The sequence below is a fragment of the Nocardioides sp. NPDC000445 genome (assembly GCF_040300245.1).
GTDB lineage: Bacteria > Actinomycetota > Actinomycetes > Propionibacteriales > Nocardioidaceae > Nocardioides.
On record NZ_JBEPDH010000007.1, the window covers coordinates 1 to 54,285 of the forward strand.

Here is a 54,285-nt window from a genome sequence, read left to right on the forward strand (position 1 = left end):
AGCCGTTTCGCCTCTTCGGCTTCGGCGATCTCTGGGGCGATGACATCGAGGATCCGGCGCCCCAGGCGTCGCAGCTGGGTGGGGTCGAACCGGGTGGCGTAGGCGACCAGGGCCTGTTCGGCCTTGGTCTTGATCTCGGGGTCGAGGTCGGCGGGCAGGTCGTCGAGAGCGTTCACGATGACGTGGGCTTGGGCAGGGTTGCAGTTTCCGGCCCGCATGGCGGCCGCCACCAGCCCGTAGGTCCGGTCCAGTGCCTCGGCGAGCCGGAGGTCGGCGCGGAGGGTTTCGGGGCGTTGGTGGGTGTGGTGATGCAGCCACGCCGCCACATCCCGCGCCGCAGACTCGACGGCCACATCCTCAGCGGAGGCAAGCACCCGGAGTTCGAGCTCGGCCAGTTGGGCTTTCGCCCGGGCGATCTCGAGCAGGGTGGCGGCCTTCTGCTCGGTGGCCATGAACACCGGATTCGCCTCAGAGACACGGGCTAGCGAGGCGGTGACCGCGACCACGGCCCCCAGCACGGGGTGCTGGGGCTGTTGCAGCGTGGTCATCGAACCGGTCACCTCCCGACGTACGAACTCTCCACACCCGCTGGCACGGGTGTGTTCTGGTTCGCTGGTCTCGGAGGCCCGGAGTACGGGCTATTACTTACCCTCGCAGCTCAGCGTGCACGCCCCTGGTTCCCCTGGATTACCCCACCCCCGTTGTGTCTCGGGCGGCTGGGGCACGCCTCTTTCGAAGTGGTCGGCCTTCACGTTTACGCCTGCGCCGAGCCTACCACACAACACAAAACCAATGAACCCAATCAGGGACAGGTATCCCCAACAAAACCGAGACCGCTGCTGGAAGCCCGCAAGACAGGTAAATGGCACCCAACCCAGACACCCTGCTTCTAAATCTCCCAACCCAGACAACGTATTGGCCCCACCCACGCTGGAAGGCAAACCATTCAGCCCCCCAGAGCAGCCCTAGCCATCACAAGCCGGTCGGCGCAGCGTACGGGCATGGTCTGCCAGTAGTAGGGAAAGGTCATCACGGCGATGAAGAGCGCCCAGCCGCGACTGCGCAGCCAGGTGGCGTCGTCGAGGTCGAGGAGAGTGCGGAACTCGTCGCGGCCGGCGGCGTCGAGGAGCTCCCAGGCGCAGATCAGATCGACGGTGGGATCGCCGACGGAGAGGGCGCCGAAGTCGAGTACGGCAGTGAGGCGGCCGTCGCGGGCGAGGAGGTTCTCGGCGAGCAGGTCGCCGTGGAGCCAGTGCGTCCCGGCCTCCGCCGGGGGCAGGGCCATCACCTCGTCCCAGACCGACTCGACCGCGTCCAGGTCCAGGTCGAGCTCGGTGAGGTCACGACACTCCTTCAGGCGGAACCGGATGTCGGCGTCGAAGCCGGCGATCGGCTCACCGCGATACCAGCGCAAGCCGGCGTCGTCGAGCGCCGCCTGAGGCACCTCGGTCCGGCGGAGCCCGGCCACGACCGAGACCAGATCCGCGGCGGTGACGTCACTCGCACCAGGGGCAGGCTTCTCGCCGTCGAGCCAGCGCACCACGCTCCAGCGCTCCGGGTAGCCGAAGCCCGGCTCGCCGACCGTCACCACCTCGGGCGTGGCCACCGCGAGGTTGGTCGCGAAGCCGGGCAGCCAGCGCGCCTCCTGCGTGATCGCGGCGGATCCGCGGGGCTGGCGGGGGAGGCGTACGAGATGTTCCTCGCCCAGCCGGAAGAGCCGGTTGGTCGATCCGGTCGAGTCCAGGGGGCGGAGCGGAAGGTCCGCGTACGCAGCGAGGTCCCGCCTCAGCAGGGACCGCACCAGGTCCGCGTCGATCATCAGCTCGTCGTCGTGCATCGGGGCGTTCATCACGACCGAGCCAACCACGTCGGCACCCGGCGGCGCGCATGGTTTTCGCGCGCGTCAGACGAGGGTGATCGAGACGAGCGCGCGGTCGCCGACCTGGAGGTCCTCGCGGCGGCGTACGTCCTTCTTGATCGGCAACGCATAGCCTTCCTGGCCTGGGAAGACCGACGTCCTCCAGGTGGTCGTGCCGATCCGCGCCTCGACCCGCACCGACCCGAAGCCGCGCGGCGGGCCGGTCGCGATCGACGCCTCGCGGATCTCCTCGGTGACCTCGGGTGGCGCGGTCACGAAGATCCAGGCGTCGGTCTCGTCCTTCCACGGCCACAGGTCGGCCTCGAACTCCCAGGTCTCCATGTGCCCATTCTTCCCCCACAGCCCCATCCGGAAACCGCTACTCCGCCGGGACGACCGCGGATTAGGGTGCGGCCATGGCTGCCGACCCTCGCTCCCTCGCCCAGAGACTCTCCGACACCCGCGCCCGTCTGGAGAAGGACATCGACCTGTGGATCGCCTCCGCGCACGACGACCAGCCGTGGCTGGTGCCGATCTCGTTCGTGTGGTGGGAGGGCGAGATCTGGATCGCGAGCATGGGCGGTGCGCGCACCCAGCGCAACCTGTCCGCGTCCCCGGTCGTACGCCTGGCGCTCGGCGAGCTGCGCGACGTCGTGATCATCGACGGTCGCGCGGAGGTCGAGCCGATGGAGCGTACGCCGAAGCGGGTCCTGGAGATCTACGCCGAGAAGCAGGGCGGCGACCCGAGCAGGTGGGCGGACAGCCTGATCCGCGTCCGGCCGACGAAGGTCCAGGCGTGGCGAGAGGAGAACGAGCTCGAGGGACGCCACCTGATGCGGAACGGCCGTTGGCTGGACGAGGGTGGGTCCGATGGAAGCTGAGATCCCGCTGACTGAGGACACTTTCCGGGCGCTCGCCCGATCGTCGCCGTGGCGCTTCTCCGCGCTGCACTTCACCTGGCGGACGCGGGACGACGGCGACGTCGAGTGCTGGTTGCGGAGACCTGGCTGGCTCCGAGTGCGCGACGCCAGCGGGGATCGCGTGGAGAGGGGCGAGGCTCCGGTGTTCGATCCGGAGCCGGTCCTGCGCGCCGACGGTCTCGTGGAGAGCCGGTCGCGGGCCTACACCCACGACATCGACGACCCGATGTGGAACAACTACCTCTTCGTGTCGATGCTCGATCCCGAGGAGCTCTCCGCCGACGTCGTGCTGAGCGACCTGCGCTCGGCGGAGCGAGCAGGCCGGCAGACCTGGTGGGCGAGGGCGGTGCCCGGGGACGAGTACGAGCCGCGGTGCGGGTGCTGTCCGCTGCTGTGGTCCTGGGTCTCCGACCGCGACGAGTACGGCGACGGCGACCCGGGCTGGGAACCGTCCCCAGGGACGGTCTACCCCGAGGCGTACGACATCGCGCTTGACGTGGCGACCGGGGTCGTCGTGCAGCTGACCCCGGTCGGAGGCTCACGGCCCGATCTCGGCTTCGAGACCACGATCCATGAAGCAGAACTGTCGGTGGTCTCTGTTTAAGTGGTGGTGAGGACGACATCCGATCCAGACGGAGGAGATGTCATGACCATCAGCACGACCATCGATGAGGAGATCGAGCGGCTCGAGGAGGGGCTCGGCGAGCGGCCCGCCTGTGAGTGCAAGTGCGGCAGCCCGGACAGCGACGCGGAGCCTTGTGGCGAGGTGGCGGCGTACGCGGTGACCGTGCTCTGTCCCGACGACCGCTGCACCCACACCTATCTGTTGTGCCGGGAGTGCCGGGATCAATGGGTGCAGAACTGTCCACCACCTCACCAGCTGCGCGTTGTTGCGCTCGGGTGAGGCTCATGCCACCGGCACCACCCACACGTCGGCGACCGACGGGTCGTAGTCGGCGCCGGTGTCCCGGAACCGGAGCCGCACCGAGCCGTCCGCGGTCAGCGCCGAGGGCTCCACCAGGAACTGGTGAATCATCGTGCCCTGCCCGCCGCTGGTGCGGGTCAGGTCGACGCTGTGCGCGACCTGACCGTCGAGCTCGACGTCGTAGGTCTTGCGTCGTGCGCCGTCGAACGTCTCGACGATGCGGACCACGAACGATCCATCCGTCGGCACCGCGGCGTCGAACTCGAACCAGCCGCCCGGGTAGGAGGAGTGCGTGTAGCGGCGGGTCAGCCCGGCCTCCTGATTGGTCCCCGACCGCTCGGAGGCGGTCAGTCCATGCGCTGTCTCCGAGGTCGCCTCGCCGAGGTCGACATGATCGGTCGACGACGACGGTGGCGTCGCGAGTCCGACGGTCACGGTGGCCGCCGCCTGCTCCGCCGGCGTCGCTCCGGTCGCCACGGTCAGGGAGACCGGGCCGGCCACGACCGTCCGCGGCACGACGACCTCGACGTCGACATCGGCGTCCTGACCGGCCGGGATCTCGTAGCCCACCGGCTCCGCCGACCAGCCGGCCGGGCCGGTCAGTGACAGCTCGCCGCGCTGGGTGACGTCGCTGCGGTTGTGCAGTGTGGCGGTGACGGTCGCGGTCTGTCCGCCGTCGACCGACGCCGGGGCGCTCGATGTCGCGGTGATCTGCACGCCGGGTCCGACCATCAGGGTGCCTCCCACCGGGAGCCTGGCGGTGCCACCCGAGCGGCTATAGGACAGCTCACCGCTCAGCTGCGCGGGACCCACGGCCGCATCCTCCGGCACCGTGACCTCATAGGCGTGCTCGACCTGCCCGCCGGCGGGCACGGTGCCGGCGGGCGCGCCGACTGCCTCGGCGGTCCATCCGTCCGGCACCTCGAGCGACGAGGTCACCTCCTGCAGCGGCTGCTTGCCCGAGTTGTCGACTCGCACCGAGACCTCGACGACATCGCCGGGGAGGACCTCCTCGTCGGGCACCTGCAGGACGGCGACGGCTCCGACCAGCCGGGCTGAAGCGCGCGAGAGACTCTTCTCGATCGCCGTGAGCCGATCACGCAGACCTGCCGCGGTCGCCTCGGTGAGCGTGCCGTTCTCGGCGTACATCTGGACGGCGCGGTCGAGGTAAGCGGCCGCTGCGAGGGAATGGTGGACCGCCTCGGCGATCCGCTCCTCCTCGGCGTCACCAGCGGCGAGCTTCCACGCCTCGTCGATCTGGCCGCGCAGCAACGCGGTCCGCTTCGCGAGGTCGCGCTTGGCGGCACTGCCCGCGGGGCCGGCGAGATCGAGGGAGGAGACCTTCGCAGCCGTCGCGGCGGCCTCCGCCCGAGCGGCGCCGAGGTCCCCGAGGGCGGGAGCGACCGCGAAGCTGTAGTCGCCGGATCCGACCTCGAGGACGACCACGTCCTCGTCCTCACGCACGAACTCGACGTCGGCCGAGTCCTCGATCGGCGAGCCGCCCTCGGTGACCGCCCACCGGTTGGCGGCGGGGATCCGCACCTCGGCGGTCGTGTTGGCCGGAACGGTCACGTCGAGGGTCATCGGCCCGTCGTGGGTGGCCCAGGCGCTGCGTACGGTGCCGTACGGGGTCTGCAGGCTGTAGTCGACGTCGTCGACACCGTCTCCGGGCTCGGGGGCGATCGTGATCTTGCGATAGCCGGGCTCGGCGGCCGAGACGCCGGCCATGGTGCGATACATCCACTCGCCGACGGCGCCGTAGGCGTAGTGGTTGAAGGAGTTCATCCCCACGTCGTTGAACGTGCCGTCCGGGTTGATCGAGTTCCAGCGCTCCCAGATCGTGGTGGCGCCCTTGCCGATCTCATAACCCCACGAGGGGTAGTCCTCGTGCTGCAGCAGCCGGTAGGCGATGTCGGTGCGTCCGGCCTTCGTCAGCGCGGGCAGCAGCCCGTCGACGCCGAGGAACCCGGTCGAGAGGTGGTAGTCACGCCGCTCGAGCGTCTGCACGAACTGCTCGTAGACCGCCTTGCGCCGGTCCGCGGGCTCGAGGTCGTTGGTCAGGGTGAGGATGTACGCCGTCTGGCTGTCGCCCTTGACGGACCCGTCGGCGGCGATGAAAGCCTGCTGGTACGCAGCCCGGATGGCCTCGTAGCGCGCCTGGTAGGCAGCGGCGTCGGCGTCCTTGCCGATCGCCTTCGCCATCTGTGCGAACTCCCGGGTGCTCTTCGCGACGAAGGCGGTGTCCAGGACGTCCGCGGGGGTCGGGTCGTCGAGGTTGAGCCAGTCCAGGTAGCCGCCGGCGGACCGGATGTGCCCGGTCGAGTCGGCGTCGAGGAAGTCGACGTAGCGCTTCATCATGTCGTAGTTCTCGGCGATGACGCCGGTGTCGCCGTAGGCCTGCCACAGCGTCCAGGGCACGTGTACGCCCGCGTCCATCCAGCCGGCCGACTCGTAGCCGCCGTCGAAGCGGCCCGGGACGACCGGGGCCACGCCAGGGAGCGATCCGTTGGGTCGCTGGGTGTCGCGCAGGTCCTGCAGCCACTTGGTCAGGAACGACTCGGAGTCCATGTTGTAGACCGCCGTCCGGGCGAACACGTTGATGTCGCCGGTCCAGCCCATCCGCTCGTCGCGAGCCGGGGTGTCGGTCGGGATGGAGAGGAAGTTGCCGCGCATTCCCCACACGATGTTGCTCTGCAGCTGGTCGACCAGGTCCGAGCTGGTGTCCAGCGTGCTGGCCAGGTCGCCGTCGGTTCCGACCACGACGCCCACGATGTCGGAGGCATCCGGCGCCTCGTCCAGCCCGGAGATCTCGACGTAGCGGAAGCCGTGGAAGGTGAAGGACGGCTCGTACGTCTCGGGCTCGTCGGACCCGAAGGTGTAGGTGTCCTTGGCCTTCGCGCTGCGGAGGTTGGCGGTGTAGAGGGTGCCGTCCGGGTTGAGCACCTCGCCGTGGCGGATCGTGACCGTCCGGCCCTTCTCGCCCTGCAGGGTGAGGCGGACGTGGCCGACCATGTTCTGGCCGAGGTCGTAGAGGTAGACGCCCTCGGTCGGGGAGTCGATCCGCTTCGCGGTCTCGAGCTCCTCGGTGACGCGTACGTCGACGGCCGTCTGCGGCTCGAGCACGTCGGTCGGCTCGTCCCTGACGGCGACGGCGGCCCAGTCCTGGTCGTCATATCCGGCCCGGTCCCAGCCTTCCACCTCCGCTGCGCGGCGGGCGTCGTACCACTCGCCGTCGAGGAGGTCGGCCTCGCGAGTCGGTCCGCCGGTGGTGCGCCAGGTGTCGTCGGTGCGTACGACCTCGCTGGTGCCGTCGGAGTAGTCGACGACGAGCTCTGCGATCACGGAGTTCTCGGTGCCGTAGACGTCGGTGCCGAACATCGCGACCTTGCCGGAGTACCAGCCGGGCGCGACCTCGGCCCCGAAGACGTTCGATCCTGAGCGCACCAGCTCGGTCACGTCGTAGGTCTGGTAGTCGATGCGCTTGTCGTACGCCGTCCAGCCCGGGGCCAGCTCGGCGTCGCCGACCCGCTTGCCGTTGAGGCGCAGCTCATAGACACCTCGCGCCGAGGCGTAGACGCGGGCGCGGGTGATGCTCTTCTCGCCCAGGTCGACCTCCTTGCGCAGCAGCGGCACCGCGTCGTCTCCGCGCAGCCACGCCTCGCCGCCGGCGTTGTCGACCCGGAGCCCGTCGGCGGTGACGGTGCCGGCGGTGAAGGTGCGGTCGCCGGCCGGGAAGTCGGTGTCCACGAGGGTGGTGCGACCGGCGCTGGTGACGGTCACGTCGTGGACCAGCCCGTGCTCGGCGCCGTTGGTGCGGAAGCCCATCACCCCAGGTCCCGCGAAGGTGGCGTCGGTGCGCTGGTCGAGCTGCTGGCCGTCGATCGTGGTCGTGATCGTGTCGCCCGCGACGGTGATCGCGTAGTCGTGCTCGGCGGCGAAGTCGAAGCCGCTCGGGACCGGCTTCGCGGGCAGCACGGAGTAGCCGCCGTTGCGCTTCACGTGCGGACGAAGCGCGTCGTCGGACTCGCTGAATTGCCACATGTAGGCGTTCTCGGTGTTCTCGCCACGGAAGTAGACGCCCAGGGCTCCGCCGATGTCGGAGGCGGTGAACTCGATCGTGTAGTCGGTCCACTCCGCGCCCAGCTCAGGAGTCTTTGCGCCGATCCAGTCGGCGGTCCACGCCTCCTTGCCGAGGCCGGTGGCGAACGTCGCCGGCTTGCTCCACGCGGAGGCGACGCCGTCGTCGTCCCAGACCCGCACCGACCACACGTAGTCGGTGCGAGGCTTCAGTGCGGGCCCGGCGTACCGGACGTCGACGGACTGCCCGGACCTCACCTTCCGGCTGTCCCACACATCGGGGGAGCTGAGCCGTCGCTCCGAGGACGCGACCCGGATCTGGTACGCCGTCTGGGTCACGCCGCGGCGGTCGGAGTCGAGCTGCCACCCGAGCGTGGGGGCGGTCGTCGCGATGCCGAGAGGGTCCGCCAGCGCATTCGTACGCAGCTCGCCGACGACGGGGACGGAGCCCACGTCTTCGGTCGCTGGAACGGCGCTGGCGGCGAGTGGGGGCAGTGCGGGGGAGAGGACGACGGCGAAGGCGGCCGTGACCAGCCCGGCGATGTGTCGGCGCACGCGGACTCCTGGGGTCGAGGAATTGAAACGCTTCACCGAGTATGGCGTGCGTCACATTCCGTGTGCAGCGACTTGGCCGCATCCGGCCACAGGCAACGATTCAGTCGGTCAGGACGTGAGGTCGTCGAGGGAGTCGGCGTCGACGATCCGGTAGGCATAGCCTTGCTCGGCCAGGAAGCGCTGGCGGTTCTGGGCGAAGTCGGCGTCGACGGTGTCGCGGGAGACGATCGTGTAGAAGTGCGCGGTCTTGTTGCCGTCGCCGGGGCGCAGCAGCCGGCCGAGCCGTTGCGCCTCCTCCTGGCGCGAGCCGTAGGCCCCGGAGACCTGGATCGCGACCTCGGCCGAGGGCAGGTCGATGGAGAAGTTGGCGACCTTGGAGACGACCAGCAGGTCGATCTCGCCGGAGCGGAAGGCGTCGAAGAGCCGCTGGCGCTCCTTGACCGACGTCTTGCCCTCGATCACCGGGGCGTCGAGCGAGGCGGCGATCTCGTCGAGCTGCTCGAGGTACTGCCCGATCACGAGCGTCGGCTTGCCGGCGTGGGAGGCGACGATCTCTTTGACCACGTCGATCTTGTGGTGGGTGCACGAGGCGATCCGGTAGCGCTCGTCGGGCTCGGCGGTGGCGTAGACGAGTCGTTCGCCGGCAGGCAGCGTCACCCGCACCTCGACGCAGTCGGCCGGCGCGATCCAGCCCTGCGCCTCAATGTCCTTCCAGGGAGCGTCGTAGCGCTTGGGGCCGATCAGGGAGAACACGTCACCCTCGCGCCCGTCCTCGCGCACCAGCGTCGCGGTCAGGCCGAGCCGGCGGCGGGCCTGCAGATCGGCGGTCATCCGGAAGATCGGGGCGGGAAGAAGGTGGACCTCGTCGTAGACGACCAGCCCCCAGTCGCGGGCGTCGAGCAGCTCCAGATGGGGATAGGCACCCTTCCGGCGCATGGTCAGCACCTGGTAGGTGGCGATCGTGACCGGCCGGATCTCCTTGACCGACCCCGAATACTCGCCGATCTCGTCCGGGGTCAGCGACGTACGGCGTACGAGCTCGTCCTTCCACTGCCGCGCGGAGACGGTGTTGGTGACGAGGATCAGCGTGGTCGCCTGGGCGTGCGCCATGGCGGCCGCGCCGACCAGCGTCTTGCCGGCGCCGCACGGGAGCACGACGACTCCGGAGCCGCCGTGCCAGAACGACTCGGCCGCCTCCGACTGGTAGGGGCGCAGCGTCCAGTCGGTGGTGTCCAGCGCGATCGAGTGCGCCTCGCCGTCGACGTAGCCCGCGTAGTCCTCGGCCGGCCAGCCGAGCTTGAGCAGGGCCTGCTTGAGGTTGCCGCGCTCGGAGGGGTGGACGACGACGGTGTCCTCGTCGAGCCGTTCGCCCAGCATCCCGGCGACCTTCCTCGCCCGGATGACCTCCTCCAGCACCGTCCGGTCGGAGGAGACCAGCACCAGTCCGTTCACCGGGTTCTTCTCCAGCCGGAGCCGGCCGTAGCGGGCCATCGTCTCGGCGACATCGACCAGCAGGGAGTGCGGTACGGGATAACGGGAGAACTCGAGCAGCGTGTCCACCACCTGCTCGGCGTCGTGCCCGGCCGCGCGTGCGTTCCACAGCCCCAACGGAGTCAGCCGGTAGGTGTGGATGTGCTCCGGTGACCGCTCCAGCTCGGCGAACGGCGCGATCGCCTTGCGGCACTCACCTGCCCGGGCATGGTCGACCTCGAGCAGCAGCGTCTTGTCCGACTGGACGATCAGGGGGCCGTCGTTCACCGGACCAGCCTACGGCGACGTCGGGCGCACGCTCCTGATCCGGGACAGCGCGAAGGAACGTACGTCGTCCTCGACCCGGGCCGCGAGAGAGCCGCCGTCGATCCCCAACGGCTCGACGCGCGCCTCGCCGCCGACGCCGCGGCCGTCGACGTAGGAGATCACGACCTGTTCCCCAGCATCGATGGCCTCGTGGAGGATCGCCATGGTGGAGGCCGGCTCGGCCGGAGCCGGGCGAGAGGCGGCGGTCTCGTCGCCCGCCTTGATCCTGGCCGCCACCGCGGTCGCCCGCGCGGCGAGGTGGGCCTCCTGAGCGCCGGCCGGCCGCGCGCCGTTGCGGGCCTTGGCGCGCTTGGCGTCGGGGCGTGCGACGTGGATGGATCCGTCGGGTGCCTCGACGACCGGCGCCAGGCCCAGCTCGCGCAGCCGGGGGAGGAGCGAGTCGAGCGCGACGGTGCTGACGACCACCGTCGGCGCCAGTCGCCGCAGTCCCAGGGACTCGGCGGCCGGGTGGGCCAGCAGCTCGGCCAGCGCCGCCTCGTCGTCGCTGCGCAGGTACGCGGCCGCGAACCCGACCCGGACCGTCCCGAACGTACGCGCCGTGTCGTCCACCAGGTAGGTCAGCGCCTGCGGGACGGGGGTGCGGGAGGCGGCGGTGAGGAACGCGTGGATCTCGGTGGCGGTCCAGCCGCGGTCCATGGCCCGCCGCACCGACTCCTTGGTGAACCGGTAGACCGTCGCCCCGCCGTGCGACTCCACGGTGGCCACCACGGCCAGGGTGCGCGCCAGCGCGGGCTCCAGGGGCCCCGGCGCGACCGCGGTCAGATCGCCCTGGAGCAGCACATGGTCGACCGGCTCCGGCAGCAGCCCGGCCAGGGTCGGGACCGGATCCTCGCCCGCCACCAGCTGCCGACCGTACGCAGCCAGCCCCCCGAACGCGGCGAGCCCGAGCGCCTCCGCCTCGGTGAGCGTCCAGTCCACCAGGGCCTCGCGGGACTCGGTGCGGGTGCGCGGCCGGCGCGGCCGCTCCCAGGCGAGGCGGGTGACGACCGCGGCGGGGCCGGTGCCGGCGGCGAGGACCTCGCCGTCCGGCAGGGCGGCGAGCAGGCCGAGGGTCTGCCGCCGCGTCGCCACGGCCGAGGCTCCGGCCAGATCGGGGGCCAGCGCGTTCCAGGTCTTCCCGGCGGGGTCGCGCTGGCCGACGAGCCCGGGGAGGCGCGGCGAGGCCAGCCAGGCGCCGGCGACGTGCGACCAGCGGGCCGCCAGGGGCTGCTGGAGCCACTGGTCGAAGAGCTCGGTCGGCATCCAGGCCGGATCGCCCTCCTCGTCGGCGCCCAGCGCGAGCAGCCCCGCGGCCCAGGCGACCTCGATCAGCAACGCCGCTGTGGGCTCGGTGACATGGAGCCGCTCGGCTGTCGTCCTCAGGTCCCGGACCGTCAGGCCCGCCCCGCCGCGCAGCGACCGGGGCGGCGTGACGCTCCAGCCGTCGAGGAGCAGCTCGAGGTTGCGTACGAGCTCGAAGGCGGCGCCCGCGGCCGCCCGGTCGACCAGCGTGGATGCACGCGAGGAGGTCGGCAGGGGTGGTGGGACGTCCACAGGGGCGATCGTCGTCCGCCCACCTCGCAGCGCGAGCCCGACCTCACCGGGCAGGGTCAGCATTCCGTCTCCCGAGGAGACCAGCAGCCCGTGGGCGATGAGCTCCTCGGCCGGTCCGGCCGCCTCGGCCACGGATACGCCCGGGCGCGCGCGTGAGGAGGAGGCCTGCCCGCCGCCGGCGTCGACGGCCTCCAGCATCGCGCGCGCCTCGGCGGACACAGCCGGCAGGCTGCGTACGCCTTCTTCCTGGTCAGCGGCGAACGGCTGCAGCCCGGATGTGCCGGGCGAGCCCCGCAGCAGGGCCGCGACACCGGTCACCGCGCGCAGGCCGTCGAGGGAGTGCCACACCAGGCAGGTGTCCTCCAGATGAGAAAGTGCTCGTGTCGCGGCGTCCACTTCGGCGTTCACCATGGAAGATAAGTGGGCTTTGGTGGTTTGATTCGCGAGGGCAACGGCATCAAGCACGATCAGCTCGAGATGGTTAAGGTCATCCATCGCGTAGTGCAAGGATGTGCGAGTGGCTGCTCGGGCGGCGAGTTGGCCGGAGTCATGAGGGGACGGCGTGGCGAGATCAGGACGAGCAAGAAGCAGGCGTGAGATGCGCTCTGTGGGCCAAGAGCGCAACTGGTCTGCGAGTGAGCGGAAGCCTGTGTCCATCGGCATCACGCTATCCCGGCAGGCCTAGGGGGCGAGATGTCCAGGAAAGTAGTGATCGCGCACGGGGCCGCGACAGATGTCGGCCAGGTGCGGAAGGTCAACGAGGACTCCCATGTGGCCGAGCCACCGGTCTTCGTCGTCGCGGACGGTATGGGCGGCCACGACGGTGGTGACATCGCCAGCGAGATGGTGATCCAGGAGTTCGCCAAGCTCGGCGGCACCCATTACGCGTCCGAGTCCGGCAGCCAGGCGATGGTCGAGGCCCTCCAGGCGGCACAGGACCGGATCGTGGCCTTCGCGCTCGAGCAGCGCTCGCGCGGGGCCTCGGACTACCAGTCCGGCACCACCTGCGCCGCGGCTCTGATCGCCGACGGCGGAAGCAGCCCGTTGTGGATCCTGCTCAACGTCGGCGACTCGCGGATCTACCGATATTTCGACGGCACGCTGAGCCAGCTCAGCCGCGACCACAGCCTGGTCCAGGAGCTGGTCGACTCGGGGCAGATCACGCGTGAGCAGGCCGAGCACCACCCGGAGCGCAACGTGGTGACCAGGGCGCTGGGCGGGATGGCCCCGGCGGTCCCGGACATCTTCCAGGTGACCCTGCCCGTGGGGGCCCGGCTGATGCTGTGCTCCGACGGCGTGAGCGGGATGATCTCGGATACCGAGATCGCCGACATCCTCGCGGCGGAGGACACCGACGCCCGCGACACGGCCGAGAAGCTCGTCGCCGCCGCGGTCGAGGCGGGTGGCCGGGACAACGCCACCGCGATCGTGGTCGATGTGATGGGATTGACCGAGGAGAACCCGTATGACTCGGAGCAACAAAGGGTGAGTATGGAGCAGAAGCTAGGAGTGCTGCCATGAGTGAGCAAGGAACCATCGCAAGCACGTCCTACATGCCGGGCACATGGTTCGGCATCATCGGTGAGAGCGCCACGGTGCTGCTCCCGCCCTCGGAGAAGAGCCGTGCGGGCGCGCTGTGGGCGCTCGTGGACGACGGTGCCGGGTTCGACGAGGTGCTCGACGCGCTCGTCGCGACCGGGCTGAGCTCGTTGCCGGGCTTCGTCCTCATCTCCGGGGACGTGACGCCTGACGGCGGCAGCGTACGCACGGTCGTGCGCGGCCCGTCCGTGGTCTCGTTCGAGGCCGGCGAGGGCACCGTCGAGGTCGACGGCTCGTCGTCGAAGACGTGGGTCGAGCGCACTCTCGAGGGTGTCACCAGGATGTCCGTCTCGCTCGGCGAGGAGGGCGCGACCGGTGAGCCGATGACGGCGCTCGGTGGTCTGCTGCGGGTCTCGGGTCTCGAGGTTCCGCCGCCGGTCCCGGAGTCCGCCCAGGACGACTCGCCGGAGAGCCGCGCCGGTTTCGTCGCTGCCCCGGTGGCCGTCGAGGAGGGTCCGGACGAGGGCGTCGACGAGCCGGCCCCGGGTGACCCGCTCACCGATCCTCTTCCCGAGGACAGCTACGCCGACTCCGCCGACGACCTGGACTCCGCCGAGGAGCAGGGTCTCGACGAGGACGAGCCGGTCGCGGCCCCGCCCTCCCTCTCGGTCGTTCCGCCGATCCCGGTCTCGGGTGACCTCCCCGGTCTCGGGGCGGACGCCGAGTCGGACTCCGGCGCGGAGGCAGACCTCGGCCCGGACTCCGACTTCGACGAGGACGCTGAGGCGGACGAGCCGATCTCGGTCAACCGTGGCGACGAGTCCGGCGAGGCGTCGGCACCGCGCCACGACGACCTGACCGAGCCGACCGAGGCGTTCGAGATGCCGGCCGCCTCCCAGGACGCCGACGACCAGGATTTCCCGGAGCCCGCTTCCGGCGGCTACGAGGACGACTACGCCAGCGACGAGCACGCTGCTGCCGTGGCGTCCTCCTTCGGCCCCTCCGCGGTCTCCCCGGAGCCCGTGTCCGACATGGACGTCGCTCCCGACGCCGAGACCGAGGTCCTTCCGGCCGTCGACGAGGAGGCCTACGACGGGCCCGAGTCCTACGACGAGCCTGAGTCCGCCCCGGCGCCCGGCTTCGGCCCGCCGTCGATGCCGCCTCCGCCTCCGCTGACGACGCCTCCGCCGCCTCCGGTGGACGCGCCGCCTGCTCCCTACGAGGAGTCGCGGGCCGAGGGCATGATCGACGCTGCGCCGAGCGAGGCCCCGATCGAGGCACCGTCCTTCGACAGCGCTCCTGCCGACGCGCCGGTGACCGAGATCCCTCCGGCACCCCCGGCCCCTCCGGCGTTCCCGGCCCCGCCCGCGCCGCCGGCTCCGCCCGTGGCGCCGATCCCCGAGACCCACGACGAGCCGGTCTGGGAGGAGCCCAACCCCGATGAGGACGACCACGACGGTCTGACCCGCATCGGCGTCGGCGAGGACCTCAACGCCGGTCTCGCCGGCATCCCCGGCCAGCCCGAGGCCCCGAAGGTGACCGCCTACCCGGTCGCCCGCCTGGAGTTCTCCAGCGGCGACCGCGTCGAGGTCGACCGGGTCGTCCTGGTCGGCCGCGCCCCCGAGGCGAGCCGGTTCACGCCCACCGAGCAGCCGATGCTGGTGACCGTGCCCAGCCCGCACCAGGAGATCTCCTCGACCCACTGCGAGATCCGTCCCGGTGCCGGTGTCGACCACGGCGCAGCGGTGGTCACCGACCTCGGCTCGACCAACGGCACCGTGCTGGTCCAGCCGGGTCTCGGCCCGGAGGACCTGCGTCCCGGCGTACCCGTCCAGCTCATGCCGGGTGCCGTCATCGACCTCGGTGACAGTCTGACGATCCGGGTGACCAACCCATGATCAAGCGGCTCTCGCTCATGTCGCCGGCCTCTGTGGAGGCGGCGGCATGAGCGTGGCCGGTCTGCCGGCTCCAACCGTCGAGGCTGCGATCGCCGAGCCGGACCGTCGGTTCTACGCCTTCGCCATCGACCGGGTGATCGCGTGGGCGATCTTCGCCGCGGCCGGGTTCGCCGCCTGGCTGATCTTCTTCCGCAACGACAGCCTGCTTCCCGGCGTCGGCCTGATCGCCGGCGTGGTCCTGGGAGTCTGGCTGGTCGGCACCGTACTCACCGGCTCCGGGGGCAAGACACCCGGGAAGATGGCCCTCGGGCTCCGCGTGGTCAGCGATGACTCCGGAGCCGCGGGCCGTCCCATCGGCGTAGGCAAGGCGTTCGTACGCCAGGCCCTGCTCGGTCTCTGCACGATCCCGACGCTCGGCATCGGCACCGCCACCTTCGCCTGGGTCGCCGCGATGGACGACCGCGGCCGTCGTCAGGGGTGGCACGACCGCCGTGCAGGCTCGGTCGTGGTCGACGTACGGCCTCCGGCGATCGTCGAGGCCGAGGAGGAGGCGCCCGCGCCGCGTCGCATCGTCAACCTGACCACCATGCGCCTGAAGCAGGCCGAGGCGACCCCGGAGCGGGCCGAGCGACCGCAGACCCCCGCCGCGCCGACCCAGAGCCCCGCGGCTCAGGCTCCTGCCGCTCAGGCCGCGGCCGAGGCCCAAGCGGCGCAGACCATCGTCCCGGGAATGATCTCCCGTCAGGCACCCCCGGCTCCGATGCCGCCAGCTCCCGCCCCGCCGACTCCGGCCCCGCCGGCCCCGCCGTCGGCGCAGCCTGCCCCTCCGCCGCCTCCCGTGCCTGCCCCGCAGCCCGCGGCGACGGCTCGCTGGCGGGTCACGTTCGACACCGGCCAGAGCTTCGTGGTCGAGGGTCTCGCCATCGTCGGACGCGGCCCCGAGCCGCGTCCGGGCGAGGAGGTCGCCCACCGGGTGGCCCTCTCCTCGAGCGACATGTCCCTGTCCAAGACCCACGCCCAGTTCCAGATCGCGGCCGACGGCACCCTCGTGGTCATGGACCGTGGCTCCACCAACGGCACCACCCTGATCCGCCAGGGCGCCGCACGAGCCCTCGGCGCCCGCCGCCCCGCGGCTCTCATCGACGGCGACAAGGTCAAGTTCGGCGATCGCACCATGGATGTGGTTCGCGAGGCCTGACCGCCGAAAGGTCACCCGCGCCGGCCGAGACGTCACACAGTTGACGTCTCGGCCGACGCGCGTGGCGCCTCGGCGAGGTCATTCGACGGAGTCGAAGGTCTCCGGGCGATGCTCGACGCCGAAGCGGTCGGTGGGCCAGAAGACGACGGCGACGCGGCCGACGACGTCGGAGACGGGTACGAACGCGTTCGAGCAGGCCTCGTCGCCCGACTCCTGGCGTTCGGGGCTGCACAGATGGAAGGACGAGTCGGCGGAGTTGGCACGGTTGTCGCCCATCACGAAGATCCGGCCCTCGGGGACGACGGCCTTCCAGCCCCGGCAGCCGCCCTTGACGTACGACCCGTTGTCCTGCGCCATGGGGCCGTCGCAGGTGTCGGCGGGAGCGATGAAGGACGACGCGTCCACGGGCGTGCCGTTGACGACGATCCGACCCGACTCGCAGCACTCCACGGTGTCGCCCGCGACCCCGATGACCCGCTTCACCAGGTGGTCACCGGTCGGGTAGAGCCCGATCTTGGCGAGCACGGCCCTGAAGCCGGTCGGGGCAGGTGCGATCTGGTTGGCGGAGAGCCAGCCGCCGGGATCGGTGAAGACGACGACGTCGCCGCGCTCGGGCGTGCCGCCCATCCAGTAGGACGGCTTCTCGACCAGTACGCGGTCGTTGACTTCCAGGCCGGGCTGCATCGACTCGGAGGGGATGTAGAACGCCTGGGCGAGGAACGTCTTGATGACGACGGCGAGCAGGATCGCCGTCACTGCGATGACCAGGATCTCGATGAGCGACCCCAGAACTCCCCTCTGCCGTCGGCCTGACCCCACCGACGCCTCCCGCTCTGCCCCCATGCTGAGACCCTATCCAGACGATGGGTCCGGCCCGGGCGCTATCCAGAATTCACGGGCGCGCGACGCCGCTCCTGCCCTAGGGTTCCTCACTCATCCGGACCCGAGGGGCGTCATGACCAACACACTGGAATCCCCGACCCATGAGCGTGCCGAGAAGGGCCCGTGGGCGATCTGGACCGTCCTGGCCCTGGCCGTGATCGTCGCCATCGTGGCAGGAGTCCTCGGCTATCTGGGCGTCTCGAGGGCGACCAGTCAGGCGGGACCCAGTGCGCGGACCGTGACGCTCGCCGAGGCCCTCCCGGAGACGTTCGACCTCGCGGCCAACCTGTCCTTCGAACGCGATGCGGTGGCGGCCGGCGTACCTCCCGTCGTGCTCCGGCCGATCCAGCAGGCCACCGACGAGTCGGCGCAGGGGTGGCGCGCTCGGGTGCAGGAGATCGACGGCGGCGACAAGGAGCTCGACGCGACGCTCGCCCGGGTGGCCGAAGGTGTCGATGGCATCGATGGGCTGCGTACGCAGATGCTGGACGATCGCGCCAAGGGGACGGAGGGATACACCGCCCTGAGCAACGACTTGTTCAGCATCGCCGACGAGCTGCCGAACCCGGGCGATGGCCGGGCCGCCTCGTCGATCGACGCGATCGGCCACCTGCGCGAGGCATGGGAGGCGCTGGGCCAGGAGCGCGCGATCATGATGGCCGTACTCGCCAGCTCGCCGCCGACCGTCGCGAAGCAGATGAGCGACAACGAGATCGCGGCGCTCACCGAGGCGGAGGCGGGACTGCGGCGCTCGCTCGCCGCCTTCTACGATGGGTCGTCGGCGGACCAGCGTCGACGTCTCGACGAGCTGACGAACGGCACGGCCACGGAGGGTGCCACCGGCGTGCCGGCCCACCAGGCCGTCAACGAGGTCATCGCCGGTAGCGGCACGGCGCTGACCCTGGAGTCGTACGTCGCGTCCAGCAACGACTTCATGCGCGGCCTGCGGGAGGTGCTCATCGCCTCCGCCGAGGAGATCGCCGAGGAGGCGCGGGCCGACCGCGACGATGCGACCCGCACCGCGCTCGTCGCGCTGGTCCTCACGTTCGCGGTCGTGAGCGTCCTCGTCGTCATCGTGATCGTGCTCGTGGTCGTGCTGGTGGTCCTGGTCTCCCGGCGCCGATCCACGAACACGCGTGGAGCCCGCGGATAGGGTCGGAGCGTGTCCGACCTCGACCCACGGCTCAACGCTCTCGAAGCGGATCTCAAGACTCGGGGAAGCGTGCTGGTCGCCTTCTCCGGCGGTGCCGACAGCGCCTTCCTCCTGGCGGCGGCCGCCAGGGCTCTGGGCAGCGACAACGTCGCCGCCGCGACCGGCTATTCGCACAGTCTTCCGATCGCGGAGAGAGACCCGGCCGCCGAGTTCGCGAAGAGTCTCGGCGTACGCCTCATCACCCCGCAGACCCACGAGATGGAGCGGGAGGGCTACCGGGCCAACGGCACCGACCGATGCTTCTTCTGCAAGGCGGAGCTGCTCGACACCCTCGTTCCGCTGGCTCGTGAGCTGGGCCTGGCCCACGTGGCCACCGGCACCAACGCCGACGACGCCCTCGAGGGGCTCAACGGCCTCCGGCCCGGCATCCGCGCGGCCGCCGAGCGTGGTGCGATCACGCCGCTCAAGGACGCCGGGCTGACCAAGGCGCAGATTCGCGAGGCCTCGCGCCGCTGGGAGCTGCCGACCTGGGACAAGCCGGCCGCGGCCTGCCTCTCCAGCCGGATCGCCTATGGCCTCGAGGTCACCCCGAGGCGCCTCGCGCGCGTGGAGAGAGCAGAGCAGGGCGTACGCAGCGTCCTGGCCGCCCGCGGCCACGACGCCGCCAGGGTGGACCTGCGCGTGCGTGACCACGGGGAGAAGGCCACCGTGGAGCTGTCCGCTACCCTCCTGCCTCTCGACCCCCACCATGCCGACGAGGTGCTCAAGACAGTGACCGACGCAGGATTCCCCGCCGCGGAGATCGACCCACGGGGCTTCCGCTCCGGATCGATGAACCAGAAGGCAGTCAAGTGAGCGAGCGTCAGCGAGTGAACCACGAACACAACACGCCGTTGCCTCCGTATTCTGGCGCTTGCGCTACGGAGGTGGCGGCGTGAGGGAGTTCTGGGACACGATCACGGCGACCCAGACCGTCCCCGAAGCGCCCTGGCTGATCGGCGCCGGCGTCGTCGCCCTGGTGCTGGTCGTGTGGCGGGGAACCTGGCGCACCGTACGCCTCGGCGTCACCGTGGTCCACGAGGCCGGGCACGCCGTGGTCGCGGTCCTGGTGGGCAGGCGCCTGGCCGGGATCAAGCTCCACTCCGACACCTCGGGCGTGACCCTCTCGCGCGGAAAGCCGTCCGGGCCGGGGATGGTGGCGATGCTCGCCGCCGGCTATCTCGCCCCGGCGCTCCTCGGCCTGCTCAGCGCGACCATGCTCGCCGCGGGTCACGCCCTGGGGCTGCTGTGGCTCCTGGTGGCCGCGATGCTCGTGCTGCTGCTGTGGGTGCGCAACGGCTACGGCCTCGTCGTCCTGCTGGTGCTCGGCGCGGCGCTGGGCGCGATCAGCTGGTACGCCGACGGCCGCCTCCAGACCATCGTCGCCACGCTGGTCACCTGGCTGCTCCTGCTCGCCTCACCGAGGCCGCTCCTGGAGCTCCTCGGCCGCGGCGAGCGAGGCCGCCGCGGCTCCGACCCCGACCAGCTCGCCGGCCTGACCGGCATCCCGTCGGTGCTCTGGATCCTCGTCCTGCTGGCGGTGAACCTCGCCGGCCTGGTGGTCGGCGTGCAGACCCTGATCCCCGACCTGAGCTGGATCTAGAGCTCGAACTCGTCGGCGATCTGGCGCAGCGCGGGGGAGACCTTCTTGGCCAGCTCGCGCGTGGGCGGGCGGCCCTGGGCGTAGCCGTCGCGGATGTCGTCGAGGAGCTTGATCACGTTCTCGACGATCAGCTCCATCTCCTCGGGCTTGCGGCGCTTGGCGGCACGCTGACGCCCGGCGACGGACGGGGAGCGCTCCAGAATGGTCACCGACAGCGCCTGCTCACCGCGGCGCCCCTGGGCGATGCCGAACTCCACCCGGGTGCCGGCCTTCAAGGTCTTGGCAGCGCCCTCGGGGAGCGCGTCGGCGTGGACGTACACGTCCGGACCGTCGTCCTGCGACAGAAACCCGAAGCCCTTGGTGGCGTCGAACCACTTGACCTTGCCAGTAGGCACGGCAGCTTGCCCCTTCCTCGCGCATCAGCGCTTCAAACGTACGTCGCCCGGCGACTGTGACGGCCGACGCGGGAGAGCCTAGTCCTCAGCGCCCAGGGACGCGTGAGGTATTCCCCTCTCCGGCGCCGACGGCATCCACGGATGGCTCGCCATGTCGTCCCTCGTGCGGGTGGGGCCTATACTCCGCCTACCCCTCCATAGATTTGCAAATGATTTCGTACACCATTGGTAATCGAGACCACTTATGACGTAAGTTTGCGTCGCCAAAGACTGCAGACAGGTACGCCCGGGTGCCAGCAGACTTCGCGGCGGGGGACTGGGGTATGCACCACAGACGGTGCATGCCTCTCGGGAATGATGTGACATGGCCACGAGAGGGAGTAATGGCCGAGCCATACGCAAGCACAACCCACCGTCCGGAACGTAAGCCCTGGCAGGGAATTCGAGCGCGCCTCATCTTCGTGCTGCTCATCCCGACCATCGCGGCGATGGTGTTCGGCGGGTTGAGCATTTCGCGCGCCCTCTCAGCCCAGGCGGAAGCACGCCAGGCCGAGACTGTCGCCCAGGCACTGCCTGACACCTACGAACTCGCGATCAACATCCTGTTCGAGCGTGACGGTGCGCTCGCAGGCGTACCCGAGGTCGTCATGCGGCCGCTGCAGCAGAAGACCGACGAGTCGATCGAGGCCTGGAGCGCCAAGGCGAAGGAGATCGACGCCGGCGACGACAAGGACCTCGAGAACAGCATCGTCGAGATCCAGCAGGCCCTCAACGGCATCGACGACCTGCGTGCCCAGATCCAGGAGCGGGACACCGCGGTCGAGGCCCAGCTGGCCTACACGACCGTGATGAACAACCTCTTCGGGATCTCGGCGCAGATGCCGACCCTGGAGAACGACGAGGTCTTCTCCAAGATCGCCGCGATCAGCAACGTGCGCCCCGCCTCGGAGGCCATGGGCGTCGAGCGCGTGATCATGATGGAGGCGCTGAGCAAGAAGGCGGTCGCGGAGAGCAAGGGTGAGGTCAACCCGGACGTCCTGACCGACGAGCAGTTCGCCGAGCTCGCCCGCGCCGAGGCCAAGTGGCGCCTGTCCACGGCCGACTACTACGCCAAGACGTCCGACGACATCCGCCAGCAGCTCGACGAGCTGACCAACGAAACCACCGACCAGGGTTCTGTGGGGGCTCCCGCCCACCGGGTCGTCAACCAGGTGATCTCCAGCGGCAGCACGGACCGGGTCAAGATGAGCCCGGACGAGTACACCCAGGCCAGCACGGAGTTCATCCGTGGTCTGCAGAAGATGATCGTCCAGACCGCCCAGGAGATCAGCGACGACGTCGAGCAGATCAAGAGCGACGCGACCCGAGACGCCATCATCATCGGTCTCCTCGTTCTCGGTGTTCTGATCTTCGCCCTCGCCGTCGGTCTGGTCGCGGCCCGCTCCATCCTGTCGCCGCTGAGCCAGCTGCGTCGCCTGGCCTACAACCTGGCCAACCACGACCTGCCCGAGCGAGTCGCCTACATGAACCAGGCCGAAGGCCCGGTGGATACCCATGTGGAGCCGCTGGACATCGCGCGTCGAGACGAGATCGGCGACGTCGCGGACGCGTTCGACGCGGTCCACGTCGAGGCGATCCGGCTGGCGGGCGAGCAGGCCGAGCTGCGTACGAACGTCGACAAGATGTTCATGAACCTCTCCCGTCGTTCGCAGAGCCTCGTCGAGCGCCAGCTCCAGCTCATCGACCAGCTCGAGGCCAACGAGCAGGACCCCGACGACCTCGCGAACCTGTTCCGCCTGGACCACCTCGCCACCCGAATGCGCCGCAACGACGAGTCCCTCCTGGTCCTCGCCGGTGGCGAGATCGGCCACGCGGCTCGTGGCCCGGTGCCGGTCCTCGACGTCCTCCGTGCCGCGGCCTCCGAGATCGAGCAGTTCGCCCGGGTCGACATCGACTCCGACGAGAACGCCGAGTTCGAGGGCGCGATCGCGGGTGACCTCGTGCACCTGCTCGCGGAGCTGATCGAGAACGCCACCAACTTCTCCCCGCCCGACACCGCGGTCACGATCCGCACCTTCCGCGCCGGCCCCGCCGCGCCGCTGCTGGTCGAGATCGAGGACCTCGGTATCGGCATGACGCCGGAGGAGCTCGACGCGGCCAACATGAAGCTGCGCCGTGCGACCGGCCTCGACGCCGACGTCGCCCGGATGATGGGTCTGGTCGTGGTCGCGCGCCTGGCGGCGCGTCACGGCCTCTACATCGAGCTCGTTCCGAACCGCCCCCGCGGTGTGGTCGCGCGCGTCGAGATGCCGGTCACCACGATCGTCGGCGCTCACGCGGAGGCCCCGTCCGGCCAGCAGCAGGGCTTCGACGCCTACGCCTTCCAGCAGGGCGGCTACGGCCAGCAGACCGGCGCCTACCCGACCACCGGCGAGCTTCCCTACGAGATGCAGTACGGGATGCCCGCCTACGACGCCCAGCCGTACGCAGGTGGCAACCCCTACGACGTACCGGTCGGTGCTCTTCCGGCGCCGGAGGCGCCCGCGGCCTCTGCCGCGGCACCCCCGGCTCTGCCGAGCCGTACGCCTGGTGCGTCCAACCACCCCAACCTCTCCAACGGCGGTGCGTCGGCCTTCCAGCAGGGTGCCAACGGACACTCGGGCCAGCACAACGGCTTCGGTCAGAGCGGACCGCAGACGGGTCAGCAGCCCGCTTTCGGTGGTGTCCCGCCGATGCCGGGTGACCCGGGCTTCGAGGGTCCGGGCGCGCGTACGGGCAGCTTCCCGGCGCAGCCGCAGCAGTTCAGCGGTGGCCAGCCGCAGTACGGGGGAGACCCGTTCGGCGGCGACCCGTTCGGCGCCAACCAGCCGCCGGCCCCGCAGCAGAACCCCAGCGGCCAGCAGCAGAACTTCCTGTCCAACATGCTGCCGGTTCGCAAGGCCGAGGACCTGGCCGCGCGCTTCCCCGACGGTCGTTTCGACCCGAGCACCGAGACCGGCGAGCTTCCGCGTCGCGACCCGGGCGCGCAGGGCGGCAGCCCGTTCGGCACCGACACCGGCGCGTTCCGCACCTTCGAGCGCCCCAACGAGCGCACCACGCCGCGTACGCCGCCGCCGGGCTTCGGTCCCGACGACGACCCGTTCGGTCCGGCCGGTGACGCGATCGCCCCGGGCCCGATGGGCCCGATGGCTCCGGAGCCGACCAACTCGCCGAACCCGCTCGACTCGACGACCGAGGTTCCGATCCTCGACGACGAGGGCAGCTCGATCTTCGACGACCTGCAGTCCGAGTGGTTCACCCGTCGTCGCCCGCTCGGCGCGCGCCGGGCGATGGAGTCCAAGGGCGACCCGCTCAGCGACCCGATCGCCCCGGCCGCCAAGGCCGGTCCGGGACCCAAGCCCGACGCGGCCCGTCCGGCGGCCGCCCCCGCGGGCGAGCCGGCCGACGAGCCGGTCGCGCAGGACGACGAGCCGACCACGCCGATGACCTGGTCCTCGCCGGGCGACGAGGGCTGGCGCCGGGCGCAGGAGCTGGAGCAGCTGCAGGAGCAGGAGCCGGCGACGGTTACCCAGGGTGGCCTCCCTGTTCGTGTCCCGGGACAGAACCTGATCCCAGGTGCTGCCCCTTCGGTCACACCACCGTCATCAGGTCCGCGTAACATGGACGCGCGCCGCACCCGTGGCATGTCCAGCTTCCAGAAGGGCGTCAGCCGCGCCCGCAACAACCCCGCTGATGCGGAAAGCAACCCCGAAGGTGAGGAGCAGCAGTGACAACGGCCCCCGCAGGACTGGACTGGCTTGTCGACAGCCTGACCCAGCGCACCCCTGACATCGCGCACGCGATCTTGGTGTCGGCTGATGGCATGCCGATGGCCAGCTCCGTCGACTTCCCCCCGGACCGGGCCGACCAGCTCTCGGCGATCGCCTCCGGTCTCACCAGTCTTACCCAGGGAGCAGCTCGGTGCTTCGCGGCGGGTAATGTCCAGCAGATGGTCATCGAGATGGACGGTGGCTATCTGGTCCTCATGGCGGTTGGTGAGGGCTCCAGCCTTGCTGCCCTCGCCGCCCCCGACTGCGATCTGGGACAGGTTGGCTACCAGATGCAGCTGTTGATCTCGCGTGTTGCCACCGCCCTCACCCCCGATACCAGAACCGGCGCCTGATCAGTGCCCCGACCCTAGGACCGAGATCGTGAGCAACCACGCATCCGAACCGCCGCCGCTGGTCAGGCCTTATGCCCTGACCCGTGGCCGCACGCAACCCAAGCGCGTCTTCCCGATGGAAGCACTGGTGATCACCGACCGCTACGTGATCGACGGCTACGTCCGGTCGCCCGAGGAGCGGACGATCGCAGAGCTCTGCCGCGAGAGCCGTTCCGTCGCTGAGGTCGCGGCGCTCATCCGGGTGCCCCTGGGTGTCGCCCGAGTCCTGATCGGTGACCTTGCGGAGCGCGGCGTGGTGCAGGTGCACGCCAGCAAGGTCCCGGACGCCCCGGACACCGCTCTCCTCGAGCGCGTGCTGTCCGGCCTGAGGAAGCTTTGACAGGAGTAATGCAGTGACCACCGACTCCAAGCAGGCGACGATGTCTGCGAAGATCGTCATCGCCGGCGGGTTCGGCGTTGGTAAGACGACCTTCGTGGGCTCCGTCTCGGAGATCGTCCCCCTGACGACCGAGGCCGTGATGACGCAGGCGACCGCCGGCGTCGACGACCTCTCCGCAGTGCCCAACAAGAAGACGACCACGGTCGCGATGGACTTCGGTCGAGTCTCCCTCGACTCCGACCTGATCCTCTACCTGTTCGGCACCCCCGGTCAGAACCGCTTCTGGTTCATGTGGGACGACCTGACCCAGGGCGCCATCGGCGCCGTGGTGCTCATCGACACCCGTCGCCTCGCCGACTCCTTCGGCGCGATCGACTACTTCGAGTCCCGCAACGTGCCGTTCGTGGTGGCCCACAACGTCTTCGGCGCCAACCAGGCCTACAAGCCGGAGCAGATCCGCGAGGCCCTGGCTCTGCGCCCGGACATCCCGATCGTCACCTGTGACGCTCGCGACCGTCAGTCGACCAAGGCGACGCTGATCTCGCTCGTCGAGTACGTCCTCTCCATGGTCTCCACGCGCGCTCTTCAGTAGCCAAGCGTCACCGACACCCGCCGTAGCCACGCTCCGGCGGGTGTCGGCCATTTCAAGGACTGTCATGACTGTGCAGTAGAGGCGTACGTCTGGGAGGATCACGCGTTGTGCTGAAGTTCAGGTTGTGGTGGCGCAAGGTGACCCCGAAGTGGCACCTGAGGCGCATGTGGGTGAAGATGTGGTCCGTGATCACGACCCCGTACGCCGATGCGACGGCCGTCGCTGCCGTCGACGAGGCCCGCGCCGCGCTCCTGTCCGACGTGCCAGCCGGTGACGTCGGAGAACATCTCGGCCATGTGGTCGAGAAGGGTGCTGGCCCGGGCGTCGTGACCCACCTGTTCGCCTGCACCCGCAAGGGCTACGTCGGGTGGCACTGGTCGGTCACGCTCGTCACCGTGCCCTCGCTCGACGGCCCGGGATTCGGTGTCGATGCTCCGGTGACCATCAACGAGGTCGTCCTCGTCCCCGGTGACGCCGCGATCGTCGCGCCGGCCTGGGTGCCCTACCGCGAACGGATCAAGCCGGGCGACCTCTCGCCCGGTGATCTGCTCCCGGTCGAGGACGACGACGCGCGGCTGGTCCCGACGTACGCCTTCGGTGACGACCCGCTCGACGCCGATGAGAAGGCTCAGGTGCGCGAGGTCGCCAAGGATCTCGGCCTCGGCCGTGTCCGGACCCTGTCCATCTCCGGCTTCGACGCCGCCGCCGAGCGGTGGTACGCCGGTGACGGCGGCCCCGAGGCGCCGCTCGCGCAGGCAGCCCCCGACCAGTGCCACAGCTGTGGCTTCCTGGTCCGGCTGACCGGCCACCTGGCCACGAGCTTCGGTGTCTGCGCCAACGGCGACGCCAACGACGACGGCAAGGTGGTCAGCCTCAACCACGGGTGCGGTGCGCACTCGGAGGTGCGGCTGGCGAAGAAGCACGAGCCGCAGCCGCTGCCGGACCCGGTCTTCGACACGATCAGCGACGACGCCGAGCCCTTCTAGCCGAGCGGTTCTAGGCGAGGCCCTCGGCGCGCAGCCGGCGGGCCTTGCGGCGCCGAGTCAGCTCGATGCCGATCGCGCCGATGCCGAAGGCGGCCAGGCAGGTCCAGATCCACCAGGTCCAGCCGCGGTCGTTGAGCAGACCCCAGAAGGGGAGCAGGGCGACGAACCCGACCAGCCAGCCCAGGGTGGCGAGCTCGAAGGCACGGATGCCGTCCTGGTCGACGAGCTCGATCTTCGGCTCGGGGACGGCCTGGACCGGCTCCTCGACAGGCGGCTCGTCGTAACCGTAGTCCTGCGGGTAGCCGTGCCCATCGTCGGACTGAGCCTCGGCGTAGTAGTCGCCGTCGTACCCGTCGTACTGCTGCTCCGGGTAGGTGCCGGAATAGTCGTCGTCGCGGTACTGGTCGCTCATGGCATCCAATCTAGTAGGTCACCACGAGCCGGTAGGGTTGGGTGGAAACGCTGACGACCTGGGAGGTCCCTGATGGCTTCGCTCCGCTGCCCCTGTGGCACCAACTTCCGCACGGAGACCGACGACGAGCTGGTCGAGAAGGTGCAGGAGCACCTCGCCGAGGAGCACCCCGGCCGCACCTACAGCCGCGACGACATCCTGATGCTCGCCGCGATGTCCTGACGCTGTGACGGCGCCCTCGCCCGGGCGCCGTCTCTTCCCGGAATAGTTAGCGCCGGTAAGCAGTTATGCTTACCGACATGCCTACCGCACAGCCAGCCTCCGCGCCCGACGCGGCCTCCGACATCCCCGAGGTCGCCTCGGTGCTGCGCACCTCCGTCATGCGGATGCGCCGCCGCCTGGCCAACGAGCGCCACCCTGACAACGACCTCTCCCTGGGGTCGATGGCGGTGCTCGGGGCGTTGTACGCATGCGACGAGATGACCCTCGGCGCCCTCGCCGGGCGCGAGCGCGTCCAGCCGCCGAGCATGACCAGGATGGTCAACTTCCTCGAGGAGGGCGGCTACGTTGTCCGCCGCCAGGGCGAGACCGACCGCCGCCAGGTGCTGGTCTCGATCACCGACAAGGGCCGCCGGACCGTACGCAAGGACCGGCTCAGCCGGGACGCCTGGCTCGCCCAGCAGCTCGTCGACCTCGATGCGGACGAGCTCGCCGCCCTCCGCACAGCCGCTTCGATCATGGAGAGAATAGCCACCAGTTGAGTCCCACGTTCCGTTCCCTGCGCAGCCACAACTACCGCCTCTACCTAGCCGGCAGTGTCGTCTCCAACGTCGGCACCTGGATGCAACGCATCGCCCAGGACTGGTTGGTCCTGAGCCTCGGCGGCGGGGGAGCGGCACTCGGTATCACCACCGGCCTGCAGTTCCTGCCCATCCTCCTGCTCAGCCCCTACGCCGGGGTCATCGCAGACCGCTTCCCGAAGCGCCGCCTGCTGCAGGCCGCCCAGGGGTGGATGGCCCTGATGTCGCTGCTCCTCGGGGTGCTGGCGGTGAGCGGCCACGCCGAGGTGTGGATGGTCTACGTGATCGCGTTCCTCTTCGGCACCGGCGCCGCCTTCGACGGCCCGGGCCGGCAGTCGTTCGTCTCGGAGATGGTCCACCCCGACGACCTCACCAACGCCGTCGGCCTCAACTCGGCCTCGTTCAACCTCGCCCGCCTCATCGGGCCGGCGCTGGCCGGGCTCCTCATCGGCTCGCTGGGGAGCGGCCCCGAGGCGACCGGCTGGGTGATCCTCATCAACGCCGTCTCCTACCTCGCCGTGATCGGCCAGCTGCAGCGGATGAACACCGCCGAGCTGCACTCGCCCGACCCCGTCGCCCGGCGGAGCGGGATGCTGCGCGAGGGCATCGGCTACATCCGTACGCAGCCCAAGATGCTGATGGTCCTGGTGATCATCTTCTTCGTCGGCACCTTCGGCGCGAACTTCCCGATCACCTCGGCGCTGATGGCGACCGAGGAGTTCGGCAAGGGTGCCAGCGAGTACGGCCTGCTCGGCACCGTCCTGGCCATCGGCTCGCTCTCCGGCGCCCTGCTCGGCGCCCGCCGCACCCGGATCCCGCTCAGGCTGATCGTGCTGGCGGCGACCGGGTTCGGCCTCACCGTCATCGTGTCCGGGCTGATGCCGACGTACGCCCTCTTCGCCCTGATCTCGCCCGTGCTCGGCTTCTTCACGATCACGACCCTCAACGCCTGCAACGCCACGATGCAGACCGAGGCGGCCCCGGAGTTCCGCGGCCGGGTGATGGCGATCTACATGACCGTCCTGATGGGCGGCACCCCGCTGGGCGCCCCGCTCATCGGCTTCGTCGGCGAGCACTTCGGCGCCCGCACGACCCTGTACGCGAGTGGCGCTCTGGTGTTGTTGGGTACGCTTGCGGGGGTGCTGCTCCTTGCCGCACTCAGAGGTGGTATCCGGGCCGTTTTGACCCCCTCTCAAGCCGCCGGGTAGCCTCTGAAGCGTGTCTGGGACAACCAGGCCGTCGCGCGTGCCCGGAACAAGCTCGAGAGATAGGTCTCGGACCCGGGTTCGGCGCCCTCAGTACGGGGTTCGGTTCGAAAGATCCGCCCACTTGTGCGTTGAGGTAAGGGCGACACGCCCGACCTCGGGGGCGAGGCGGGACCAGTTGGTATCGCACCACCTGGACGCACAACATTGGATCCTTCGCGGCAGAGCGCCGCGTAGTGAGAGCAGAAAAGAAGGGGAACCACCGAGGTGCCCACAATCAACCAGCTGGTCCGCAAGGGCCGCGAGGACAAGGCGACGAAGTCGAAGACGCCTGCCCTCAAGGGATCGCCGCAGCGCCGTGGCGTCTGCACGCGCGTCTACACCACCACCCCGAAGAAGCCGAACTCCGCCCTCCGGAAGGTCGCCCGTGTGCGTCTCTCCTCCGGCGTCGAGGTCACCGCTTACATCCCGGGTGTGGGTCACAACCTTCAGGAGCACTCCATCGTGCTCGTCCGCGGCGGTCGTGTGAAGGACCTCCCCGGTGTTCGTTACAAGATCATTCGCGGCTCGCTCGACACCCAGGGCGTGAAGAACCGCAAGCAGGCCCGGAGCCGCTACGGCGCCAAGAAGGAGAAGTGAGATGCCTCGTAAGGGTCCCGCTCCCAAGCGTCCGCTCGTCGTCGACCCCGTCTACGGCTCGCAGCTCGTAACCCAGCTCGTCAGCAAGGTCCTGCAGGACGGCAAGAAGCAGGTCGCGCAGCGCATCGTCTACACCGCGCTCGAGGGCTGCCGTGAGAAGACCGGCACCGACCCCGTGGTCACGCTCAAGCGCGCCATGGACAACGTGAAGCCGGCCATCGAGGTCAAGTCCCGCCGTGTCGGTGGCGCGACCTACCAGGTTCCGGTCGAGGTCAAGGGCACGCGTGGCACCACGCTCGCGCTGCGCTGGCTCGTCGGCTACGCCCAGGACCGTCGTGAGAAGACGATGGCCGAGCGCCTGATGAACGAGATCCTCGACGCGAGCAACGGCCTCGGCGCCGCTGTGAAGAAGCGCGAGGACACCCACAAGATGGCCGAGTCCAACAAGGCCTTCGCGCACTACCGCTGGTGACGTACGGCGGGGTGCCCTTCGACAAGCTCAGGAACCACCTGCCGCACAATGTGGGCACCCCGCCCATCCAGACCGAAGACAATCTCTTTAAGGAACGCTGAAGACAGTGGCCGTCGACATCACCACGGACCTCAATGTGGTCCGCAACATCGGCATCATGGCGCACATCGATGCCGGTAAGACCACCACCACCGAGCGCATCCTGTTCTACACCGGTATCTCGTACAAGATCGGTGAGGTCCACGAGGGCGCAGCCACGATGGACTGGATGGAGCAGGAGCAGGAGCGCGGCATCACGATCACGTCCGCCGCGACCACCTGCTGGTGGAAGGACCACCAGATCAACATCATCGACACCCCGGGGCACGTCGACTTCACCGTCGAGGTGGAGCGCTCGCTGCGCGTCCTGGACGGTGCTGTCGCCGTCTTCGACGGTGTCGCCGGTGTCGAGCCGCAGTCGCAGACCGTGTGGCGTCAGGCGAACAAGTACGCCGTCCCGCGGATGTGCTTCGTCAACAAGCTCGACCGCACCGGTGCCGACTTCTACATGGTCGTCGACTCCATCGTCGACAAGCTGCACGCCACCCCGCTGGTGCTGCAGCTGCCGATCGGTGCCGAGTCCGACTTCATCGGCGTCGTCGACCTGATCGAGATGAACGCCAAGGTCTGGCGCGGCGAGACCCAGCAGGGTGAGGACTACGTCGTCGAGGGCATCCCCGCCGACATGGCCGACAAGGCCGCCGAGTGGCGCGAGAAGCTCGTCGAGACCCTCGCCGAGGCCGACGACGACATCATGGAGGTCTACCTCGAGGAGGGCGACGTCTTCGACGTTCCCACCCTGAAGGCCGCCATCCGTCGTGCGACCCTCGCCGACAAGCTCAACCCGATCCTCACCGGCACCGCGTTCAAGAACAAGGGCGTCCAGCCCCTGCTCGACGCGATCGTCGACTACCTGCCCTCGCCCATCGATGTCGAGTCGATCATCGGCCACGACGTCAAGGACGAGGAGCTCGAGGTCTCTCGCAAGCCTTCCGAGGACGAGCCGTTCTCCGGCCTGGTCTTCAAGATCGCTTCCGACCCGCACCTGGGCAAGCTGTTCTACCTGCGCGTCTACTCCGGCAAGGTCGAGGCGGGTGCGACCGTGGTCAACCCGATCAACGGCCGCAAGGAGCGCATCGGCAAGATCTACCAGATGCACGCGAACAAGCGTGAGGAGATCAACTCGGTGGGCGCCGGCCAGATCGTGGCCGTCATGGGTCTGAAGGACACCAAGACCGGTCACACCCTGTGCGACCCGTCCAACCCGGTCGTCCTCGAGTCGATGAGCTTCCCGGCCCCCGTGATCGAGGTCGCCATCGAGCCGAAGACCAAGGGTGACCAGCAGAAGCTCGGTACGGCGATTCAGCGCCTCACCGAGGAGGACCCGACCTTCACGGTCAAGACCGACGAGCAGACCGGCCAGACCATCATCGCTGGTATGGGCGAGCTCCACCTCGAGGTCTTCGTCGACCGGATGAAGCGCGAGTTCAAGGTCGAGGCCACCGTCGGCAAGCCGCAGGTCGCCTACCGCGAGACGCTTCGCAAGAAGGTCGAGAACCACAGCTACACCCACAAGAAGCAGACCGGTGGTTCGGGTCAGTTCGCGAAGGTCGTCATCTCCGTCGAGCCCAACATCGACGAGGAGACCGGCCAGGGTGCGGGCTACGAGTTCGCCAACAACGTCACCGGTGGTCGCGTGCCGAAGGAGTACATCCCTTCGGTCGACCAGGGTGCTCAGGACGCCATGGAGTTCGGTATTCTCGCCGGCTTCCCCATGGTCGATGTGAAGGTCTCGCTCGAGGACGGCGCCTACCACGACGTCGACTCCTCCGAGCTCGCCTTCAAGATCGCCGGCAACCAGGCCTTCAAGGAGGCCGCGCGCATGGCGAAGGCCGTCCTGCTGGAGCCGATGTTCGCCGTCGAGGTGACGACCCCTGAGGCGTTCCTCGGCACCGTTATCGGTGACATCAACTCCCGTCGCGGCCAGGTGTCTTCGCAGGAGGAGCGCCACGGCGACATGGTCGTCCAGGCTCTCGTCCCGCTGTCCGAGATGTTCGGGTACGTCGGTGACCTCCGGTCCAAGACCAGCGGTCAGGCGTCGTACTCGATGGAGTTCGACTCGTACGCCGAGGTTCCCACGAACGTCGCCGACGAGATCATCAAGAAGGCCCGTGGCGAGTGACCTTCGGGTCGCCCGTCCAGGGACTTCGGCAGCAACACCACTCAGTACGAGTCAGTAAGAAAATCACACCAGGAGGAGCCCACAGTGGCTAAGGCGAAGTTCGAGCGGAACAAGCCGCACGTCAACATCGGCACCATCGGTCACATCGACCACGGTAAGACGACCCTTACCGCGGCGATCTCGAAGGTGCTGCACGCGAAGTACCCGGACCTGAACCCGGAGTTCGCGTTCGAGGACATCGACAAGGCCCCCGAGGAGCGCCAGCGCGGGATCACGATCTCGATCGCGCACATCGAGTACCAGACCGAGTCGCGTCACTACGCTCACGTCGACTGCCCGGGTCACGCGGACTACATCAAGAACATGATCACCGGTGCCGCGCAGATGGACGGCGCGATCCTCGTGGTCGCCGCCACCGACGGCCCGATGCCGCAGACCAAGGAGCACGTGCTCCTGGCCCGCCAGGTCGGCGTGCCGTCGATCGTCGTCGCGCTCAACAAGTGCGACATGGTCGACGACGAGGAGCTCATCGAGCTCGTCGAGATGGAGGTGCGCGAGCTCCTCAGCGAGTACGAGTTCCCGGGTGACGACCTCCCGGTCGTGCGCGTTGCCGCTTACCCCGCCCTGCAGGGCGAGCAGAAGTGGATGGACTCGGTCGCCGAGCTCATGCAGGCCGTCGACGACTACATCCCGACCCCGGCTCGTGAGACCGACAAGCCGTTCCTGATGCCCGTTGAGGACGTCTTCACGATCACCGGTCGTGGCACCGTCATCACCGGTCGTATCGAGCGCGGCATCGTCAAGGTCGGCGAGGAGGTCGAGATCGTCGGCATCCGCGAGACCTCGCAGAAGTCGACCGTCACCGGCGTCGAGATGTTCCGCAAGCTGCTCGACGAGGGTCAGGCCGGCGAGAACGTCGGGCTGCTGCTCCGCGGCACCAAGCGCGAGGACGTCGAGCGCGGCATGGTTGTCATCAAGCCGGGCACCACGACCCCCCACACCAACTTCGAGGGCTCTGTCTACATCCTCTCGAAGGAGGAGGGTGGCCGTCACACCCCGTTCTTCAACAACTACCGTCCGCAGTTCTACTTCCGGACCACGGACGTGACCGGCGTTGTGACCCTCCCCGAGGGCACCGAGATGGTCATGCCGGGTGACAACACCGAGATGTCGGTCGAGCTCATCCAGCCCATCGCGATGGACGAGGGTCTGAAGTTCGCTATCCGTGAGGGCGGTCGCACCGTCGGCGCGGGTCGGGTTACGAAGATCATCAAGTGATCGTCTGACTAACGTGAAGGGCCCCCGGAGCCGAAAGGCGAAGGGGGTCCTTCGCGTTAGACAGATGCTCCTTGATGCTTAGGAAAGCGCTGACTCGGCGCAAACGGACCGGAGCGAAGCGAGGACCGGATTGCGCCGCGTCGGCGCGCCACGAGACCAAGGCAAGAAGAAATGACAGACCCAAACCACCCAGTACGCACTACGCGGCCCCACCAGAAGCTCCTCGACGACGGCCGCACCGTCCGCGAGGTCCTCACCTACACCCGCCGCGGCAGCCGCCTGGACGCCAAGCAGCAGAAGGCCTGGGACGCGTACGCCGCGGAGTGGGTCATCCCCGACGAGGCGGTCGACGAGCCCGGCTTCTCCCTGGAGAGCTGGTTCGGTCGCAAGGCCCCGCTGATCGTCGACATCGGCGGCGGCGTGGGAGAGGCGACCGCGGTGCTGGCGGCCAACCGTCCCGAGGCCAACATCCTGGCGCTGGAGGTATGGCGCCCCGGTGTCGCGGAGAGCCTCGCCCGCGTGGGCGCCGCAGGCGCGACGAACGTTCGGTTCTGCAGCGTCGACGCGCTCTGGACACTCGAGAATCTGGTCGAGCCGGGTTCGGTCAGCGAGATCTGGACGTTCTTCCCCGACCCGTGGCACAAGACCCGCCACCACAAGCGGCGCCTGGTGACGCCCACCAACGCGCGGATGATCGCGGAGCGGTTGGCTCCCGGCGGAATCTGGCGGCTGGCGACCGACTGGGTCGAGTATGCCGAGCAGATGGTCGAGGTCCTCGACGCCGAGCAGCTGCTGAGCGGTGGTGTCGTCGAGCGTTGGGACGAGCGCCCGGTGACCAAGTTCGAGCGCAAGGGACTGGCCAAGGACCGGGTCATCACCGACCTGCTCTACCGGCGTTGACCCGAACTACCCGTGTCGTGACTGATCTGTAGGCGCGGAACCGCGAAGATCAGCGGCATGAAGTTGTACGCCGACAGGCCCCCACGCCTCGCCGCCCAGCTGCTCGCCGACCTGCTGACGGTGGTGTGGATCGCCGGGTGGGTCCTCCTCGGCAGGTTCGTCCACGAGATGGTCTCGGCGCTCGCCGTACCCGGCGAGAAGATGGACGACGCCGGCACCTCGCTCTCCGCGAAGATGCTCGAGGCGGCCGGGAAGGTCGATGACCTGCCGCTGGTCAACGACGGCATCGCGGTCCCGTTCGAGGGTGCCGCGAAGGCCGCCGACCAGCTCCGTGCAGCGGGGGAGGCCCAAGTCGACGCTGTGTCCACCCTCGCGATCTGGCTCGCCGTCGGGGTCGTTGTCGTCCCGGTGCTGATGTGGCTGATGATCTACGTACCGCTGCGGTGGCGGTTCATCCGCAACGCGACCTCGACCCAGCGGTTCCTGGAGGCCGGCACCGGCGCCGATCTGGTGGCGCTGCGCGCGATGGCGACCCAGCCCCTGCACAAGCTGGTCAAGATCAGCGACGACCCGGTCAGGGCCTGGCGCGACGGCGACGCCAATGTGGTGGCAAGGCTGGCCGAGCTGGAGCTGAAGGCGGTCGGCCTCAGCGCCAAGCGCCTCAAGACGTCCTAGCGCGCGGTGAGCCGCGCCCGGAGCTCCTCGTCGCGAGCCAGCCTCGCTGCATCACGATCCCTCCGGGTGGCGAGCACGGCGGCCAGGTAGGCCTCCGGTGGGGTGCCGGGGGGTGGGCCGGGGGCGACGTACGTCTGCATGTGGGTCGCCAGGCGCTCGGCGAGGGCGTGGCGGCGGACCGGGTCGGTGTAGGTGCCGACCTCGCCGGAGAGGAACCGTCGCACCGCCAGGGACAGTCCGACCGGGATGGTGGCGACGTCCGCGCGAGAGGCCCAGGCAGCGAGCCCCGGGGGCATCTGGATCGGTGCCGGGGGACGCAGCGGCACCCGCACGCGGATGGCGTACGTTCCGGCCGCGATGTCGCCCAGCCGCTTGCCGCGCGGGTGGATCATCGCGGTGAGGAACGCGGCCGCACCGCTGGTCGCGTAGATCTCGACGACGCCGATCAGGGCGCGTACGAACGCATGGTGGAAGCTGATCGCCCCGCCGTCGTCGCGCACCATCCTGAGACCGAGCGCGAGCTTGCCGAGCGAGCGCCCACGGGTGAGCGTCTCGATGGCTGTCGGGAAGACCACGAGGACCGAGGCGGTGGCCGCGATGTAGGCAGCCCAGGCCAGGGCCTCGTCGGTCGCGGGAGCGGCGGTCATGAAGACGAACAACGTCACGATCAGCAGCGCCATCACCACGATTACGTCGATGAGGCCCGACAGCAGCCGCATCCCCAGCCCGGCGGCCGGTAGGTCGAGGGCGACCGCGTCTCCGGTGATCAGATCGTCGTCGGTGAGCAGTTCCCGTTCTTGGGGGCGCTGCTCCTGGGGGCGTCGCTCGGGCGATTGCGGCGCGGAGGTCATGGCGGTCAGCGTACGCTGCGGGCGTGGATCTCGACGCGTATCTGGCCGCTACCGCCGCCGACCGGACGAGGCTCGAGCAGCTGCTGGCCGAGCGCCGGCTGAACGGTGCCCAGGCCGACGAGCTGGTCGAGCTCTATCAGCGGGTGAGCACCCAGCTCTCGGTCGTACGCAGCAACGCCCCCGACCCGACGGCCGTCCAGCATCTCTCGGTGCTGCTGGCCGCTGCCCGCAACCGCACCACCGGCACCCGGACGAGCACCTGGTCGGGGTTCCTGCGGTTCTTCACGCATCGCTTCCCGGCCGCGCTCTACCGCCTGCGCTGGTGGTGGCTGGGGATGATGGTGGCCAACATCGTGGTCACCGCGGTCATGATCTGGTGGCTGCTGCGCCACCCGGAGGTCGAGCAGTCGTTGCTCGGGCCGGAGCAGGTCAAGCAGCTGGTCGAGCACGACATCGAGGGCTACTACAGCGAGCACGCGGCCTCGTCGTTCGCCACCCAGGTCTGGGTCAACAACGTCTGGGTCTCGTTCATCTGCATCGCCCTGGGTGTGCTCGGGCTGCCGGTGATCTACTCCATGTTCCAGAACATCTCCAACCTGGCGATCCTCGGCACCCTGATGCACCGCCACGACCGCGGCGGCCTCTTCTGGGGCCTGATCCTTCCTCACGGGCTGCTGGAGCTGACCGCCGTCTTCGTCGCCGGCGCCGTCGGGCTGCGTATCTTCTGGTCCTGGATCGACCCCGGCTCGCTGACCCGCGGGCAGTCGATGGCCCGCGAGGGCCGCACCGCCGCCGGCATCGCCCTCGGCCTCATCGTCGTGCTCCTGATCTCCGGCATCATCGAGGCCTTCGTCACCCCCTCACCCCTCCCCACCTGGGCCCGCGTCGGAATCGGCATCCTCGCCGAGCTCGCCTTCTTCGCGTACGTCTTCATCGTCGGCCGCGCCGCCGCCTCCCACGGCGAGACGGGCGACATCGACGACCGCCTGCTCGAGGACAGAGTCGCCACTCAGTCCTGAATGTTCCCAGTCGGGAACATTTGAGCGTACGCTGGGGACATGGCAACGATGTCCCCAGGCGAGATCGGCGAGCTCGTGCGCAGCGTGCGCAAGACGCTCGGCCTGACACAGGCCGAGCTCGCCGAGCTCGCGGGTGTCGGCCGCCGATTCGTCATCGAGCTCGAGGCCGGCCACGGCCGCGCCGAGCTCCGCAAGGTTGCCGACGTGATGCGGGCCGTCGGGCTCGAGGTCTCCGACGAGCCAGATCCGATCGAGATGGTGCGTACGCCGAGCGGGCTGGTCTCCTTCCGGACCGTGATGAGCCGGATCGGGCGACCGCTTGCAGTGCCGAACCGCCTATGGCGTCTTGCCCCGGAGCGAGCCACCGCTACCGTGACGCTGCCGCACAGCGTCCATTGGTCGGACGGAGGCGGCACGTTCGACCTGGCCGACTGGAACGACCGAGCCCTCGCGTATCGAATGCTCATGCTCGAGGCGACCCCTTCGGTTCTTGTCGACTATGTCGACGGCGGCCAGCTGGTCGAGATGTGGGACGACATGTTCGTGCCTCCGGAGATCCGTCAGGCGTGGCAGAGCGCCGTCACGGACTTTCGGGAAGCCGCGTAGCCATGGGCCGCACTGGCTCGACGGTTCGGAGAGCCGAAACTGGTTGAGCTAGCGGCTGAGCGGGACCTAGGCTTCGACCGACGAATGTTCGGTCAGACGGCGAGCATGGTGAATCAGATCAACGCCCGGCAGTTCCCGCTCGACGAGGACGCTGTGCCCGACATGGTGATGTTCTTCAACGAGTGGTCTGAAGAGCTTCGAGATGAATGAGGGATCTGGTGGCATGGTGGCGGAGGTCCAGAGCGTCCAGACCCAAGGCGTACGCGGTGGAGTTTCCGCACGATGCGACCGAGGACGAGCAGCGGGATCAGGTCCGGGCGCTGCTGAGGCTGCTTCGGCCCTATGGATATGAGTTCCAGACAGACCTGCCGGCCTACGTGGTGTCGCCGCCTGCGGTCGTCGATGCACGGGCGATCCTGCGATCGGTCAAAGGAACGAAGGTCGAGTCCGAGGCCTACGCGCTGACAAGCCTTGTGGACGCGGCCGACGACCGACTCTGGGAAAGCTTCGTCCAGGTCGCGCCGTATGCATTTTCGGCTGAGCTCTGGCAGGACAGTCGGTATCTCGTCTCCCTCGCGGACGAATGCCAGAGCGTTGTCGTCTACCTTGTCCCGGATTCCGACGTCCACGCCGCAGTAGCTGACCGGTTCGACGTTCGGCGGCTCGACTGATCAGAGCTGACCGGTGGCCTTGAGCTGCAGGTAGTGGTCGGCGAGAGCGGGCGGGAGGGACTCGGCGTCGGCGTCGACGATGTCGACGCCGAGGGTGCGGAGCATGGCGGCGGTGTGGTCGCGGCGGCGGAGGGTCTGCTCGGCGGCGGTCGCGGCGTACACGTCCTCGAGGGTGTCGCGGGAGGCGGCGGTGGCCTCGAGCTCGGGGTCGCGGACGGAGGCGATGACGACGCGGTGGTGCTGGGTCAGGACCGGGAGTACGGGGAGGAGCGACTCCTCGATCGCGTGCGGGTCGAGGGGAGTCAGCAGGACGACGAGCGCGCGGTGGCGGCCGAGGCCGGCGACCGCGCCGGCGAGGTTGGACCAGTCGGCTTCGGCGATGACCGGCTCGAGGTCGGCCATCGTCTCCTGCAGGCGCTGGGTGACGTCGCGCTGACCGGCGAGCCGGACCCGGGAGCGTACGCGCAGGTCGCCGGCGATGAAGTCGATCCGGTCGCCTGCCCGAGACGCGATGGCGGCGAGCAGGAGCCCGGCATCCATCGCGGAGTCGAGGCGTGGCACGCCGCCGCCGGCGCCCTCGATCCGGCCGGCCGAGGTGCGCGAGGTGTCGAGCACCAGCACTACGCGGCGGTCCCGCTCCGGCTGCCAGGTGCGGACCACGACCGTGCGGGAGCGGGCGGTGGTGCGCCAGTCGATGGAGCGCACGTCGTCACCGCGCACGTACTCCCGCAGCGAGTCGAACTCCGTCCCCTGCCCGCGCACCCGGACCGCCGCCCGGCCGTCGAGCTCGCGCAGACGCTGAAGCCGCGAGGGCAGGTGCTTGCGCGACTCGAAGGCGGGCAGCACCCGCACCGAGCCCTCCACCGGGATGGTGCGCTGCCGGGCGCCCAGACCCAAGGGCCCGTACGCCCTCACCGTCACGCCCAATGCCCGCAGATCCCCGCGGCGCCGCGGCTGCAGCGGCGCACGCAGCCGGGTGCTGTCGCCCCGACCGAGCCGGATCCGATGCCGGTTGTGATTGGCGCCGGCGGTGGGCTGCCAGGCATCGCGCACCAGGGCCCGGAAGCCGCGGGCGGGGGAGTGGACCACCAGCTCCGACGTCGTCGACTCGCCCAGCCTGATCCCACCGAGCGGAGCCCGGCTGATCTCCAGGGTCGCGGGTTTCGGTGCCAGGAGTACGTCGAGCAGTGCCAGCACCACCACGAGCAGGATCCACATCGCCGCCGTCCCGGCAGTCGGCCTCAGCACGACCGGGACGATGCCGGCGAGCATCAGGAGCGTGACCCGCCAGGTGATGGTCATCGCGGGACGGGGACGGCGCCGATGGCGGAGGAGAGGACCTGGGAGACCTGGACACCCTCGAGCTCGGCCTCGGGGCGCAGGGCCAGGCGATGGGCGAGAGTGGCGTGGGCGAGCGACTTCACGTCGTCGGGAGTCACGAAGTCGCGGCCCGCGAGCCAGGCCCAGGCGCGCGCGGAGCGGAGCAGCGCGGTGGCGCCTCGCGGGGACACCCCGGCCGACAGCGATGGGGACTCGCGGGTCGCCCGGGCGATGTCGACGATGTAGCCGGTGACCTCGGGGGACACCTGGACGGAGCCGACGTGCTGGCGCGCGGCCTCGATGTCGGCGCCCGAGGCGACCGCCGTGACCCCGGCGCCGGCGACGTCGCGCGGGTCGAAGCCGGAGGCGTGCCGGTTGAGGATCTGGACCTCGTCGGAGCGCGAGGGCACCGGGAGGACGACCTTCAGCAGGAACCGGTCCAGCTGGGCCTCCGGGAGCGGGTAGACGCCCTCGTACTCGATCGGGTTCTGGGTCGCGGCCACCAGGAACGGGCGCGGCAGCGCGCGGGTGACCCCGTCGACCGAGACCTGGCCCTCCTCCATCGCCTCGAGCAGCGCCGACTGTGTCTTCGGCGGGGTGCGGTTGATCTCGTCGGCCAGGAGGAGGTTGGTGAAGACCGGCCCCTCCCGGAAGGTGAGCTCGCCGTGGGAGGACTCGACCACCATCGACCCGGTGATGTCGCCGGGCATCAGGTCGGGGGTGAACTGCACCCGGCGGGTCTCGACCGAGAGCGCCGCCGACAGCGACCTGACCAGCAGGGTCTTGGCGGTGCCGGGTACGCCCTCCATGAGCACGTGGCCGCCGCACACCAGCGCGACCAGCAGCCCGGAGACCGCGGCGTCCTGCCCGACGACCGCCTTGGCGACCTCGGCCCGGACCGCGGTGAGCCGCTCCCGTGCGCCGTCGGGCGCCACGTTGGCGATGGTCTCGGATTGGGTCATGGGTGTCGTACCTCTTCCTCAAGGGCAGCCAGCGCGTTGGCCAGCGTGATCAGGTCTTGGTCGTTCTCGATCGGGGCGTCGGTGAGCAGCGCGGAGACCTCGAGATCGGGTCGTCCGGTGTGCTGGGCGACGGCGCGTACGACGGCCTCCGGGGTGACGTCGCGCCCCAGCCGCAGCCGCCGGGCAAGGCGGGTGCGAGCGGCCTGCCGCAGCGTCGTCGCGGCGTGCGTGCGGTCGCCGGAACGGCGGTAGAGCCGGCCCAGGCTGCGCGTCGTCTCCCCGGCCCGGACGTGGACCGGCAACGGCTCGACCGCCAGCGGACCCAGCCGCCGTCCGCGGGCGATGGCGAAGGCGACGACCGCGAGCAGCAGGAGCCACAGGGCCGGCTTGATCCAGCGCGGCAGCAGCGAGCTGGGGGAGTGGGCCTCGTCGGGCGCGAGGTCCTCGAAGGAGGGGACGTACCAGACCAGGTGGTCGTTCTCGCCCAGCAGCCGCAGCGCCACCGCCGCGTTGTCCGCCCGCAGGATCTGGTCGTTGGTCAGCACCTGCGGCGCGCCCCAGACGGTGAGCCCCTCGGCGGGCGCCAGCACCGCGCCGCCCTCGTGCGTGAAGCAGAAGCCGGTGTCGTACGCGGTGACCGCATCGGCCTGGATACTGAGCCCTTCCCAGCGCGGGTCGTCGCAGGCCGCTTCGACCTTCTCGGGCGTCTGGGCGACCGAATAGGGGATGCCGAGCATCGCCGACACGTAGGGAGCGGGCTCGGCCAGGATCAGCCCGGCGGCATCGTCGGTGCGCTCGCGCAGCCGGGAGGCGGTGTCCTCGCCGAGCGCGTCGGTGCCGGTCACGAAGACCGTGGTGTTCCGCCCGATCTCGGTGCTCTCCAGGCGCTTCGACGAGCGGACGATCTCGACCTCGACACCGTGATCCTCGAGTACCTCGACGAGCGCCCGGGTGCCGTCGGGGTCGGGGCTCTCGGGATCGTACGCGGCGAAGGACTCCCCGCCCTTCGGCGTCGCGATGTACGCCAGCACGACCGCGATCACGAAGGCCAGCGCGACGATCAGAAGCGGGCGGTTCCTTCGGAACCAGCCCAAGCGTCCGGCGGTCGCGTCCGCCGGGCTCGCCGGAGCCTGCGTGCTCATCGCGCCACCGCCAGCTCCTGCTCGAGAGCGAGGACGCCCTCGGCCTGCTCACGCGTGGCGGGGTGGTGGCCGTAGAGCACCTCGTTGAACAGCTCCGCGGCCTGCCCGGCGCGGCCATCGAGCGACATCTCCCGCTCCAGGCTCGCGGCGACCTCGGCGGCGGTCAGCCCGGGATCCTCCGCGAGCCGGCCGCGCTCGACCTGCCGCCGGGCCAGGGCCCGGAACCCGTCGATGACCGCGGCGCCATGATCCCCTGAGGCGTACGCCGCCTCGGCCCGCGCCCGGAGCGCGGCCGCGGAGAGCGACTCGTCGGTGAGGACGTCGCCGTTGCGGTCGCGGGCGACCCGAGGGCTGCGCCGGGCCCGCGAGACCAGCAGGCCGATCCCGACCAGGAGCGCTGCGAAGACGACCATCGCGGCGACGGTCTGCGCCCAGGGCACGTCGCCGACCGACGGCAGGCCGTCGGACAGGGTGCGCTCGATCCAGCGCAGGATCCGCTCGATGAGGTCGAGGTCGTGGTACTCCGGGTCGGCGAGCTCGCGCCGAAGCCAGGAGCGACCCTCCTCGGGCGTCGGCGCCAGGGGAGGAGTCTGTTGGAGGAGGATCATCTGGTCAGCAGCCCGGCCTGCTCCATCAGCTCGACCTCGTAGGACTCCTTGCGGATGCGCTGGTCGAGATACTGCAGGTTGGTCACCGCGCCGCTGAACGGGGTCACGATCGCAGCGGAGACCACGGTCGAGACGGCGCTGCCGGCGATGGTCGCCAGGAAGTAGAGGTCCGGCTGGACGATGCCCACGACGCTGGCGACCAGGCTGATCGGGAAGGCGACGATCTGGGAGGCGAAGCCGACGATGATGGCGGCCAGCAGCCAGATCCCGAAGAGCCGCCAGAACTGCCGCGCCGACAGCTTCCAGGCCCGTCCGATGGCGCCGAAGACACCGGCGCTCTCCAGCATCAGCGCCGGCACCGCGAGCAGGTAGAGCCGCACCGTCAGGAAGAGGACGGCCACGATCAGCAGCAGGAACATCAGGATGCCGACCAGGATCGCCGGGACGGGGCTGTCGACGACGAGCGCGAGCACCACCACGGGACTCGCCGCGATCGCCAGGACCAGGGTGAAGGTCACCGCGCTCAGCAGCGCCAGCCCGATCAGCCGCCAGCGGTTGCCGTGGGTCGCCGCCCACGCCTGCGCGAGGGTGAGCTTGCGGCCGATCGCGGCGGCATGGGCGACGTGGGAGATCATCCCGGCCACCAGGATCGCGCCGATCGCCTGCAGGACCGAGCCGAGGAACAAGGATCCGATGGCCACCAGCACGCCGATGATCTCGGAGCCACCGGGCGAGTAGTTCGGGTCCTCGATGGTCGTCCCGAACCACTCCAGGCTGTCGCCGGTGATGGTCATCGCCGCGGTCACGCCCAGCGGGATGGCCATCGCGACCGCCGCCACGAGGACCGAGGCACCGACCGTGGCGCCGGGGTTGAAGCGTACGAGCCGGAAGGCGCCGTCGAGCATGTCGCCGAGGCCCAACGGACGCAACGGGATCGCTCCCGGCTTGTGAGCCGGCGGCAGCGGCTGGGCCCACGCCGGATGCACCGGTGGGGACTGCACCGGCTGGGACTGCACCGGCTGGCCCGGCGGGGGTGGGGTCGACGGGTTCGCCGCGCCCTGGTGAGGTTGCTCACCCGGTGGGGGTGGCCACACTCCTGACATCCTGATGCTCCTCGTCGCGACGACCGGCGAACTCGCTCGGTTGGGGGCATCCTCTCAGAGCGACCCAGACGACATCGTTGATTTGGAGCCACCTGCGTACGCGTGACAAGATTCTCTGGTTGCTCCGGTGAACTGTCGCTGGGGTGCGCACACCTTGACTACTGAATCGCGTCACCTGAGCAGGCTGATCAGCCTGTCCGGATGTGGTCTGTGGTCGCCGTGTGCCCATCCCGAAGGCGTGGTTCCAGTGAAGCTGATGGTGAAAGTCCCGTCGAGAGCTCGGCGTTCGCTTGTGGAAAATAAGCGACACGCCCGACCGCGGGGGTCGGAGCCAGAGGTGAGCAACCGGGCCGACTCAGCCGGAGGAAGCCTGTAGCACGCGGCACGCTGACCAAGAAGGACGAGAGAGACAGATGGCGGGACAGAAGATCCGCATCAGGCTCAAGGCCTATGACCACGAGGTGATCGACACCTCGGCGCGAAAGATCGTGGACACGGTCACCCGTACGGGTGCCAAGGTCGCCGGCCCGGTGCCGCTGCCGACCGAGAAGAACGTGTACTGCGTCATCCGCTCGCCCCACAAGTACAAGGACTCGCGCGAGCACTTCGAGATGCGCACCCACAAGCGCCTCATCGACATCATCGACCCGACCCCGAAGACTGTTGACTCCCTCATGCGGCTCGACCTGCCTGCTGGTGTCGACATCGAGATCAAGCTCTGAGGTTGACGACATGACGATCGAACGCAACGTGAAGGGTCTCCTGGGCACCAAGCTCGGCATGACCCAGCTGTGGGACGAGAACAACGTCGTCGTCCCTGTGACCGTCATCGCGGCGAACACCAACGTCGTGACCCAGGTCCGCACCCCCGAGGCCGACGGCTACAACGCCGTGCAGATCGGCTACGGCGAGATCGACGGCCGCAAGGTGAACAAGCCGGGCGCCGGCCAGTTCGAGAAGGCCGGCACCACGCCGCGCCGCCACCTGGCCGAGATCCGCACCGCCGACGCCGCGTCGTACTCCGCCGGCCAGGAGCTCCCCGTCGACACCTTCGCCATCGGCGAGGAGATCGACGTGACGGGCACCTCGAAGGGCAAGGGTTTCGCGGGCACCATGAAGCGTCACGGCTTCTCCGGTGTCGGTGCCTCCCACGGTGCCCACCGCAACCACCGCAAGCCGGGATCGATCGGCGCTTGCGCCACCCCGGGTCGCGTGTTCAAGGGCGTCCGCATGGCCGGTCACATGGGTACTGACACCGTCACCACCCAGAACCTGACCGTGCACGCCGTCGACACCGAGAAGGGCCTCATCCTGGTCAAGGGCGCCATTCCTGGCCCCAAGGGTGGCCTCGTGGTCCTCCGCTCGGCTGCTAAGAAGCTGGAGGCCTGATCATGGCTATCAAGACTGTCAAGGTCGACTTCCCGGCTGAGATCTTCGATGTTGAGGTCAACATCCCGCTGATCCACCAGGTCGTCGTCGCGCAGCAGGCCGCTGCGCGCCAGGGCACGCACTCCACCAAGACCCGCGGCGAGGTCCGCGGCGGTGGACGCAAGCCCTACAAGCAGAAGGGCACCGGTCGCGCCCGTCAGGGTTCGACCCGCGCGCCGCAGTTCGCCGGTGGTGGCACCGTCCACGGCCCGCAGCCGCGTGACTACAGCCAGCGCACCCCCAAGAAGATGAAGGCTGCCGCCCTCCGCGGTGCCCTCTCCGACCGGGCCCGCGCCGGCCAGATCCACGTGGCCGAGTTCGCCCTCGAGGCGCCCTCGACCAAGACCGCGCTGACCGCCCTCAAGGCGATCTCGGACGTCAAGCGTTACCTCGTCGTCCTGGACCGCTCCGAGTCCGTCGCCGCGCTGAGCCTGCGCAACGCCCCTGAGGTGCACCTGCTCTGGGCCGACCAGCTCAACACCTACGACGTCCTCGTCTCCGACGACGTTGTCTTCTCCAAGCCGGCCTTCGAGGTCTTCATCTCGGGCAAGCCGGTCGTCGCCGCCAAGGAGACCGTCACCATCGGTGAGGTCGAGAAGGACGCGATCAAGGAGGCTGCCGTCGAGCCCGCCAAGGAGATCGACCTCCCCGAGGGCGCTGTCGCGCCGCTCGAGGACGGCTCGGCCCCCGAGGGCTTCGACATCAAGGGCAACGTCAAGGGCAAGGACAAGAAGTTCCACGCCCCGGGCGGCCGTTGGTACGAGTCCACCAAGGCGGAGTTCTACTTCAAGTCCGCCGAGGACGCCATCGCCGCCGGTTTCGTCGAGGCCGGCAAGAAGAAGGCTGAGGAGGCTGACAAGTGAGCACGCTGCACTACGACCCCCGCGACATTCTGATCGCGCCGGTGGTCTCCGAGAAGAGCTACGGCCTCCTCGACCAGAACAAGTACACCTTCATCGTTCGCCCCGACGCGAACAAGACCGAGATCAAGATCGCGGTCGAGAAGGTGTTCGACGTCAAGGTGACCTCGGTCAACACGATCAACCGCAAGGGCAAGGCCCGTCGTACGCGTTACGGCCTGGGCAAGCGCCCCGACACCAAGCGCGCGATCGTCTCCCTGGCTGAGGGCGACCGCATCGACATCTTCGGCGCGTGAGAAGGACTGACTGAACATGGCTATTCGTAAGTACAAGCCGACCACCCCGGGCCGTCGTGGCTCGTCGGTGGCCGACTTCGCCGAGATCACTCGGACCACGCCGGAGAAGTCGCTGACGGTGCCCCTTCCCAAGAAGGGCGGCCGCAACAACCAGGGCCGTATCACCACCCGCCACAAGGGTGGTGGCCACAAGCGGGCCTACCGGATCATCGACTTCCGTCGCTACGACAAGGACGGCGTGCCGGCCAAGGTCGCTCACATCGAGTACGACCCGAACCGCACCGCCCGTATCGCCCTGCTGCACTACTTCGACGGCGAGAAGCGCTACATCCTCGCGCCCGTCGGCGTGAGCCAGGGCACCGTCGTGGAGTCCGGTCCCACCGCCGACATCAAGCCCGGCAACAACCTCCCGCTGCGCAACATCCCGGTTGGTACCACCATCCACGCTGTTGAGCTGCGTCCGGGTGGCGGCGCGAAGATCGCCCGCTCCGCCGGCATGAGCGCCCAGCTGGTCGCTCGCGAGGGCTCCAAGGCCACGCTGCGTATGCCTTCGGGTGAGATGCGCTTCGTCGACGTGCGCTGCCGCGCCACCGTCGGTGAGGTCGGCAACGCCGAGCAGTCCAACATCAACTGGGGTAAGGCCGGCCGTATGCGGTGGAAGGGCGTTCGCCCGACCGTCCGCGGTGTCGTCATGAACCCGGTCGACCACCCGCACGGTGGTGGTGAGGGTAAGACCTCTGGTGGCCGTCACCCGGTCAGCCCCTGGGGTAAGCCCGAGGGCCGTACGCGTAAGCGCAAGGCCTCTGACTCGCAGATCATCCGCCGCCGTAAGAGCGGGAAGGGTAGGAAGTAAGCAATGCCTCGCAGCCTGAAGAAGGGCCCCTTCATCGACGACCACCTTCAGAAGAAGGTGGACGCCGAGAACGAGAAGGGCACCCACAACGTGATCAAGACCTGGTCGCGCCGCTCGATGATCGTGCCCGAGATGATCGGTCACACCATCGCGGTGCACGACGGTCGCAAGCACGTCCCGGTCTTCGTGTCCGACTCGATGGTCGGTCACAAGCTGGGCGAGTTCGCCCCGACCCGCACGTTCAAGGGTCACATCAAGGACGACCGGAAGGGACGCCGTCGATGACCACCACCGAACGGCAGCGCATCAGCGCCCGCCGCGACTCCCTGCTCGGCGACCAGCCGGGTGCCTTCGCGAGTGCCCGCTTCGTGCGGATCACCCCGCTGAAGGCACGCCGCGTCGTCGACCTGGTCCGCGGCCTGCCCGTCGACGAGGCTCTGTCCCTGCTGCAGTTCGCGCCGCAGGCAGCCTCCGAGACTGTTTACAAGGTTCTCGAGAGCGCCATCGCCAACGCGGTGACGACCGAGGGTCTGGACCGTGACGACCTCGTCGTCTCGGTCGCCATGGTCGACGAAGGTCCGACCATGAAGCGCTGGCGTCCCCGCGCCCAGGGCCGTGCGACCCGCATCAACAAGCGGACCTCGCACATCACCCTGGTCGTGCAGCCGGCCGACGTCGTCGAGAAGGGCGGTAAGAAGTAATGGGTCAGAAGATCAACCCGAACGGCTTCCGCCTGGGCATCTCGACCGACCACAAGTCGCGTTGGTACGCCGACAAGCAGTACAAGGAGTACGTCGGCGAGGACGTCAAGATCCGCAAGCTGCTCAGCAAGGGCATGGAGCGGGCCGGCATCGCCAAGGTCGAGATCGAGCGCACCCGTGACCGCGTCCGTGTGGACATCCACACCGCGCGTCCCGGCATCGTCATCGGTCGCCGCGGCGCCGAGGCCGACCGCCTCCGCACCGAGCTGGAGAAGCTCACCGGCAAGCAGGTTCAGCTGAACATCCTCGAGGTCAAGAACCCCGAGGTCGACGCTCAGCTGGTCGCCCAGGGTGTCGCCGAGCAGCTCAGCGGTCGCGTGCAGTTCCGTCGCGCGATGCGCAAGGCCATGCAGACCACCATGCGCTCCGGTGCCAAGGGCATCCGGATCCAGTGCTCGGGTCGTCTGAACGGCGCGGAGATGTCGCGTACCGAGTTCTACCGCGAGGGTCGCGTGCCGCTGCACACCCTTCGCGCGGACATCGACTACGGCTTCTACGAGGCCCGCACGACCTTCGGCCGCATCGGCGTGAAGGTCTGGATCTACAAGGGCGAGGTCTCCGGATCGCGCGCCGAGCGTCAGGCCGCCCAGGCCGCCCGTGCGGGCGTCCCGGGTCGCGGTGGCAACGACCGTCGCGGTGGCCGCGGCGACCGTCCGTCGCGTGGCTCCCGTGGTGACCGCCCGAACCGCGCTGACCGCGCGGCGAAGACTGAGGCGCCGGCTGCCGCTGAGGCTCCCGCCGCCGAGACCACGTCCCAGGAGGGCTGACCCATGCTGATGCCCCGTCGCGTCAAGCACCGCAAGCAGCACCACCCGAAGCGCACTGGCGTGGCCAAGGGTGGCACGAAGCTGGCCTTCGGTGACTACGGCATCCAGGCGATCGAGGGTCACTACGTGACCAACCGCCAGATCGAGGCAGCGCGTATCGCGATGACTCGTCACATCAAGCGAGGCGGCAAGGTGTGGATCAACATCTACCCCGACGTCCCGCTGACCAAGAAGCCCGCCGAGACCCGCATGGGTTCCGGTAAGGGTTCGCCCGAGTGGTGGGTCGCCAACGTCAAGCCGGGCCGCGTCATGTTCGAGCTCTCCGGTGTCGACGAGAACACGGCCCGCGAGGCGATGCGCCGCGCGATCCACAAGCTGCCCATGAAGTGCCGTTTCATCACGCGAGAGGCTGGTGAGTTCTGATGGCTAACTCCCTGCAGGCGTTCGAGCTGGACGAGCTCACCGACGTCGACCTCGAGGCGAAGCTGCGCGAGGCGAAGGAGGAGCTGTTCAACCTCCGGTTCCAGGCGGCCACCGGCCAGCTGGAGAGCCACGGTCGGCTCCGCACCGTCAAGAAGGACATCGCCCGGATCTACACCGTGGTGCGTGAGCGCGAGCTCGGCATCCGCGTGGCCCCGGGCACCGAGACCACCGAGGAGGCCTGATCATGGCTGAGTCCACCACGGACACCACCGAGCGCAACACGCGCAAGGTGCGCGAGGGCCTCGTCGTCAGCGACAAGATGGACAAGACCATCGTCGTCGAGGTCGAGGACCGCGTGAAGCACCCGCTCTACGGCAAGGTCATGCGCCGTAGCAGCAAGCTCAAGGCTCACGACGAGCAGAACACCGCCGGCATCGGCGACCGCGTCCTGGTCATGGAGACCCGGCCGCTGTCCGCCACCAAGCGGTGGCGCCTCGTCGAGGTCGTCGAGCGCGCCAAGTGATCCTCGTCTCGTAAGAGACGGATCCGGCTGGCGACAAACGTCGCCAAATTGACCAAAGGGCGCAGGTCCAGCGACCATTGTTCGCTGGGCCTGTGCCCATCAAATCCCATTACGTTCGGCAAGGCTCGACCGCCCTGGATGCGGTTGAGAACCAGCTCGACAAGGAGAAGTAATGATCCAGCAGGAGTCGCGACTCAAGGTCGCCGACAACACTGGTGCGAAGGAGATCCTTTGCATTCGTGTGCTCGGTGGTTCCGGTCGTCGCTACGCCGGCATCGGCGACACCATCGTCGCCACCGTCAAGGACGCTATCCCCGGTGGCAACGTGAAGAAGGGTGACGTCGTCAAGGCCGTCATCGTGCGCACCGTCAAGGAGCGCCGCCGCGCTGACGGCTCGTACATCCGCTTCGACGAGAACGCCGCCGTCATTCTCAAGAACGACGGCGAGCCGCGAGGCACCCGCATCTTCGGCCCTGTCGGCCGTGAGCTGCGCGACAAGAAGTTCATGAAGATCATCTCGCTCGCGCCGGAGGTGCTGTGATGGGTCGCTCGCACATCAAGAAGGGCGACACCGTCAAGGTGATCGCTGGTAAGGACAAGGGCGGCTCCGGCAAGGTGATCGCTGTCCTCACCCAGGAGGACCGTGTGATCGTCGAGGGCATCAACCTCGTCAAGAAGCACACCAAGGTCCAGGACCAGGGCGGCCGCGCCGGCACCACCGGCGGCATCGTGAACACCGAGGCCCCGATCCACGTTTCCAACGTCCAGCTGCTCGAGGGTGGCGAGCCGGTTCGCGTCGGCTTCCGCCGTGAGACGGTCCAGAAGCGTCGCCCCGACGGGTCGACGTACGCCGCCGAGCGCAGCGTTCGCATCTCGCGCAAGACCGGTAAGGACATCTGATCATGACCGACACCGCTGTGGCCCCGCGCCTCAAGACGAAGTACCGCGAGGAGATCGCCCCGGCCCTGCAGGCCGAGTTCGAGATCCCGAATGTCATGCAGATCCCCGGTCTGACCAAGATCGTCGTCAACATGGGTGTGGGCGAGGCTGCTCGCGACTCCAAGCTGATCGAGGGCGCTGTCAACGACCTGACCGCGATCACCGGCCAGAAGCCGCTGATCAACAAGGCGAAGAAGTCCATCGCGCAGTTCAAGCTGCGTGAGGGCATGCCGATCGGTGCGCACGTCACGCTGCGCGGCGACCGCATGTGGGAGTTCCTCGACCGCCTGCTCTCGCTCGCGCTGCCCCGCATCAGGGACTTCCGCGGTCTCAACGGCAAGCAGTTCGACGGCAACGGCAACTACACCTTCGGTCTCACCGAGCAGGTCATGTTCCACGAGATCAACCAGGACAAGATCGACCGCTCGCGGGGCATGGACATCACCCTCGTGACGACTGCCACCAACGACGACCAGGGTCGCGCGCTGCTCAAGGCGCTCGGCTTCCCGTTCAAGGAGAACTGAGATGGCGAAGACCGCTCTCAAGGTGAAGGCCGCCCGCAAGCCGAAGTTTGCGGTTCGCGGTTACACCCGCTGCCAGCGCTGCGGCCGCCCGAAGGCTGTGTTCCGCAAGTTCGGCCTGTGCCGTATCTGCCTGCGCGAGATGGCCCACCGGGGCGAGCTGCCCGGCGTCACCAAGTCCTCCTGGTGAGCGATCACCGTTCCAACCACTGACGTTGAAGGTCCTCATGACTGTGTGTCGTGAGGAAACCACTACGAGAAAGGGCCGTTCGGCCAATGACGATGACTGACCCGATCGCAGACATGCTCACTCGTCTGCGTAACGCCAACCAGGCGTACCACGATGCGGTTTCGATGCCGTACAGCAAGCTGAAGCAGGGCGTCGCTGAGATCCTCCAGCAGGAGGGCTACATCACCAAGTACGAGGTGCTGGAGCCCACCGAGGGCCAGGTCGGCAAGACCCTGTCGATCACCCTCAAGTACGGCCGCAACCGTGAGCGCTCGATTGCCGGCGTACGCCGCATCAGCAAGCCCGGTCTGCGTGTCTACGCGAAGCACACCGGTCTCCCGAAGGTGCTCGGCGGCCTCGGCGTCGCGATCATCTCGACGAGCCAGGGTCTGCTGACCGACCGCCAGGCGAACAAGAAGGGCGTAGGTGGGGAAGTCCTCGCCTACGTCTGGTAATCAGGGAAGGGAGAGAGAAGACATGTCGCGTATTGGCAAGCTCCCCGTCCCGGTTCCGGCCGGCGTGGACGTCACCATCGACGGCCAGGTCGTGAGCGTCAAGGGCCCCAAGGGTTTCCTGTCGCACACCGTGGCCGAGCCGATCACCGTCGAGAAGGGCCAGGACGACGAGGGCCGTGGCGTCCTCGACGTCAAGCGCCCCGACGACAGCCGGGACAACAAGGCCCTCCACGGCCTGTCCCGCACGCTGATCAACAACATGGTCCTGGGTGTCACCGAGGGCTACGAGAAGAAGCTCGAGATCGTCGGCGTGGGTTACCGCGTGCTGTCGAAGGGCCCGACCAAGCTGGAGTTCCAGCTGGGTTACTCCCACTCGATCGTCTTCGACGCGCCCGAGGGCATCACCTTCACCACCGACGGTCCGACCAAGCTCGGTGTCGTCGGCATCGACAAGCAGCTCGTCGGTGAGGTCGCGGCCAACATTCGCAAGCTGCGCAAGCCGGAGCCCTACAAGGGCAAGGGCGTTCGTTACGCCGGCGAGAACATCCGCCGCAAGGTCGGAAAGGCTGGTAAGTGATGGCCATCTCGCTGTCGAACAACAAGCACACCGCTTCCCGTGTCCGCTCGCGCCTGCGTCGTCAGGCCCGCGGTCGCAAGAAGATCGAGGGTACGCCGGAGCGCCCGCGCCTCGTCGTGACCCGGTCGGCCAAGCACATCACCGCCCAGGTCGTCGACGACCTGGCCGGCAAGACGCTTGCCTCGGCTTCGACCATCGAGGGCGACCTGCGGTCGGCCTCCGGTGACAAGACCGCCAAGGCCAAGCAGGTCGGCGAGCTGGTTGCGTCGCGTGCCAAGGCCGCTGGGGTGGAGACCGTCGTCTTCGACCGTGCCGGCAACAAGTACCACGGCCGTGTCGCCGCGCTCGCCGATGGCGCGCGCGAGGCCGGTCTGACCTTCTGATCGCAACGATCGAACGAGAGAAGAGGAAAGTCTGATGAGCGGAGCCCAGCGCGGACAGCGTGGTGGCGAGCGCCGAGGTCGCGACGACCGTCGCAACCAGAGCGCCGACAAGACCGCCTACATCGAGAAGGTCGTCGCGATCAACCGAGTTGCCAAGGTCGTGAAGGGTGGTCGTCGCTTCAGCTTCACCGCCCTTGTGATCGTCGGTGACGGTGAAGGTCTGGTCGGCGTCGGCTACGGTAAGGCGAAGGAAGTTCCCGCGGCGATCGCCAAGGGTGTCGAGGAAGCGAAGAAGCACTTCTTCCGCGTTCCCCGCATCCAGGGCACGATCCCGCACCCGGTGCAGGGTGAGAAGGCCGCTGGTGTGGTCCTTCTTCGTCCGGCCGCCCCTGGTACCGGTGTCATCGCCGGTGGCCCGGTGCGCGCCGTCCTGGAGTGCGCCGGCATCCACGACGTGCTGAGCAAGTCGCTCGGTTCGTCCAACCAGATCAACATCGTCCACGCGACGGTGGAGGCCCTCAGGATGCTCGAGACGCCTGAGGCTGTCGCCGCCCGCCGTGGTCTCCCCGTTGAGGACGTCGCCCCCGACGCGCTGCTCAAGGCGCAGGCCGAGGCTACGGCTCCCGCTGTGGAGGTGTCGGCCTGATGGCGCAGCTGAAGGTCCAGCAGAAGAAGGGCCTCGTTGGTCTCAAGCAGAACCAGCGAGACACCCTGCGTACGCTCGGTCTCAAGCGGATCGGCGACGTGGTCGTCAAGGAGGACCGCCCGGAGATCCGCGGCATGGTCCAGACCGTCCGTCACCTGGTGACGGTCGAGGAGGTCGACTGATATGGCACTCAAGGTGCACAACCTGGCGCCGGCTCCCGGTGCCAAGAAGGCCAAGACCCGTGTGGGTCGTGGTGAGGCGTCCAAGGGTAAGACGGCCGGCCGTGGTACCAAGGGCACGAAGGCCCGTTACCAGGTCCCCGCTTACTTCGAGGGTGGCCAGACCCCGATGCACATGCGACTCCCCAAGCTGAAGGGTTTCAAGAACCCCTTCAAGGTGGAGTTCCAGGTCGTCAACCTCGACAAGCTCAACGAGCTTTTCCCCGAGGGTGGCGTCGTCACCCCCGAGACCCTGATCGAGAAGGGTGCCGTCCGCAAGGGCCACCCGGTCAAGGTCCTGGGCCAGGGTGACCTGACCGTCAAGGTCGAGATCAGCGCCAACGCCTTCTCCGGCACTGCCAAGGAGAAGATCGAGGCCGCTGGCGGAACTGTCACGGTTCTCTGACAGTTCTACTAACGTAGAGCCTGTCACGTGGGAGCGCGGCCGGGTCGCCCCTTCGGGGTCCCGACCGCGCTCCCGCTGTTTCAGCCCTACGTGCAAGAACTGCCGTGGGGGCTGTTAGGCTGCCACGGGTTTTCGCATCGGCGCAGGCCCTGCGACCCCTGATTGTCGAAAGAGGAACCATTCGTGCTTGGCGCGTTCGCATCAGCGTTCCGTACTCCGGACCTGCGCAAGAAGCTGCTCTTCGTTCTCTTCATCGTCGTGATCTTCAGGGCTGGGTCCCAGATCCCGGCTCCTGGCGTTCACGTCGCGAACGTCCAGCAGTGTCTTGACGCGGCTCAGACCGGTGACAGCGCCGGCCTCTACAACCTGGTCAATCTCTTCTCCGGTGGCGCACTGCTGCAGTTGACGATCTTCGCGCTCGGCATCATGCCGTACATCACCGCGAGCATCATCCTGCAGCTTCTCGTCGTGGTGATCCCTCGCCTCGAGCGCCTCAAGAAGGAAGGCCAGGCGGGACAGACGAAGATCACGCAGTACACCCGCTACCTGACCCTCGGTCTCGCGGTCCTGCAGGCCACCGGCATCGTCGCGCTGGCCCGTTCCG

General features: G+C 68.9%; 64 protein-coding genes (1 of these 64 only partly in view). 49 read left to right on the forward strand and 15 right to left on the reverse strand.

The window, feature by feature from the left end:
* The 3 genes from ABT304_RS10885 to ABT304_RS10895 all read right to left on the reverse strand — a co-directional run.
* Positions 1–548: DUF222 domain-containing protein (locus ABT304_RS10885; RefSeq protein ID WP_350715105.1), on the reverse strand; the 548-nt coding region annotated here is incomplete at its 3' end.
* A gap of 398 nt (positions 549–946) precedes the next feature.
* Complete coding sequence (locus ABT304_RS10890; RefSeq protein WP_350715107.1) at positions 947–1,849, reverse strand: aminoglycoside phosphotransferase family protein; 903 nt, start codon at positions 1,847–1,849, stop codon at positions 947–949.
* 54 nt (positions 1,850–1,903) lie between these two features.
* A complete protein-coding gene (locus ABT304_RS10895; RefSeq protein WP_160026948.1) occupies positions 1,904–2,200 on the reverse strand; it encodes a DUF1905 domain-containing protein in 297 nt (98 codons plus the stop codon).
* 74 nt (positions 2,201–2,274) lie between these two features.
* Here ABT304_RS10895 and ABT304_RS10900 point away from each other — a divergent pair, with 74 nt between their 5' ends.
* Genes ABT304_RS10900 through ABT304_RS10910 form a run of 3 tightly spaced genes read left to right on the forward strand, consistent with a single transcriptional unit; the run spans position 2,275 to position 3,682 of the window.
* The gene (locus tag ABT304_RS10900) at positions 2,275–2,739 is read left to right on the forward strand and encodes a pyridoxamine 5'-phosphate oxidase family protein (RefSeq protein WP_350715108.1); all 465 of its coding nucleotides are present in this window, start codon (positions 2,275–2,277) and stop codon (positions 2,737–2,739) included.
* Positions 2,729–3,382, forward strand: a complete 654-nt coding sequence (locus ABT304_RS10905) for a hypothetical protein (protein ID WP_350715110.1) — start codon at positions 2,729–2,731, stop codon at positions 3,380–3,382. The genes ABT304_RS10900 and ABT304_RS10905 overlap by 11 nt, the downstream gene beginning before the upstream one ends.
* Before the next feature lie 42 nt (positions 3,383–3,424).
* Positions 3,425–3,682, forward strand: coding sequence for a hypothetical protein (locus tag ABT304_RS10910; protein WP_350715112.1), 258 nt, complete (start codon positions 3,425–3,427; stop codon positions 3,680–3,682).
* Between the two features lie 3 nt (positions 3,683–3,685).
* On the opposite strand, the gene ABT304_RS10915 is transcribed toward ABT304_RS10910, so the two are convergent.
* The 3 genes from ABT304_RS10915 to ABT304_RS10925 form a co-directional block, all read right to left on the reverse strand.
* Positions 3,686–8,335 (reverse strand): family 78 glycoside hydrolase catalytic domain, encoded by a 4,650-nt coding sequence (locus ABT304_RS10915; RefSeq protein WP_350715114.1) that lies wholly within the window; start codon positions 8,333–8,335, stop codon positions 3,686–3,688.
* A 108-nt stretch (positions 8,336–8,443) separates the two neighbouring features.
* A complete protein-coding gene (locus tag ABT304_RS10920; RefSeq protein WP_350715116.1) occupies positions 8,444–10,093 on the reverse strand; it encodes a DNA repair helicase XPB in 1,650 nt (549 codons plus the stop codon).
* Positions 10,094–10,102: 9 nt separating this feature from the next.
* A complete protein-coding gene (locus ABT304_RS10925; RefSeq protein WP_350715117.1) occupies positions 10,103–12,097 on the reverse strand; it encodes a helicase-associated domain-containing protein in 1,995 nt (664 codons plus the stop codon).
* Positions 12,098–12,379: 282 nt separating this feature from the next.
* Between ABT304_RS10925 and ABT304_RS10930 the strand changes: the two genes are divergently transcribed.
* Genes ABT304_RS10930 through ABT304_RS10940 form a run of 3 tightly spaced genes read left to right on the forward strand, consistent with a single transcriptional unit; the run spans position 12,380 to position 16,321 of the window.
* Positions 12,380–13,207, forward strand: coding sequence for a PP2C family protein-serine/threonine phosphatase (locus ABT304_RS10930; protein ID WP_350715119.1), 828 nt, complete (start codon positions 12,380–12,382; stop codon positions 13,205–13,207).
* Positions 13,204–15,123, forward strand: coding sequence for an FHA domain-containing protein (locus ABT304_RS10935; protein WP_350715121.1), 1,920 nt, complete (start codon positions 13,204–13,206; stop codon positions 15,121–15,123). Before ABT304_RS10930 ends, ABT304_RS10935 begins: the two co-directional genes overlap by 4 nt.
* Before the next feature lie 46 nt (positions 15,124–15,169).
* Positions 15,170–16,321 carry an RDD family protein gene (locus ABT304_RS10940; protein WP_350715123.1) on the forward strand — a complete coding sequence of 384 codons (1,152 nt, stop codon included), beginning with the start codon at positions 15,170–15,172 and terminating at the stop codon, positions 16,319–16,321.
* A gap of 78 nt (positions 16,322–16,399) precedes the next feature.
* Here the strand turns inward: ABT304_RS10940 and lepB are convergent, their stop codons facing one another.
* Entirely contained in the window at positions 16,400–17,164 is a 765-nt protein-coding gene (gene lepB / locus ABT304_RS10945) for a signal peptidase I (RefSeq protein WP_350715125.1), read from the reverse strand.
* Positions 17,165–17,276: 112 nt separating this feature from the next.
* Here lepB and ABT304_RS10950 point away from each other — a divergent pair, with 112 nt between their 5' ends.
* From ABT304_RS10950 to ABT304_RS10960, 3 genes are all read left to right on the forward strand, one after another.
* Complete coding sequence (locus ABT304_RS10950) at positions 17,277–18,356, forward strand: nitrate- and nitrite sensing domain-containing protein (protein ID WP_350715127.1); 1,080 nt, start codon at positions 17,277–17,279, stop codon at positions 18,354–18,356.
* A 9-nt stretch (positions 18,357–18,365) separates the two neighbouring features.
* On the forward strand, positions 18,366–19,211 hold the full coding sequence (gene larE, locus ABT304_RS10955; RefSeq protein ID WP_350715128.1) for an ATP-dependent sacrificial sulfur transferase LarE: 846 nt from the start codon (positions 18,366–18,368) through the stop codon (positions 19,209–19,211).
* 79 nt (positions 19,212–19,290) lie between these two features.
* Complete coding sequence (locus ABT304_RS10960; RefSeq protein ID WP_350715130.1) at positions 19,291–19,998, forward strand: M50 family metallopeptidase; 708 nt, start codon at positions 19,291–19,293, stop codon at positions 19,996–19,998.
* On the opposite strand, the gene ABT304_RS10965 is transcribed toward ABT304_RS10960, so the two are convergent.
* The gene (locus ABT304_RS10965) at positions 19,995–20,393 is read right to left on the reverse strand and encodes a cold shock domain-containing protein (RefSeq protein WP_160026974.1); all 399 of its coding nucleotides are present in this window, start codon (positions 20,391–20,393) and stop codon (positions 19,995–19,997) included. The genes ABT304_RS10960 and ABT304_RS10965 overlap by 4 nt on opposite strands.
* Positions 20,394–20,854: 461 nt before the next feature.
* On the opposite strand from ABT304_RS10965, the gene ABT304_RS10970 reads away from it, so the two are divergent.
* From ABT304_RS10970 to ABT304_RS10990, 5 genes are all read left to right on the forward strand, one after another.
* On the forward strand, positions 20,855–24,163 hold the full coding sequence (locus ABT304_RS10970; protein ID WP_350715132.1) for a sensor histidine kinase: 3,309 nt from the start codon (positions 20,855–20,857) through the stop codon (positions 24,161–24,163).
* Entirely contained in the window at positions 24,160–24,555 is a 396-nt protein-coding gene (locus ABT304_RS10975; RefSeq protein ID WP_008360946.1) for a roadblock/LC7 domain-containing protein, read from the forward strand. The genes ABT304_RS10970 and ABT304_RS10975 overlap by 4 nt, the downstream gene beginning before the upstream one ends.
* Before the next feature lie 28 nt (positions 24,556–24,583).
* The gene (locus tag ABT304_RS10980; RefSeq protein WP_008360948.1) at positions 24,584–24,934 is read left to right on the forward strand and encodes a DUF742 domain-containing protein; all 351 of its coding nucleotides are present in this window, start codon (positions 24,584–24,586) and stop codon (positions 24,932–24,934) included.
* Positions 24,935–24,947: 13 nt separating this feature from the next.
* Positions 24,948–25,526, forward strand: coding sequence for a GTP-binding protein (locus tag ABT304_RS10985; protein ID WP_008360949.1), 579 nt, complete (start codon positions 24,948–24,950; stop codon positions 25,524–25,526).
* A gap of 164 nt (positions 25,527–25,690) precedes the next feature.
* Positions 25,691–26,512 (forward strand): DUF3027 domain-containing protein, encoded by an 822-nt coding sequence (locus ABT304_RS10990; protein ID WP_350715450.1) that lies wholly within the window; start codon positions 25,691–25,693, stop codon positions 26,510–26,512.
* A 10-nt stretch (positions 26,513–26,522) separates the two neighbouring features.
* On the opposite strand, the gene ABT304_RS10995 is transcribed toward ABT304_RS10990, so the two are convergent.
* Entirely contained in the window at positions 26,523–26,924 is a 402-nt protein-coding gene (locus tag ABT304_RS10995; protein WP_350715133.1) for a DUF2530 domain-containing protein, read from the reverse strand.
* Positions 26,925–26,996: 72 nt separating this feature from the next.
* Between ABT304_RS10995 and ABT304_RS11000 the strand changes: the two genes are divergently transcribed.
* The 9 genes from ABT304_RS11000 to ABT304_RS11040 all read left to right on the forward strand — a co-directional run bounded on the left by ABT304_RS11000 (position 26,997) and on the right by ABT304_RS11040 (position 35,114).
* A complete protein-coding gene (locus ABT304_RS11000) occupies positions 26,997–27,146 on the forward strand; it encodes a DUF1059 domain-containing protein (protein WP_350715135.1) in 150 nt (49 codons plus the stop codon).
* 77 nt (positions 27,147–27,223) lie between these two features.
* On the forward strand, positions 27,224–27,685 hold the full coding sequence (locus ABT304_RS11005) for a MarR family winged helix-turn-helix transcriptional regulator (protein WP_350715136.1): 462 nt from the start codon (positions 27,224–27,226) through the stop codon (positions 27,683–27,685).
* Positions 27,682–28,932, forward strand: a complete 1,251-nt coding sequence (locus ABT304_RS11010; RefSeq protein WP_160026982.1) for an MFS transporter — start codon at positions 27,682–27,684, stop codon at positions 28,930–28,932. The genes ABT304_RS11005 and ABT304_RS11010 overlap by 4 nt, the downstream gene beginning before the upstream one ends.
* Before the next feature lie 264 nt (positions 28,933–29,196).
* Positions 29,197–29,568: a 30S ribosomal protein S12 gene (rpsL, locus tag ABT304_RS11015; protein ID WP_008360965.1), complete on the forward strand. Its 372-nt coding sequence runs from the start codon at positions 29,197–29,199 to the stop codon at positions 29,566–29,568.
* Position 29,569: 1 nt separating this feature from the next.
* The gene (gene rpsG, locus ABT304_RS11020) at positions 29,570–30,040 is read left to right on the forward strand and encodes a 30S ribosomal protein S7 (RefSeq protein WP_008360967.1); all 471 of its coding nucleotides are present in this window, start codon (positions 29,570–29,572) and stop codon (positions 30,038–30,040) included.
* Positions 30,041–30,146: 106 nt separating this feature from the next.
* A complete protein-coding gene (gene fusA, locus ABT304_RS11025) occupies positions 30,147–32,261 on the forward strand; it encodes an elongation factor G (RefSeq protein WP_350715139.1) in 2,115 nt (704 codons plus the stop codon).
* 84 nt (positions 32,262–32,345) lie between these two features.
* Positions 32,346–33,539, forward strand: a complete 1,194-nt coding sequence (gene tuf, locus ABT304_RS11030; protein WP_141806232.1) for an elongation factor Tu — start codon at positions 32,346–32,348, stop codon at positions 33,537–33,539.
* A 171-nt stretch (positions 33,540–33,710) separates the two neighbouring features.
* Complete coding sequence (trmB, locus tag ABT304_RS11035) at positions 33,711–34,439, forward strand: tRNA (guanosine(46)-N7)-methyltransferase TrmB (protein ID WP_350715140.1); 729 nt, start codon at positions 33,711–33,713, stop codon at positions 34,437–34,439.
* Positions 34,440–34,496: 57 nt separating this feature from the next.
* Positions 34,497–35,114, forward strand: coding sequence for a hypothetical protein (locus ABT304_RS11040; protein WP_350715142.1), 618 nt, complete (start codon positions 34,497–34,499; stop codon positions 35,112–35,114).
* Here ABT304_RS11040 and ABT304_RS11045 read toward each other — a convergent pair.
* On the reverse strand, positions 35,111–35,965 hold the full coding sequence (locus ABT304_RS11045) for an RDD family protein (RefSeq protein ID WP_350715144.1): 855 nt from the start codon (positions 35,963–35,965) through the stop codon (positions 35,111–35,113). The two genes, ABT304_RS11040 and ABT304_RS11045, sit on opposite strands and share 4 nt — an antisense overlap.
* A gap of 23 nt (positions 35,966–35,988) precedes the next feature.
* On the opposite strand from ABT304_RS11045, the gene ABT304_RS11050 reads away from it, so the two are divergent.
* The 4 genes from ABT304_RS11050 to ABT304_RS11065 all read left to right on the forward strand — a co-directional run bounded on the left by ABT304_RS11050 (position 35,989) and on the right by ABT304_RS11065 (position 38,261).
* A complete protein-coding gene (locus ABT304_RS11050) occupies positions 35,989–36,984 on the forward strand; it encodes a stage II sporulation protein M (protein ID WP_350715146.1) in 996 nt (331 codons plus the stop codon).
* 39 nt (positions 36,985–37,023) lie between these two features.
* A complete protein-coding gene (locus tag ABT304_RS11055; protein ID WP_350715148.1) occupies positions 37,024–37,590 on the forward strand; it encodes a helix-turn-helix transcriptional regulator in 567 nt (188 codons plus the stop codon).
* An 84-nt stretch (positions 37,591–37,674) separates the two neighbouring features.
* A complete protein-coding gene (locus ABT304_RS11060; RefSeq protein ID WP_350715149.1) occupies positions 37,675–37,800 on the forward strand; it encodes a hypothetical protein in 126 nt (41 codons plus the stop codon).
* A 56-nt stretch (positions 37,801–37,856) separates the two neighbouring features.
* Positions 37,857–38,261 carry a hypothetical protein gene (locus tag ABT304_RS11065; protein ID WP_350715151.1) on the forward strand — a complete coding sequence of 135 codons (405 nt, stop codon included), beginning with the start codon at positions 37,857–37,859 and terminating at the stop codon, positions 38,259–38,261.
* Here the strand turns inward: ABT304_RS11065 and ABT304_RS11070 are convergent, their stop codons facing one another.
* The 5 genes from ABT304_RS11070 to ABT304_RS11090 are packed head-to-tail and all read right to left on the reverse strand — an operon-like array spanning position 38,262 to position 43,396.
* Positions 38,262–39,563 carry a DUF58 domain-containing protein gene (locus tag ABT304_RS11070; protein WP_350715153.1) on the reverse strand — a complete coding sequence of 434 codons (1,302 nt, stop codon included), beginning with the start codon at positions 39,561–39,563 and terminating at the stop codon, positions 38,262–38,264.
* Positions 39,560–40,543: an AAA family ATPase gene (locus tag ABT304_RS11075; RefSeq protein WP_350715155.1), complete on the reverse strand. Its 984-nt coding sequence runs from the start codon at positions 40,541–40,543 to the stop codon at positions 39,560–39,562. Before ABT304_RS11075 ends, ABT304_RS11070 begins: the two co-directional genes overlap by 4 nt.
* On the reverse strand, positions 40,540–41,685 hold the full coding sequence (locus ABT304_RS11080; protein ID WP_350715157.1) for a DUF4350 domain-containing protein: 1,146 nt from the start codon (positions 41,683–41,685) through the stop codon (positions 40,540–40,542). The genes ABT304_RS11075 and ABT304_RS11080 overlap by 4 nt, the downstream gene beginning before the upstream one ends.
* On the reverse strand, positions 41,682–42,293 hold the full coding sequence (locus ABT304_RS11085) for a DUF4129 domain-containing protein (protein WP_350715158.1): 612 nt from the start codon (positions 42,291–42,293) through the stop codon (positions 41,682–41,684). Before ABT304_RS11085 ends, ABT304_RS11080 begins: the two co-directional genes overlap by 4 nt.
* Entirely contained in the window at positions 42,290–43,396 is a 1,107-nt protein-coding gene (locus ABT304_RS11090; RefSeq protein WP_350715160.1) for a hypothetical protein, read from the reverse strand. The genes ABT304_RS11085 and ABT304_RS11090 overlap by 4 nt, the downstream gene beginning before the upstream one ends.
* Before the next feature lie 413 nt (positions 43,397–43,809).
* Here ABT304_RS11090 and rpsJ point away from each other — a divergent pair, with 413 nt between their 5' ends.
* The 22 genes from rpsJ to secY all read left to right on the forward strand — a co-directional run.
* Positions 43,810–44,118 (forward strand): 30S ribosomal protein S10, encoded by a 309-nt coding sequence (gene rpsJ, locus ABT304_RS11095; protein WP_008360994.1) that lies wholly within the window; start codon positions 43,810–43,812, stop codon positions 44,116–44,118.
* Between the two features lie 10 nt (positions 44,119–44,128).
* Positions 44,129–44,785, forward strand: coding sequence for a 50S ribosomal protein L3 (gene rplC, locus ABT304_RS11100; RefSeq protein ID WP_091052379.1), 657 nt, complete (start codon positions 44,129–44,131; stop codon positions 44,783–44,785).
* Between the two features lie 2 nt (positions 44,786–44,787).
* On the forward strand, positions 44,788–45,687 hold the full coding sequence (rplD, locus tag ABT304_RS11105) for a 50S ribosomal protein L4, sunset domain variant (RefSeq protein WP_350715161.1): 900 nt from the start codon (positions 44,788–44,790) through the stop codon (positions 45,685–45,687).
* Positions 45,684–45,980, forward strand: a complete 297-nt coding sequence (gene rplW, locus ABT304_RS11110; RefSeq protein WP_008360999.1) for a 50S ribosomal protein L23 — start codon at positions 45,684–45,686, stop codon at positions 45,978–45,980. Before rplD ends, rplW begins: the two co-directional genes overlap by 4 nt.
* A 16-nt stretch (positions 45,981–45,996) precedes the next feature.
* On the forward strand, positions 45,997–46,833 hold the full coding sequence (gene rplB, locus ABT304_RS11115) for a 50S ribosomal protein L2 (RefSeq protein ID WP_160027008.1): 837 nt from the start codon (positions 45,997–45,999) through the stop codon (positions 46,831–46,833).
* 3 nt (positions 46,834–46,836) lie between these two features.
* The gene (gene rpsS, locus ABT304_RS11120) at positions 46,837–47,118 is read left to right on the forward strand and encodes a 30S ribosomal protein S19 (RefSeq protein ID WP_008361004.1); all 282 of its coding nucleotides are present in this window, start codon (positions 46,837–46,839) and stop codon (positions 47,116–47,118) included.
* On the forward strand, positions 47,115–47,534 hold the full coding sequence (gene rplV / locus ABT304_RS11125) for a 50S ribosomal protein L22 (protein ID WP_160027010.1): 420 nt from the start codon (positions 47,115–47,117) through the stop codon (positions 47,532–47,534). The genes rpsS and rplV overlap by 4 nt, the downstream gene beginning before the upstream one ends.
* On the forward strand, positions 47,534–48,361 hold the full coding sequence (rpsC, locus tag ABT304_RS11130) for a 30S ribosomal protein S3 (RefSeq protein WP_008361007.1): 828 nt from the start codon (positions 47,534–47,536) through the stop codon (positions 48,359–48,361). The genes rplV and rpsC overlap by 1 nt, the downstream gene beginning before the upstream one ends.
* Before the next feature lie 3 nt (positions 48,362–48,364).
* Positions 48,365–48,784, forward strand: coding sequence for a 50S ribosomal protein L16 (gene rplP / locus ABT304_RS11135; protein WP_008361009.1), 420 nt, complete (start codon positions 48,365–48,367; stop codon positions 48,782–48,784).
* On the forward strand, positions 48,784–49,026 hold the full coding sequence (gene rpmC / locus ABT304_RS11140; RefSeq protein ID WP_008361011.1) for a 50S ribosomal protein L29: 243 nt from the start codon (positions 48,784–48,786) through the stop codon (positions 49,024–49,026). Before rplP ends, rpmC begins: the two co-directional genes overlap by 1 nt.
* Before the next feature lie 2 nt (positions 49,027–49,028).
* Positions 49,029–49,307: a 30S ribosomal protein S17 gene (rpsQ, locus tag ABT304_RS11145; RefSeq protein WP_091052388.1), complete on the forward strand. Its 279-nt coding sequence runs from the start codon at positions 49,029–49,031 to the stop codon at positions 49,305–49,307.
* Between the two features lie 172 nt (positions 49,308–49,479).
* Positions 49,480–49,848, forward strand: coding sequence for a 50S ribosomal protein L14 (gene rplN / locus ABT304_RS11150; RefSeq protein WP_008361015.1), 369 nt, complete (start codon positions 49,480–49,482; stop codon positions 49,846–49,848).
* Complete coding sequence (rplX, locus tag ABT304_RS11155) at positions 49,848–50,207, forward strand: 50S ribosomal protein L24 (protein ID WP_141806214.1); 360 nt, start codon at positions 49,848–49,850, stop codon at positions 50,205–50,207. Before rplN ends, rplX begins: the two co-directional genes overlap by 1 nt.
* Positions 50,208–50,209: 2 nt before the next feature.
* Positions 50,210–50,770, forward strand: coding sequence for a 50S ribosomal protein L5 (rplE, locus tag ABT304_RS11160; RefSeq protein WP_091052391.1), 561 nt, complete (start codon positions 50,210–50,212; stop codon positions 50,768–50,770).
* Position 50,771: 1 nt separating this feature from the next.
* Entirely contained in the window at positions 50,772–50,957 is a 186-nt protein-coding gene (locus ABT304_RS11165; protein ID WP_017932844.1) for a type Z 30S ribosomal protein S14, read from the forward strand.
* A gap of 86 nt (positions 50,958–51,043) precedes the next feature.
* On the forward strand, positions 51,044–51,451 hold the full coding sequence (rpsH, locus tag ABT304_RS11170; RefSeq protein WP_040755997.1) for a 30S ribosomal protein S8: 408 nt from the start codon (positions 51,044–51,046) through the stop codon (positions 51,449–51,451).
* 22 nt (positions 51,452–51,473) lie between these two features.
* On the forward strand, positions 51,474–52,028 hold the full coding sequence (gene rplF / locus ABT304_RS11175; RefSeq protein ID WP_160027012.1) for a 50S ribosomal protein L6: 555 nt from the start codon (positions 51,474–51,476) through the stop codon (positions 52,026–52,028).
* Positions 52,028–52,411, forward strand: a complete 384-nt coding sequence (gene rplR / locus ABT304_RS11180; RefSeq protein ID WP_008361025.1) for a 50S ribosomal protein L18 — start codon at positions 52,028–52,030, stop codon at positions 52,409–52,411. Before rplF ends, rplR begins: the two co-directional genes overlap by 1 nt.
* A gap of 34 nt (positions 52,412–52,445) precedes the next feature.
* On the forward strand, positions 52,446–53,057 hold the full coding sequence (rpsE, locus tag ABT304_RS11185) for a 30S ribosomal protein S5 (protein WP_160027014.1): 612 nt from the start codon (positions 52,446–52,448) through the stop codon (positions 53,055–53,057).
* Positions 53,057–53,239 (forward strand): 50S ribosomal protein L30, encoded by a 183-nt coding sequence (gene rpmD, locus ABT304_RS11190; RefSeq protein WP_008361029.1) that lies wholly within the window; start codon positions 53,057–53,059, stop codon positions 53,237–53,239. The genes rpsE and rpmD overlap by 1 nt, the downstream gene beginning before the upstream one ends.
* Position 53,240: 1 nt before the next feature.
* Positions 53,241–53,681 carry a 50S ribosomal protein L15 gene (gene rplO / locus ABT304_RS11195; RefSeq protein WP_091052397.1) on the forward strand — a complete coding sequence of 147 codons (441 nt, stop codon included), beginning with the start codon at positions 53,241–53,243 and terminating at the stop codon, positions 53,679–53,681.
* A gap of 183 nt (positions 53,682–53,864) precedes the next feature.
* A protein-coding gene (gene secY / locus ABT304_RS11200; protein ID WP_160027016.1) for a preprotein translocase subunit SecY crosses the window boundary here: on the forward strand, positions 53,865–54,285 show its 5' end (the start). The gene runs 890 nt beyond the window's last position; only the first 421 of its 1,311 coding nucleotides appear in the window; its start codon is at positions 53,865–53,867; its stop codon lies off the right edge, out of view.

What these genes read in the sequence shown, in the direction of transcription:
- ABT304_RS10890 (WP_350715107.1), bottom strand. Translation starts at nt 1,849, where the DNA reads ATGAACGCCCCGATGCACGACGACGAGCTGATGATCGACGCGGACCTG.
- ABT304_RS10895 (WP_160026948.1), bottom strand. Translation starts at nt 2,200, where the DNA reads ATGGAGACCTGGGAGTTCGAGGCCGACCTGTGGCCGTGGAAGGACGAG.
- ABT304_RS10900 (WP_350715108.1), top strand. Translation starts at nt 2,275, where the DNA reads ATGGCTGCCGACCCTCGCTCCCTCGCCCAGAGACTCTCCGACACCCGC.
- ABT304_RS10905 (WP_350715110.1), top strand. Translation starts at nt 2,729, where the DNA reads ATGGAAGCTGAGATCCCGCTGACTGAGGACACTTTCCGGGCGCTCGCC.
- ABT304_RS10910 (WP_350715112.1), top strand. Translation starts at nt 3,425, where the DNA reads ATGACCATCAGCACGACCATCGATGAGGAGATCGAGCGGCTCGAGGAG.
- ABT304_RS10925 (WP_350715117.1), bottom strand. Translation starts at nt 12,097, where the DNA reads ATGGTGAACGCCGAAGTGGACGCCGCGACACGAGCACTTTCTCATCTG.
- ABT304_RS10930 (WP_350715119.1), top strand. Translation starts at nt 12,380, where the DNA reads ATGTCCAGGAAAGTAGTGATCGCGCACGGGGCCGCGACAGATGTCGGC.
- ABT304_RS10935 (WP_350715121.1), top strand. Translation starts at nt 13,204, where the DNA reads ATGAGTGAGCAAGGAACCATCGCAAGCACGTCCTACATGCCGGGCACA.
- ABT304_RS10940 (WP_350715123.1), top strand. Translation starts at nt 15,170, where the DNA reads ATGAGCGTGGCCGGTCTGCCGGCTCCAACCGTCGAGGCTGCGATCGCC.
- lepB (WP_350715125.1), bottom strand. Translation starts at nt 17,164, where the DNA reads ATGGGGGCAGAGCGGGAGGCGTCGGTGGGGTCAGGCCGACGGCAGAGG.
- ABT304_RS10950 (WP_350715127.1), top strand. Translation starts at nt 17,277, where the DNA reads ATGACCAACACACTGGAATCCCCGACCCATGAGCGTGCCGAGAAGGGC.
- ABT304_RS10990 (WP_350715450.1), top strand. Translation starts at nt 25,691, where the DNA reads ATGTGGGTGAAGATGTGGTCCGTGATCACGACCCCGTACGCCGATGCG.
- ABT304_RS10995 (WP_350715133.1), bottom strand. Translation starts at nt 26,924, where the DNA reads ATGAGCGACCAGTACCGCGACGACGACTATTCCGGCACCTACCCGGAG.
- ABT304_RS11000 (WP_350715135.1), top strand. Translation starts at nt 26,997, where the DNA reads ATGGCTTCGCTCCGCTGCCCCTGTGGCACCAACTTCCGCACGGAGACC.
- ABT304_RS11005 (WP_350715136.1), top strand. Translation starts at nt 27,224, where the DNA reads ATGCCTACCGCACAGCCAGCCTCCGCGCCCGACGCGGCCTCCGACATC.
- rpsG (WP_008360967.1), top strand. Translation starts at nt 29,570, where the DNA reads ATGCCTCGTAAGGGTCCCGCTCCCAAGCGTCCGCTCGTCGTCGACCCC.
- trmB (WP_350715140.1), top strand. Translation starts at nt 33,711, where the DNA reads ATGACAGACCCAAACCACCCAGTACGCACTACGCGGCCCCACCAGAAG.
- ABT304_RS11040 (WP_350715142.1), top strand. Translation starts at nt 34,497, where the DNA reads ATGAAGTTGTACGCCGACAGGCCCCCACGCCTCGCCGCCCAGCTGCTC.
- ABT304_RS11045 (WP_350715144.1), bottom strand. Translation starts at nt 35,965, where the DNA reads ATGACCTCCGCGCCGCAATCGCCCGAGCGACGCCCCCAGGAGCAGCGC.
- ABT304_RS11055 (WP_350715148.1), top strand. Translation starts at nt 37,024, where the DNA reads ATGGCAACGATGTCCCCAGGCGAGATCGGCGAGCTCGTGCGCAGCGTG.
- ABT304_RS11060 (WP_350715149.1), top strand. Translation starts at nt 37,675, where the DNA reads ATGTTCGGTCAGACGGCGAGCATGGTGAATCAGATCAACGCCCGGCAG.
- ABT304_RS11070 (WP_350715153.1), bottom strand. Translation starts at nt 39,563, where the DNA reads ATGACCATCACCTGGCGGGTCACGCTCCTGATGCTCGCCGGCATCGTC.
- ABT304_RS11075 (WP_350715155.1), bottom strand. Translation starts at nt 40,543, where the DNA reads ATGACCCAATCCGAGACCATCGCCAACGTGGCGCCCGACGGCGCACGG.
- ABT304_RS11080 (WP_350715157.1), bottom strand. Translation starts at nt 41,685, where the DNA reads ATGAGCACGCAGGCTCCGGCGAGCCCGGCGGACGCGACCGCCGGACGC.
- ABT304_RS11085 (WP_350715158.1), bottom strand. Translation starts at nt 42,293, where the DNA reads ATGATCCTCCTCCAACAGACTCCTCCCCTGGCGCCGACGCCCGAGGAG.
- ABT304_RS11090 (WP_350715160.1), bottom strand. Translation starts at nt 43,396, where the DNA reads ATGTCAGGAGTGTGGCCACCCCCACCGGGTGAGCAACCTCACCAGGGC.
- rpsJ (WP_008360994.1), top strand. Translation starts at nt 43,810, where the DNA reads ATGGCGGGACAGAAGATCCGCATCAGGCTCAAGGCCTATGACCACGAG.
- rplC (WP_091052379.1), top strand. Translation starts at nt 44,129, where the DNA reads ATGACGATCGAACGCAACGTGAAGGGTCTCCTGGGCACCAAGCTCGGC.
- rplD (WP_350715161.1), top strand. Translation starts at nt 44,788, where the DNA reads ATGGCTATCAAGACTGTCAAGGTCGACTTCCCGGCTGAGATCTTCGAT.
- rplB (WP_160027008.1), top strand. Translation starts at nt 45,997, where the DNA reads ATGGCTATTCGTAAGTACAAGCCGACCACCCCGGGCCGTCGTGGCTCG.
- rpsS (WP_008361004.1), top strand. Translation starts at nt 46,837, where the DNA reads ATGCCTCGCAGCCTGAAGAAGGGCCCCTTCATCGACGACCACCTTCAG.
- rplV (WP_160027010.1), top strand. Translation starts at nt 47,115, where the DNA reads ATGACCACCACCGAACGGCAGCGCATCAGCGCCCGCCGCGACTCCCTG.
- rpsC (WP_008361007.1), top strand. Translation starts at nt 47,534, where the DNA reads ATGGGTCAGAAGATCAACCCGAACGGCTTCCGCCTGGGCATCTCGACC.
- rplP (WP_008361009.1), top strand. Translation starts at nt 48,365, where the DNA reads ATGCTGATGCCCCGTCGCGTCAAGCACCGCAAGCAGCACCACCCGAAG.
- rpmC (WP_008361011.1), top strand. Translation starts at nt 48,784, where the DNA reads ATGGCTAACTCCCTGCAGGCGTTCGAGCTGGACGAGCTCACCGACGTC.
- rpsQ (WP_091052388.1), top strand. Translation starts at nt 49,029, where the DNA reads ATGGCTGAGTCCACCACGGACACCACCGAGCGCAACACGCGCAAGGTG.
- rplN (WP_008361015.1), top strand. Translation starts at nt 49,480, where the DNA reads ATGATCCAGCAGGAGTCGCGACTCAAGGTCGCCGACAACACTGGTGCG.
- rplX (WP_141806214.1), top strand. Translation starts at nt 49,848, where the DNA reads ATGGGTCGCTCGCACATCAAGAAGGGCGACACCGTCAAGGTGATCGCT.
- rplE (WP_091052391.1), top strand. Translation starts at nt 50,210, where the DNA reads ATGACCGACACCGCTGTGGCCCCGCGCCTCAAGACGAAGTACCGCGAG.
- ABT304_RS11165 (WP_017932844.1), top strand. Translation starts at nt 50,772, where the DNA reads ATGGCGAAGACCGCTCTCAAGGTGAAGGCCGCCCGCAAGCCGAAGTTT.
- rpsH (WP_040755997.1), top strand. Translation starts at nt 51,044, where the DNA reads ATGACGATGACTGACCCGATCGCAGACATGCTCACTCGTCTGCGTAAC.
- rplF (WP_160027012.1), top strand. Translation starts at nt 51,474, where the DNA reads ATGTCGCGTATTGGCAAGCTCCCCGTCCCGGTTCCGGCCGGCGTGGAC.
- rplR (WP_008361025.1), top strand. Translation starts at nt 52,028, where the DNA reads ATGGCCATCTCGCTGTCGAACAACAAGCACACCGCTTCCCGTGTCCGC.
- rpsE (WP_160027014.1), top strand. Translation starts at nt 52,446, where the DNA reads ATGAGCGGAGCCCAGCGCGGACAGCGTGGTGGCGAGCGCCGAGGTCGC.
- rpmD (WP_008361029.1), top strand. Translation starts at nt 53,057, where the DNA reads ATGGCGCAGCTGAAGGTCCAGCAGAAGAAGGGCCTCGTTGGTCTCAAG.
- rplO (WP_091052397.1), top strand. Translation starts at nt 53,241, where the DNA reads ATGGCACTCAAGGTGCACAACCTGGCGCCGGCTCCCGGTGCCAAGAAG.